The organism is Phaeodactylibacter sp. (assembly GCF_022763345.1).
GTDB lineage: Bacteria > Bacteroidota > Bacteroidia > Chitinophagales > Saprospiraceae > Phaeodactylibacter.
The window spans coordinates 1-57,671 of record NZ_JALEGS010000047.1 but is presented as its reverse complement, the minus strand read 5'-3'; the positions used below and the strand labels follow the sequence as shown (position 1 = coordinate 57,671).

General features: G+C 50.7%; 32 protein-coding genes (1 of these 32 running past the window's edge). 15 read left to right on the top strand and 17 right to left on the bottom strand.

The window, feature by feature from the left end; translation table 11 throughout:
• From MRY86_RS12230 to tnpA, 6 genes are all read left to right on the top strand, one after another.
• Nucleotides 1–761 carry the 3' portion of a M48 family metalloprotease gene (locus MRY86_RS12230; protein ID WP_293571526.1) on the top strand. Its footprint begins 58 nt before the window's first position, so only the last 761 of its 819 coding nucleotides appear in the window; the start codon falls outside the window, past its left edge; it ends in the stop codon at nucleotides 759–761.
• A 197-nt stretch (nucleotides 762–958) separates the two neighbouring features.
• Entirely contained in the window at nucleotides 959–2,209 is a 1,251-nt protein-coding gene (gene pepT, locus MRY86_RS12225) for a peptidase T (RefSeq protein WP_293563647.1), read from the top strand.
• A gap of 126 nt (nucleotides 2,210–2,335) precedes the next feature.
• Nucleotides 2,336–3,526 carry a hypothetical protein gene (locus MRY86_RS12220; protein ID WP_293563645.1) on the top strand — a complete coding sequence of 397 codons (1,191 nt, stop codon included), beginning with the start codon at nucleotides 2,336–2,338 and terminating at the stop codon, nucleotides 3,524–3,526.
• A gap of 366 nt (nucleotides 3,527–3,892) precedes the next feature.
• Nucleotides 3,893–4,420: a PH domain-containing protein gene (locus tag MRY86_RS12215; protein WP_293571524.1), complete on the top strand. Its 528-nt coding sequence runs from the start codon at nucleotides 3,893–3,895 to the stop codon at nucleotides 4,418–4,420.
• Complete coding sequence (locus MRY86_RS12210) at nucleotides 4,407–5,918, top strand: PH domain-containing protein (RefSeq protein WP_293567557.1); 1,512 nt, start codon at nucleotides 4,407–4,409, stop codon at nucleotides 5,916–5,918. The genes MRY86_RS12215 and MRY86_RS12210 overlap by 14 nt, the downstream gene beginning before the upstream one ends.
• 791 nt (nucleotides 5,919–6,709) lie before the next feature.
• The gene (gene tnpA, locus MRY86_RS12205) at nucleotides 6,710–7,174 is read left to right on the top strand and encodes an IS200/IS605 family transposase (RefSeq protein ID WP_293567555.1); all 465 of its coding nucleotides are present in this window, start codon (nucleotides 6,710–6,712) and stop codon (nucleotides 7,172–7,174) included.
• Nucleotides 7,175–7,560: 386 nt separating this feature from the next.
• Here the strand turns inward: tnpA and MRY86_RS12200 are convergent, their stop codons facing one another.
• Nucleotides 7,561–8,847: a metallophosphoesterase gene (locus tag MRY86_RS12200; protein ID WP_293567553.1), complete on the bottom strand. Its 1,287-nt coding sequence runs from the start codon at nucleotides 8,845–8,847 to the stop codon at nucleotides 7,561–7,563.
• 138 nt (nucleotides 8,848–8,985) lie between these two features.
• Here MRY86_RS12200 and MRY86_RS12195 point away from each other — a divergent pair, with 138 nt between their 5' ends.
• From MRY86_RS12195 to lptE, 4 genes are all read left to right on the top strand, one after another.
• Nucleotides 8,986–9,663, top strand: coding sequence for a response regulator transcription factor (locus MRY86_RS12195; protein WP_293567551.1), 678 nt, complete (start codon nucleotides 8,986–8,988; stop codon nucleotides 9,661–9,663).
• Nucleotides 9,660–10,931: a HAMP domain-containing sensor histidine kinase gene (locus MRY86_RS12190; protein WP_293567549.1), complete on the top strand. Its 1,272-nt coding sequence runs from the start codon at nucleotides 9,660–9,662 to the stop codon at nucleotides 10,929–10,931. The genes MRY86_RS12195 and MRY86_RS12190 overlap by 4 nt, the downstream gene beginning before the upstream one ends.
• A 77-nt stretch (nucleotides 10,932–11,008) precedes the next feature.
• On the top strand, nucleotides 11,009–13,483 hold the full coding sequence (locus MRY86_RS12185) for an outer membrane beta-barrel family protein (RefSeq protein WP_293567547.1): 2,475 nt from the start codon (nucleotides 11,009–11,011) through the stop codon (nucleotides 13,481–13,483).
• A gap of 314 nt (nucleotides 13,484–13,797) precedes the next feature.
• Entirely contained in the window at nucleotides 13,798–14,304 is a 507-nt protein-coding gene (lptE, locus tag MRY86_RS12180; RefSeq protein ID WP_293567545.1) for an LPS assembly lipoprotein LptE, read from the top strand.
• A gap of 8 nt (nucleotides 14,305–14,312) precedes the next feature.
• Here the strand turns inward: lptE and MRY86_RS12175 are convergent, their stop codons facing one another.
• From MRY86_RS12175 to MRY86_RS27165, 3 genes are all read right to left on the bottom strand, one after another.
• A complete protein-coding gene (locus tag MRY86_RS12175) occupies nucleotides 14,313–15,947 on the bottom strand; it encodes an ATP-binding cassette domain-containing protein (RefSeq protein WP_293567543.1) in 1,635 nt (544 codons plus the stop codon).
• A 64-nt stretch (nucleotides 15,948–16,011) separates the two neighbouring features.
• Nucleotides 16,012–16,113: a HepT-like ribonuclease domain-containing protein gene (locus MRY86_RS27170; RefSeq protein WP_363325435.1), complete on the bottom strand. Its 102-nt coding sequence runs from the start codon at nucleotides 16,111–16,113 to the stop codon at nucleotides 16,012–16,014.
• Nucleotides 16,110–16,382, bottom strand: coding sequence for a nucleotidyltransferase domain-containing protein (locus tag MRY86_RS27165; RefSeq protein ID WP_363325434.1), 273 nt, complete (start codon nucleotides 16,380–16,382; stop codon nucleotides 16,110–16,112). Before MRY86_RS27165 ends, MRY86_RS27170 begins: the two co-directional genes overlap by 4 nt.
• Nucleotides 16,383–16,527: 145 nt before the next feature.
• Between MRY86_RS27165 and MRY86_RS12170 the strand changes: the two genes are divergently transcribed.
• Both MRY86_RS12170 and MRY86_RS12165 read left to right on the top strand, forming a co-directional pair.
• Nucleotides 16,528–17,541, top strand: a complete 1,014-nt coding sequence (locus tag MRY86_RS12170) for a hypothetical protein (RefSeq protein WP_293567542.1) — start codon at nucleotides 16,528–16,530, stop codon at nucleotides 17,539–17,541.
• Nucleotides 17,542–17,565: 24 nt separating this feature from the next.
• Entirely contained in the window at nucleotides 17,566–19,539 is a 1,974-nt protein-coding gene (locus MRY86_RS12165; RefSeq protein WP_293567540.1) for a hypothetical protein, read from the top strand.
• Nucleotides 19,540–19,625: 86 nt separating this feature from the next.
• On the opposite strand, the gene MRY86_RS12160 is transcribed toward MRY86_RS12165, so the two are convergent.
• The 4 genes from MRY86_RS12160 to MRY86_RS12145 all read right to left on the bottom strand — a co-directional run bounded on the left by MRY86_RS12160 (nucleotide 19,626) and on the right by MRY86_RS12145 (nucleotide 22,520).
• A complete protein-coding gene (locus MRY86_RS12160; RefSeq protein WP_293567538.1) occupies nucleotides 19,626–20,078 on the bottom strand; it encodes a hypothetical protein in 453 nt (150 codons plus the stop codon).
• Nucleotides 20,079–20,234: 156 nt separating this feature from the next.
• Nucleotides 20,235–20,600, bottom strand: coding sequence for a hypothetical protein (locus MRY86_RS12155; protein WP_293567536.1), 366 nt, complete (start codon nucleotides 20,598–20,600; stop codon nucleotides 20,235–20,237).
• Between the two features lie 237 nt (nucleotides 20,601–20,837).
• Nucleotides 20,838–21,656 carry a sterol desaturase family protein gene (locus tag MRY86_RS12150; RefSeq protein WP_293567534.1) on the bottom strand — a complete coding sequence of 273 codons (819 nt, stop codon included), beginning with the start codon at nucleotides 21,654–21,656 and terminating at the stop codon, nucleotides 20,838–20,840.
• Between the two features lie 120 nt (nucleotides 21,657–21,776).
• Nucleotides 21,777–22,520 carry a hypothetical protein gene (locus MRY86_RS12145; RefSeq protein ID WP_282778473.1) on the bottom strand — a complete coding sequence of 248 codons (744 nt, stop codon included), beginning with the start codon at nucleotides 22,518–22,520 and terminating at the stop codon, nucleotides 21,777–21,779.
• A gap of 211 nt (nucleotides 22,521–22,731) precedes the next feature.
• Here MRY86_RS12145 and MRY86_RS12140 point away from each other — a divergent pair, with 211 nt between their 5' ends.
• Together MRY86_RS12140 and MRY86_RS12135 are read left to right on the top strand one after the other, a co-directional pair.
• A complete protein-coding gene (locus MRY86_RS12140; RefSeq protein WP_293567531.1) occupies nucleotides 22,732–23,784 on the top strand; it encodes a histidine kinase in 1,053 nt (350 codons plus the stop codon).
• Nucleotides 23,777–24,484 carry a LytTR family DNA-binding domain-containing protein gene (locus tag MRY86_RS12135; RefSeq protein WP_293567529.1) on the top strand — a complete coding sequence of 236 codons (708 nt, stop codon included), beginning with the start codon at nucleotides 23,777–23,779 and terminating at the stop codon, nucleotides 24,482–24,484. Before MRY86_RS12140 ends, MRY86_RS12135 begins: the two co-directional genes overlap by 8 nt.
• A gap of 37 nt (nucleotides 24,485–24,521) precedes the next feature.
• On the opposite strand, the gene MRY86_RS12130 is transcribed toward MRY86_RS12135, so the two are convergent.
• From MRY86_RS12130 to MRY86_RS12095, 8 genes are all read right to left on the bottom strand, one after another.
• The gene (locus MRY86_RS12130) at nucleotides 24,522–28,865 is read right to left on the bottom strand and encodes an FG-GAP-like repeat-containing protein (RefSeq protein WP_293567527.1); all 4,344 of its coding nucleotides are present in this window, start codon (nucleotides 28,863–28,865) and stop codon (nucleotides 24,522–24,524) included.
• Between the two features lie 254 nt (nucleotides 28,866–29,119).
• Entirely contained in the window at nucleotides 29,120–31,003 is a 1,884-nt protein-coding gene (locus MRY86_RS12125; protein ID WP_293567525.1) for an FG-GAP-like repeat-containing protein, read from the bottom strand.
• Between the two features lie 81 nt (nucleotides 31,004–31,084).
• On the bottom strand, nucleotides 31,085–31,771 hold the full coding sequence (locus MRY86_RS12120) for a T9SS type A sorting domain-containing protein (RefSeq protein WP_293567523.1): 687 nt from the start codon (nucleotides 31,769–31,771) through the stop codon (nucleotides 31,085–31,087).
• Nucleotides 31,772–31,809: 38 nt separating this feature from the next.
• The gene (locus MRY86_RS12115; RefSeq protein ID WP_293567521.1) at nucleotides 31,810–33,759 is read right to left on the bottom strand and encodes a tail fiber domain-containing protein; all 1,950 of its coding nucleotides are present in this window, start codon (nucleotides 33,757–33,759) and stop codon (nucleotides 31,810–31,812) included.
• A gap of 307 nt (nucleotides 33,760–34,066) precedes the next feature.
• Complete coding sequence (locus tag MRY86_RS12110) at nucleotides 34,067–35,554, bottom strand: thioredoxin-like domain-containing protein (RefSeq protein ID WP_282778484.1); 1,488 nt, start codon at nucleotides 35,552–35,554, stop codon at nucleotides 34,067–34,069.
• Nucleotides 35,555–35,680: 126 nt separating this feature from the next.
• Nucleotides 35,681–44,245 (bottom strand): HYR domain-containing protein, encoded by an 8,565-nt coding sequence (locus MRY86_RS12105; protein ID WP_293571522.1) that lies wholly within the window; start codon nucleotides 44,243–44,245, stop codon nucleotides 35,681–35,683.
• Nucleotides 44,246–44,639: 394 nt separating this feature from the next.
• Nucleotides 44,640–50,501: a T9SS type A sorting domain-containing protein gene (locus tag MRY86_RS12100; RefSeq protein WP_293567064.1), complete on the bottom strand. Its 5,862-nt coding sequence runs from the start codon at nucleotides 50,499–50,501 to the stop codon at nucleotides 44,640–44,642.
• A gap of 551 nt (nucleotides 50,502–51,052) precedes the next feature.
• A complete protein-coding gene (locus tag MRY86_RS12095) occupies nucleotides 51,053–54,313 on the bottom strand; it encodes a BspA family leucine-rich repeat surface protein (RefSeq protein ID WP_293571520.1) in 3,261 nt (1,086 codons plus the stop codon).
• 529 nt (nucleotides 54,314–54,842) lie between these two features.
• On the opposite strand from MRY86_RS12095, the gene MRY86_RS12090 reads away from it, so the two are divergent.
• Nucleotides 54,843–55,292 (top strand): FKBP-type peptidyl-prolyl cis-trans isomerase, encoded by a 450-nt coding sequence (locus MRY86_RS12090; protein WP_293571519.1) that lies wholly within the window; start codon nucleotides 54,843–54,845, stop codon nucleotides 55,290–55,292.
• A 124-nt stretch (nucleotides 55,293–55,416) separates the two neighbouring features.
• On the opposite strand, the gene MRY86_RS12085 is transcribed toward MRY86_RS12090, so the two are convergent.
• The coding region (locus tag MRY86_RS12085; protein ID WP_293571517.1) for an HYR domain-containing protein at nucleotides 55,417–57,671 on the bottom strand (2,255 nt) is incomplete at its 5' end.

The window sequence follows — 57,671 nt, the reverse complement described above, 5'->3', positions numbered from 1 at the left end:
GTTTCACCGGCTGTGGCGGCGATGATGACCGTGGAGGTGGTATCAATTTGTTCTCAATTGAGGACGACAAAATGCTGGGTATGCAGTTGCGGGATGAAATCCTGGCGAATCCCCAGGAATATCCTATTCTGGATCAGGGGCAGTACCCTCAGGCTTATGCTTTTTTACAAGATATTGTGGATGACATTCTGGCTAGCGGGGAGGTGAAGTATGCACAGGAATTTGCCTGGGAAGTTTATATCATTGATGACCCGGAAACGCTGAATGCTTTTGCTGCACCTGGGGGGTACATTTTTGTGTATACGGGGCTTATTAAATTTCTGGAGGAAAAAGATGATTTCGTGGGTGTAATGGGGCACGAAATGGCTCACGCTGATTTGCGCCATTCTACCCAACAGCTTACCCAGCAGTATGGTGTGGCAACCTTGCTGAGCCTTCTGCTTGGGCAGGATCAGGAACTACTGACTAATGTTTTGGGTAGTCTCCTGGGATTGAAATTTAGCCGAGATGATGAGTCGCAGGCGGACCAATTTTCCGTCATTTATCTGTGCGAAACGGAGTATGCTGCGAATGGTGCGGCGAGCTTTTTCCAGAAGCTGATCGATCAGGGCAGTGCGAATCCTCCGCAGTTCCTGAGTACCCACCCTAATCCGGACAACCGCGTAGAGGCCATCAATATGGAGGCGGAAGAGCGCATGTGCGATACGGCTTTTGACTCTGATGCGCAGGCTTGGATGGCTTTCCAGAATAGTTTGCCCTAGGGCGTTCACGCGGAAGTTTTTACGTAAAGGTTTCACGCAAAGGGCACAAAGGTTTCGCGCAGAGGTTGCGAAGGTTTTACACAAAGGGCTTTCGTCAACACTGTTTTTGCGCCCTTAGCGTGAACCACCCCCGCCACCCCTTTTTCTTTGCCCTTAGCGTGGACTTGCTCCCCAAATTCCCTAAATTGCCGGCAAAAATGATGAGCCTGACCATTAACCACACGGTGCTCGACCGCTTCCTGCGGTACGTACAGATCGATACACAGTCTGATCCGGCATCCACCACTTTCCCGTCTACTGAAAAGCAGAAAAATCTCAGCCGATTGCTGGTAGAGGAACTGAAAGCTATGGGGATAGCGGACGCCCACCTCGATGAGCACGGGTATGTCTACGCGACCCTGCCTTCCAATACGGACAAGCAGGTGCCTACGATCTGTTTTTGCTCACATGTGGATACTTCGCCCGATTGCAGCGGCGAAGGGGTGAAGCCGCTTGTGCATAAGAATTACGACGGGGGCATACTGACCCTGCCCGATGACCCTACGGTGCAGCTCAACCCGGAAGACCACCCGGAACTGAAGCATAAAATTGGGCACGATATCATCACGGCAAGCGGGACGACCCTGCTGGGGGCAGACAACAAAGCCGGGGTGGCGGAGATTATGGATGCCGTGCACTTCTTTACCCAGAACCCGGAGATAAAGCATGGCGCTGTCCGCATCCTGTTTACCCCTGATGAGGAAATTGGACGGGGGGTAGACCACGTGGATATGGAAAAGCTGAATGCCGAATTTGGCTATACCGTTGATGGGGAGCGCCTGGGTAGCTTAGAGGATGAGACCTTCTCCGCAGATGCCGTTACCATCAATATTACAGGCGTGAGCATCCACCCGGGCTTCGCCAAAGGCAAGCTAGAGAGTGCTCTGAAAATTGCAGCTGACCTGGTGGCTGCCCTGCCAAAGGACCGGTTATCTCCGGAGACGACAGAGGGCAAAGAAGGTTTTGTACACCCCGTAAGCCTCAGCGGGGGCGCGGAATCAGCCAAAGTACAGTTTATCATCCGCGATTTTGAGGATGAAAAGCTGGCTGCCCACGAAGCAGAGCTGAAAGGCTATCTGGATCAGGTGATGCAGCAGTACCCGCATTCCAAAGCGGAGTTTGTGGTGAAGGAGCAGTACCGCAATATGAAGCAAATGATCCAACAGCGCCCTGAGATTGTGGACTATGCCGAAGAAGCGATGCGTCGGGCTGGCGTGGAGCCTCAAAAGCGCAGCATCCGGGGCGGGACGGATGGTTCCCGTTTGTCCTTTATGGGATTGCCCTGCCCAAATATTTTTGCTGGTGAGTATGCTTTCCACTCTAAGGAGGAATGGTCATCAGTACAAGACATGGAGGCTGCCGTGCGCACGATTGTGGAGATTGTGCGCCTGTGGGAAGCGCGTTCTTAATAGAATTTAAGAGCCAATATTGTCTGTTTAAGGTTTTTTAACAGAATCTGAATGCGGCTTAACGCCAATTTAGGAACATCGGGTAGGCAGGGGTGATACCTTGGGGATAAGAAAAACCCACACACTATGCGTACCCGATATTCCTTTTCCCTGATGGTTATCCTTATCGTAAGCCTGAGCTCCTGTGTGTCACCGGAGAAACTGGTGGAGCGGGGCAATTACGAAGCGGCTATTGAGGTGGCAGCCCGCCGTCTGGCCGGCAAGAAGAACAAGAAGACCAAGTTTGTCCTGGCGCTGGAGGAAGCTTTTCAGAAAGCTAATCAGCGCGATCTGTCAGCTGCGGACCGCCTCAAGCGGCAGAACCGTCCGGAGAACTGGGCGCGCATCCACGAGCATTACCTGAGTATCCGTAAACGTCAGGAGGCAGTAGCCCCGCTATTGCCATTAGTATCCAAAGAAGGCATTAAGGCCAATTTCCGTTTTGTGAAAGTAGACGAGTTGGAAATGGAAAGCCGGGAAAAGGCGGCTGAATTTCACTATGCGGAGGCCAAGCGCCTGCTCCGGGATGCGCAGCAGGGAGAAGACCGGTTGGCGGCCCGCCGAGCGTACGCTGAGCTGGATAGAATTCGGCAGTACTTCAGTCGTTACCGGGATGTGGAGCAGTTGCAGGAGGACGCCCTTTACCTGGGCACCACCCATATTCTGGTTCGCATGCGGCAAGAGGCACCGATGGCGATCCCCAATGCTTTTGAGCGGGAACTTACTGCAATGGCCGTTCAGGATATGAATAGTCAGTGGAAGGTCTATCATACGCGCCCGGTAGAAGGGCTGCGTTACGACTACGAGGTGGTGATGCGCATCAACCGCATTGAAGTCAGCCCCGGGCTGGTCCGCGAGCGGCAGTACGAAGAGACGGCTGTAGTGGAAGATGGCTGGGAATATGTACTTGATGCCAATGGCAATGTGGCGAAGGATTCCCTGGGCAATGATATTACGCAGCCCCGGGAGGTGACGGTGCGGGCGCTGATTCTGGAAAACTACCAGAATAAGGCGGCGCGGGTTAGTGGCCGGCTGGAGTTTGTGGACCGGTCTACGGACAATCTGATTCATACGGAGCCCATGTTTGCGGAGGCCGTGTTTGAGCATTTCGCAGCGACGTTCCGGGGCGATAAGCGGGCGTTAAGCAAGCAGTCCCGGCAGCGGATTGGTAATCAGCCGGTACCGTTCCCTAGCGAGGAGGTGTTGCTGCTGCAGGCGGTGGAGCGGTTGAAGCCTTTTGTGAAGCGGGAGATTGCGGGGGCACGGCGGATGATTTGAGAGTTGTCTTTACGCGGCGTTCGCGGGGGGCACGCAGAGATTGCGGAGGTAGACTGGAACACGGATTGGACGGATTGCACAGATTTTGAGCGGGGGCATGGATGTGTGGCGGTACCGGGTTGCAAGATCAGTGTAATCAGTCAGATCAGCGTCCTCAGTGTACTATTGCGTTACTTGGAGTTTGGGGAACACAGATTAGACTGATTTCGCGGATTTTCACGGATTGCGAGCAGGGGCATCAGTATAGGCTTGTGGTATAGGAAGCGCAGGAGAAGCAAAGGGGCAAGGGGCAGTTTAAGCAGTAGCACAGGGGGTGATATGAATCCGAATATTTGAAAATCACCGCAGAGTGCCTATTTTGGAAGCATGAATACATTATTCCAAAACGCACAATTGTCAATCGAGGAGCTGCCCAGTGTAGCAGATGTGGAATGGCAGGGGCTCAATAAGGCTTATCTACGGGTAGACTTGATTGGGCTTTGGTTGTTTCGGCTTATGGTACTCGGGGTTTTTCTGGCTTACACTTTTTTTGTGGAAGGCTTTCCGCCGGTGGTACGGTGGAGTATTGCCGGGCTGTGGGTGTTTTTGCTATTGCTGACCACGGTGCTGCGTTATCTGGGTTTCCGGATCAAAGGGTATGCGGTAAGGCAACACGATTTGATGTACCGCCGCGGCTTGCTGTTCCGGTCGGTCACGGTAGTACCCTTCACGCGGATTCAGCACAGCGAGGTAGAGCAGGGCGTAATTGAGCGGCAGTTTGGGCTGTCGAGCCTGTCGGTTTTTACCGCCGGCGGGAGTCAGAGCGACCTGGTCATTCCTGGCCTAAAAAGAGAAGATGCTGAGCGCATCCGCAATTTCTTATCCCAAAAAGTAGCTGCGGATGAAGAGGAGTGAGCTGAATTTTCTGGAGCCCCGCCGGCAGGCGCAAGCGGCGATTGCGATCTTTATCTACAAATTTGTGGTGCGTATTCTACGGGCAGCCTGGCCGATTTTGCTGGTGTTCCTTTTTCGCAGCAATAAGGAGCAAAGCAATACGGAGTTGCTGATGAATGCCGTGGTGGTGATCGGTGGTTTGTTTTCTCTGGGCGTTTCGGTAGTGGCTTATTTCCGTTATTTTTTTCATCTGGAGGAGGACCAATTGGTGATTCAGAAAGGCGTGTTCAACCGCAGTCTTACGAAGCTCCCCTTTGAACGCATTCAAAACCTGTACATTGAGCAGAACGTGCTGCACCGTCTGCTGGGCGTTGTGAGCCTGCGGGTCGACTCGGCCGGTAGCAGTGGGCATGAAGTTACGATCGATGCGCTGGAGCGCAAGGATGCCGAAGCCATGCGGGCCTACGTGCTGGAGCAAAAGCGCGAAGAGGCGCAAGAGCAGACTGGACTGGCTCCGGAAACCTCTGGACAAAGTGCCCCTGTTGCGCAGTCGCTAGTCCTCCGCCTGACTTTTGAGGATTTGCTACGGATTGGGGTGACTCAAAACCACCTTGCTACGGCCGGGGTGATCGTAGGCACGGTATTTGGGTTTCTGTTTACAGTGGCTGGTGCCTTTGAGCAAGACCTGGTCAAGACGCTGATTGAGCGCTGGCCGATGCTGCAGCCGGGCTTTTGGGGCTTTTTGATACTGGCGGCTATATTGTTTGTGGTGGCTTTCTTTCTGACTCTGATCCGGACGGTCACACAGCACTACGATTTACAGTTTTTTGAGAGCCGGGAGGGTTTTCAGCTGAAAGCAGGCCTTTTTAATCGGCGGGAAGCCTCTATGCAGAAGCGCAAGATTCAGCTCATCCGCTGGACGGACAATCCGCTGCGGCGGTTGCTGGGGCTTTTCCGGGTGTCGATTCATCAGGCGATTTCGGGCTCGGAGCGGGCGGCGGAGCAAATTTCGATTCCAGGTTGTAAATCAGTACAGGTGGATGATGTGGTGCATTCGAGTTTTGAGGGCAGTGGGGAGGCGGTGTTCCGGGGTCATTCTATTTCCAAAGCGTATTTCATCTGGTATATCCGGTTTACGTTTCTGCCTGCGGTCGTTTTTGGGGCGTTGGGGTACTTTTTGCAGGAGCCGCGTTTTGCCTTGCCGGCGATTGGTTTTCCGGTGCTGGGGGGCTTGTACCTTTGGTTGTATCAGGAGCGTTTTCAGCTTTGGTTGTCGCCGGAGTATCTAAAAACCTCTGAAGGGGTGCTGGGGCGGACGATGACGTTGCTTCCGGTCTATAAGGTGCAGTCTGTCCGTATCCGGCAGTCGTTTTTTCAACGGCGCCGGTCGTTGGCTTCTGTTGAGTTGTATACGGCCGGGGGCTCGGTGCGGGTCCCTTTCCTTCCGCTTGATCTGGCGCGGGCGCTGCAGGACTATGTACTGTACCGGGTGGAAAGCCGGCGGGAGGATTGGATGTAAAAGGGCGCTTTCTGATGGGAGGATTAGCTGGTAGTGTTGGCTATGGGTGCGACCTCTACGAGGTCGTTTTGCTGGTGTGGCTGAGGGGGTGAGTAATATTTGACCTCTGCCGAGGTCAGTTCTGTGCTGCCACCTAGATACCCAGGTTCTGCGCAGCCTAAAATAACTTCGTGGAAGCCACCGCTTTCTAACCCATGGAAGGGCAAACGCATCAAAATGAGAACACGTCACGGAACACGTCACGGAACACGTTAGATTGGGTGGCGGCTGCCGGAATTGCATGTTCGACAGAGGAGTTTACGAATTTCTAGCGTTTTTGCTTCCTTTTTTGGTCCCGGTAAACCGGGAAAAAAGGAAGAGCCCAGCCCATACCTTTAGGCGAGAATTGAACTACCCCCCTTCCTCAGGGGCTTTTGCACTACGTTTTCGTGGAAACCGCGTTTGGTACGTTTGCCCTAAACCCATTGTAAGAGGTCGTTTTGCTGTTATGGGTAGGAGAGAGAGTAATATTTGACCTCAGCCGCGGTCAGTTCCGTGCTACCGGCCTGATACTCGTGGAGGGGTCTGCCCAGGCCGACTTCGTAGAAGTCACATCTCACAAACCCGGGGAACGAGGGAGATTCGACCTCGTAGAGGTCGCATATGTACGAGCGCTATACCTGCTTTAAGTTCGAAATCTTGCCCTCACTGAAATTGATTCCGGAACCCAAACCCCAAAAAAGCAAAAGTTTTTTTCCTGGGATTTATGGAATTTACGACCCTCCCGCGACATATAAGTAAAAGCAATAGTTATGGCAGACTCCTACACTCAAATTTATATTCAGCTTATATTCGTGGTAAAGTACCGACAAGCCAACATTAGACCTCAATGGGAACAAGAGCTATATAAATACATCACAGGGATCGTACAAAAAAGAGGGCACAAAATGATGGCGATTAACGGTATGCCAGACCATACGCACCTCTTAATCGGCTTCAAGCCTGCTGAATCTCTGTCTCATTTAGTTCAGGAGACGAAGAAAGCGAGTACTAATTTTATTAATGACAATCAGTTTTGCCCTCAAAAATTCCAATGGCAGGCCGGATATGCTGCGTTTTCTTACAGCAAATCTCACGTGGAACGGGTATACTGGTATATTCATAATCAAAAGGCGCACCACCGAAAGCGGACGTTCCGGGAGGAGTTTTCGTCTTTTCTGAAAGCTTATGAGGTGGAAACGGGTAGAAAAAGGCCTTTTGATTTTTGGGAGAACTAGCTAAAAGTGGTGAGTGTGCGACCTCTATGAGGTCGTTTTGACATGGTCTGGTGAGTTGAGTGAGGTGTGACCTCTGTCGGGGTCAGATGGGAACTAAAGCCTGCCCATTCCGGTCAGGTTTATCAAGCTTAACTTAGTAGAGCCTGTCTACTTGTCGCAGCCAGGTATTGTCAAATCTCACTCACTACCGGACCCAGGCAGACCTGACCTTGTAGTGATCGCAAAGCCCGCTCTCAAAAGGTTAGCGCTGAAACAGAAGTCCTCAGGGCTGCGACTGATGCCGTAGAAGTTAATTCTTACAAATCACAGGACTCAGCCAGGTCCAACCTCTCGCCGAGGTCGCATGTGCCCTTCTTCGGGTATTAGATACCTCAAGGCACATCAGGCTACTGCACCAGGTCAATTGCCCTCTCGCCCCCCGTCTTCACCAACGTAAATTCGTCCAGCACTTCCAGCGTTTCCGTTTGGTAAGCCCGGCCGGTCAGGCGTTTCCCGTCTACCTCCAGACCGAGGTAAGCCCAGGTATGATGAGCGGCAGCGACGAGGTTGGGGTGCGCACAGGAGTCTGGGTTAGGGTGGTAAGCCTTCGGGTCGCTGCCCACACCCCGAAGTTTGCCCCCGCTGCCAGCCGTGATGCTGATGAAGCCAGGCAGATCGTGATAAGTGGAGGTGCTGTCCTGAAGATAAGGCTGCAGCACTTCACCAGCCCCGTTCATCGGATTGAGGCGCTCGTAGGTGTGAGCATGCCCGTTCAGCACGAGGTCAACGCCATGTGCTTCAAAGATAGGGTAGAGAGAGATCACCCCTGCCTCATCGGATTTATAGGTACAGGACTTACCGTTGTGATGGAGGAAGACAATAGTCCAATCAGTGCCCGCCGGGCGGTGGCTTAAATCATCCTTAAGCCATTGTATCTGATTTTCGTAGTCGTACATATCCCCGCCCTTGCCGCTGTCGAGCCCGATGAAATGCACATTGCCATGCTGAAAACTATAGTAATGCTCGTTATGAGGCAGCTTCCATTCCCGCATGAAATGCTGCTCCGGCTCATGCCAGTCGTGATTGCCCAAGACTGGATATACCGGGGTAGTAGACAGGTAGCCCTCAAAGTGGCGGAAGAAATTAGCATCGTAATCTTTGCTTTGCCCATCAGGATAGACGATATCACCCATCAGAATGCCGAGGTCATACCGGTGAGCACTCTGCTTCAGGGCTTTGCCAAGAAGATTGGGCGTACCTTCTGTTTCCAGAGGCTCTCCGATGTCGCCTACGGCAAAGAAGTGGAAAGAAGTATCGGTAGGGGCAATGGGCGCCCGAAAGGTAAAGGTGTCTGGAAGGAGCGGGGCGTTGTTTTGCCAAAGCTGGTACTCGTAGTACTGAGCTGGAGATAAATGGTAGAGGACTGCCTCACACTCAGTTTGCCCGCCTGAGGTCGGGCGGGTGTTTGCAGCGGCGGTAACCCAGGCTTCGGTACCCTGTTTTCGGAACCGGACCTCAGCCGGGTTGGCATTGGCAGACCGCCAAAGGATGGTAAGGCTGTCGTGCAGCGCCATTTGCAAGTAGGGATAACGGGTGATGGGCGAGGGGGCTGCGGAAGCCGGTGGGGTGGGGTCGGAGCAGCCTGTAGCAGAAAGCAGCAGCGCAAACAGGGAAAGGAATAGGTGACGGTTCATAATGCAACAAGTGTTCAGTTGATGGTGCAAGCTACGGTAATGTTGCCTATTGGCTTTTAACCAGCAATTAAGCTTTTGTAAACTTAAGCGTCGGGGCACTTCAAAATTGCTACAAAATCGCTTCCTATCTTTGTAATTATGAAACTGCTTATTGTAGAAGATCAGCAAGAATTAGTGGATAATATTCAGGCGTACCTAAGCCGGGGCGACGTAGTCTGTGAGGCGGCGCGCAACTTTGCGGAAGCCCAGGACCGCCTGATTTCATTCTCCTACGATATTGTGCTGCTCGACCTGATGCTGCCCGACGGGAGCGGGCTCAATCTGCTGCGCCTGCTTAAACGGATGAACCCGGAGACGGGCGTGCTCATCATTTCTGCCAAAAATGCGCTGGACGATAAAATCAAGGGGCTTGAACTGGGTGCCGATGATTACCTGACCAAGCCTTTCCACCTTTCCGAACTTAATGCCCGCCTCAATGCTATCTTTCGCCGTCGCCGTCAGCAGGGGCATAAGGTGCTTGAGCATGGCTGCATCCGTATTGATACCGATACCCGGGAAGTGACGGTCTCCGATCAGCCCATTACCCTGACGGTTAAGGAGTATGAGCTGCTGCTGTTTTTTATCACTAATAAGAACCGGGTGCTGACCAAGCAGGTGATCGCCGAGCACCTTTGGGGCGATGATGTGGACCTGCTGGACTCTTTCGACTTCGTGTACCAGCACATCAAGAACCTCCGCAAAAAGATCGCCATCGAAGGCTGCGAAGAGCATATTAAAACCATCTACGGGCTGGGCTATAAATTTACCAACCGATGAACCTGATTGCCAAAACGACGGTTTTTTACCTCCTGGTGTCCGTGTTGGTCTTTGGCATTGGCGGCTACGTGACCTACCATGTCGTGGAAACGGAGGTGATCAAAGAGACGGACTACGCGCTCTACGACGAGGTGCAGGATATGGCCAATGACATCCGGGATGGCATTCCGTTAGAAATCCTACGCCGCCGCAAAGCCAATATTGAACACCTGGGCGACCACCTGCAAATTGATACTTTCTACCGGTTCACAGATACCATCGCCCCACATCCCTACCGCGAAGGAGAAACGGAGCCTTACCGGAAGCTGGAAGCCGTGAAGGAAGTGGATGGCAGCTTTTTCCACATCACCATCACTGATGTTTTCATTGAGTCCGATGATATCTACGATGTGGTGGTGGAAATCATCTGGCGGCTTTTTCTAATTCTCGGCGTCGGCATGCTGATTGCCAGTTTTCTGGTAACCCGATGGCTGCTGACCCCCTTTCAGCGCATCCTGAGCAGCATTCGGGGTTTCAACATTAAGCAGTCTGAGCCTTTGGATTTGCCCAAGACTACCACACGGGAGTTCCGGCAGCTCAATGCCTTTGTATCAGCTATGACAGAGCGGGCAAGGCGGGATTTCCGAACGGTCCGGGAGTTTTCTGAGAATGCTTCTCACGAGATGCAAACGCCCCTGTCCATTGCCCGGGGCAAGCTGGAACTCCTCCAGGAAACCCAGTCTCTGGATCAGGAACAGCTCCGGCTAATCGACGATGCACAGACGGCCCTGAGGCGGCTGTCTAAACTGGGAAGTGCGTTGCTATTGCTCACCAAAATTGAGAACCACGAGTTCCGTGCCCAGCATAAAATTGATTTTTCGACCATCGTAAACACATGTATCGATAATTTTGAAGAGTTGGCTATGCTGCGGGGCCTGCCTGTGAGGCGGGAAGTGAAACCTGGCGTGAAGGTTGCCCTTGATCCCACCTTGGCGGACGTACTGGTCTCCAATTTGGTGCGCAATGCCATCCGCCACAATCAGGAAGACGGTGCCATTGAGGTTTTCCTGGATCACGAGCGACTCGTCATCCGCAATACCGGTGCGCCCCCCACCATTCCTACCCGGGACCTCTTCAAGCGCTTTCGCAAAAACCAGCAATCTGAGAAGTCGATGGGGCTGGGATTGGCTATCGTGAAGAAGATTTGCGACACCAACCGGCTGGTCGTTAATTACGATTTTCAGGATGGTTGGCACGAAATAAGTGTGATTTTTCCGACAAATGTTTAAACTTCAGAATTGCTTCAACATTACTACAAGTGAGCGATAGAATCGCCCCTTACCTTTGTAGTAAATAAAATTCAAGCATGAAGTTTCACCTGACCTTACTTACATTTCTACTCAGCCTTCCTTTTTTGCTTGCCGCGAATGAACCCGCTTCGGACCCCGGCGATGACATGAAGGGACTCGTGAAGGGACAAATTATTGATGGCTCCACAGGGGCTCCTTTAGAATACACCACGGTATCTGTTTATGCCTTGCCGGATAGTAATCTGGTGACTGGTGGCATTACGGACGGGGAGGGCATCTTCTCCATAGAGCTGAAAACGGGCCGCTACTACCTGGAAGTGGCTTATATTTCTTACCAAAAACTGGAAACGCAGCCTTTCGAAATAGCCCGCGGCCGGATGAGCGCTGATTTGGGCAAAATTGCAATGCAGCCCGATGCAACGACCCTGGAGCAGGTAGAAGTACGGGCGGAGAAAAGCCGCATGCAGATGTCGCTGGACAAGCGCGTGTTCAATGTCGGCAAAGACCTGGCTAACCTGGGCGGTTCGGCTACGGATGTACTGGACAACGTTCCTTCGGTTACGGTGGATGTGGAAGGCAACGTTAGCCTGCGTGGTAGCGGCGGTGTGCGCATCCTGATCAACGGCCGGCCTTCGAGCCTGGTTGGGGTAGGGGATACCGATGGTCTGCGCAATATCCCTGCCAATCTGATCGAGCGGGTGGAAGTTATTACTAACCCGAGTGCCCGGTATGAAGCTGAAGGCATGGCGGGCATCATCAACATCATTCTCAAGAAAGAAAAGCGGAAAGGTTGGAATGGCTCGGTGGACATCACCGGAGGCTATCCGGAGCAGGCCGGCCTAGCTATCAATACCAACTACCGCGTCAAGAATTGGAATTTCTTTGCTAACTACGGCCTGACCTACCGGGAGAGCCCTGGTAGTGGCAGCCGCTATCAGGAAGTCTATGACCGCAACGAATTCGGTCCGGACACAACCTTTATTCAGGACCTGACCCGGGAGCGTACCCGTGGTGGATGGGACAATAATATCCGCGTAGGTGCGGACTACAGCTTTAGCGAAACCAGCACCCTGACCGCCAATTTTACCTACAGTGTGGAAGATGGGGATAATATCTCGGAAATCACTTACAGGGACTTCATCAATAGCCTTGACAACCCTACCGGCATCAGCACACGTACCGATAACGAACGGGAAGAAGAAGCCGACCTGGAGTATGTCATGACTTACCGCAAGGAATTCAAAGGCAAGGGGCACCAGTTTACTACTGACATCCGCTTTCAGGACAGCGAGGAATTGGAAACCTCTACTATTCGGGAGGCCTACTTTACCCCGGAATTTGAAGAGACGGGGGCGAGTGAGCTGGAGCAGCGTTCCAGCAATCTCGAGCTGCAAAAACAGCTGATCTGGCAAGCGGATTACGTGCGGCCCTTTGCGGAAGAAGGCAAATTTGAGGTGGGCCTAAGGGCTGGGCTGCGCGATATCGAGACCAACTTTCAGGTAGATGAATTTGGTGTGAGTGGGTGGGAAAACCTGCCCGAGTTCACCAACAACTTCCTGTTTGACGAAGATGTCTATGCGGCTTATACCAGCATTGGCAACAAATACGGTGACTTCTCCTTCCAGGCCGGGCTGAGAGCGGAGTACACCGAAATGATCACCGAACTGGTTGCAACCGAGCAGATCAATCCACGAGAATACTTCAACCTGTTCCCCAGTGTATTCCTGGGTTACGACCTGGGGGAAACCGGGAATTCCATGCAGGTGAGCTACAGTCGCCGCATCAACCGGCCTAACTTCTGGAGCCTCAACCCGTTCTTTAGCTTCAGCGACGCCCGGAACATCTTCACCGGCAACCCTAACCTGGACCCTGAATTTACCGACTCCTACGAGATCAACTACCTGAAATACTGGGATAATGCTTCGATGACAGCAGGCGTTTTCTACCGATTTACCACAGGCAAGACGGAGCGCATTCAGCGGGTCAATTCAGAGGGCATCACCTTCACACAGCCGGAAAACCTGGCTACTGAGGATGCCTATGGTCTGGATGTCACCTTCTCCGTATCGCCTACCAAGTGGTGGGATTTGGATGGTAACGTCAATTTCTTCCGGTCCATCATTTCCGGTACCACGGAGTCGGGCGAAGACCTCGGGGCAGACGCTATTACTTCCTTTGGGCGGCTGACCTCACAGATCACGCTTTGGGACGAGCTCAATACGCAGGTCCGCTTCAACTACCGTGCGCCCCGGAATGACCCGCAGGGCCGTGACAAAGCGATGTACCATATGGACCTGACACTTAGCAAAGATATCCTGGATAAGAAAGGCACACTGACGTTTTCCGTAAGTGACGTTTTCAATTCCCGCCGCTGGCGATACGTCAACGAAGGCACCGGCTTCTACAGCGAAGGCGACTTTCAGTGGCGTGCCCGTCAGGCCCGTCTGACTTTCTCTTACCGCATCAATCAGCAGAAAAAGCGCCGTGGCAATTACGGTGGTGGATATGATGGCGGCGGTGGAGACTTCTAAAGAATTTTTATACACTACTTTGTGAAAATTGGTTGGCAGCGGGTGAATGGCATCCGCTGCTTTTTGTGTGTGGGTTTAGTCCTATTGTTGTGCGTGGAGAGTTGGGACACGGATTAGATTGATTACACAGATTTTCACTGATTTCGGGGAGGGCCTTCCAGCGGGGTCGGGTCTCGTGAGGCAGATCAGTGAGATGAGTACCATCGTAGTAACAGAAAGCCCCCGCCACCCATTTCACCATAACCTCCACTGTTAAGAGAAAGCAAACAGGAGCAGCCTTTTAAATGGGATTCAATACCTTTACCGCAAAAAGCATGCGCCAATTATTGCTGGGCTTAGCTGCCCTGACCCTATTTTCCGCCTCCGGGTGCTACTCCTTTAAGGGAATCAGTATTGACTATTCGCAGGTGAAGACCTACTTCGTGGACCAATTTGATATTACCGCACTCAACGCAGAGCCTACGATTGCCATACGCCTGACGGAAGACCTGAAAGAAAAAATCCGGACCGAATCCCGCCTGACGCTGGAGGAAATCGACCCGGATATCTCTTTTGAAGGTACTGTGACGCGCTATACGGTGACGTCTGAAGCCCCGCAGCCCGGAGAAGTGACGAGCATCAACCGCTTAACCATAGAAGTAGCCGTGCAGTACATTAATAATGTCAATGAGGAAAAAAGCTGGGAACGCAAGCGCCCCTTCTCCTTTTTCTTCGACTTCGGTACTTCCCAGGCCCTGGCAGATGTAGAGGAAGAAGCCATCAGTACCATCAGTCAGCAGATGATGGAGGATATCTTCAACGCTGCCTTTACGGACTGGTAGTTCTGATTTTAAGCCGTCACGCTAGCATAGAGTTCGTCCCGCTGCGCATGTATCGCATCTGACCGCAGGTAGTCATCGAAGTTCATCAGGCTGTCGATAATGCCGTTGGGGGTGATCTCGATGATGCGGTTGGCTACGGTCTCCGTCAGTTTGTGGTCATGGGAGGTAAAAATCATATTGCCCTTGAAGTCTGTCATGGCGTTGTTAAGTGCCGTGATGGACTCCAGGTCAAGGTGGTTAGTCGGCTCATCCATGAGGATAAAGTTAGGGTGGGTGAGCATGATCTTGGACAGCATGCAGCGTACCTTTTCCCCGCCCGATAGGACCGAGGCTTTCTTAAGCACTTCTTCACCTGAGAACAACATGCGGCCCAGGAAGCCCCGGATAAACTGCTCGTCCGGATCTTCAGAGTATTGCCGCAGCCAGTTGATAAGGTCGAGGTCGCCCTTGCCGGTGAAGTACTCGTCGTTTTCGTTAGGCAGATAGCCTACGTTGATGGTTTTGCCAAATTCAATGGTGCCCCCATCCGCCTGCGCCTTGCCTGCCATGACATCGAAGAAAGCCGTCAGCGCTGTGGCATTGCGGCCCATGAGGGCAATCTTTTCCCCTTTGTTCATGGTGAAGCTGACGTTGGAGAAGAGGGGTGTGCCATCCGTGCCCTGCAGGCTCAGGTTCTCGACCTTCAGGATTTGGTCGCCCGGCTCGCGTTCCATTTTGAAGTTGATGTAAGGGTATTTTCGGCTTGAAGGCTGAATATCTTCCAGGTTGAGTTTTTCCAAAGCCTTTTTACGAGACGTGGCTTGCTTGGATTTGGAGGCATTGGCGCTAAAGCGCTGAATGAATTCCTGCATCTCCTTGCGCTTCTGCTCAATCTTCTTGTTCTTATTGGCCATCTGCTGAGCCATAAGCAAGCTGGACTCGTACCAGAAGGTATAGTTGCCGGTGAAGATTTTGATGCGCTTGAAGTCGATATCCACCACATGCGTACAGACCATGTCCAGGAAGTAGCGGTCGTGTGAGACCACAATCACCATGTTCTTAAAGTCAGCCAGAAAGTCGGCCAGCCAGGTAACGGTTTCCGCATCGAGGTCGTTGGTAGGCTCATCGAGCAGGAGGATGTCCGGATTGCTGAACAGGGACTGTGCCAGGAGCACCTTCACCTTTTCTCCACCGCTGAGGTCTTTCATTTGGCGGTAGTGGAGGGACTCGTGTATGCCCAGGTTGCTGAGCAGTTCGGCCGCATCGCTCTCGGCATTCCAGCCGCCCATTTCCCCAAACTTATTTTCCAGCTCAGCGGCCAGCAGTCCATCGGCTTCTGTGGCCTCGGGGTCCATGTAGATGGCATTCTTGCGTACCATGATGTCGTACATCTCCCGGTGGCCCATGATAACGGTATCGAGTACCTGCTCTTCCTCATATTCAAAGTGGTTCTGTTTCAGAACAGCCATACGGTTGCCCGGCTCAATATCCACACCACCCCGGTTGGCAGCGATTTCCCCGGAGAGGATTTTCAGGAAAGTGGATTTGCCGGCGCCATTGGCACCGATGACGCCGTAGCAGTTGCCACGGGTGAATTTGAGGTTGACCTCATCAAAAAGGACGCGCTTGCCGTATTGCAAGCCAAGGTTATGTACGGTCAGCATGAATGTTACGCTTGGGGGCACGGATATGTGCCATTAAATAAAGCCGCAAAGGTAAGGGTATTTTCTACTTTAAACCCTGTTGGGCAGCTTCTTTTAATATTGGAAGGTGTTTTTTGACGATTGCCCAGACGATCGTTATGTCTATACCATCGTAATTGTGGATCAAATAGTTATCAGTTGGCGTGTTGAAAAAACTTCAGATCTAAAATAAGGATTCTGAATAGGTTGGTCTGTTAGCAGGTCGACCTTTCTTCCGAATAGCTGTTCTAATTCATTCCAGATTGCCATTAGGTATTCCCCTTTCTGAATGGGGGGCATATGCTCAAGTTCTACCATGAGGTCCAAATCGCTTTTGTCATAATCGAAGCGTGCCGTCGTCACTGAACCAAAAGTAAATAGTTTCGATACACGGTACTTTTCGCATATCGATTGCAAGGCTGTGCGGTTGGTTTCGAAGATTGAATGTTCTATATCAGGTAGTAATATAGATAATTTCCTTTGCAGTATGATGGTTCACATACAACTATTTCAACCGCTCGAACATCTTCTCCGTTCCTGCTTTCCTTAGTAAAAGACCACTTTGACGCTTAGCACTGCCATTTTTGCCTTCCTGGGGCTCGCTGCCCTTATTGCTACTGCCGGTACTGTCCTTACCCGTGCCGGGGACCGGATTGCTGACCTCACCGGACTGGGGGAGGCCCTCATTGGTGGGGTGCTGCTGGGGGGCATTTCCTCTTTATCTGGCGTGATGACCTCTGTGACGGCGGCATGGAACGGGCACGCGCACCTTTCATTTAGCAATGCCGTGGGCGGGATAGCCGCTCAAACAGTATTTTTGGCGGTGGCTGACCTGACCTATCGGCGGGCCAATCTGGAACATGCCTCGGCCTCACTGTCCAATCTGATGCAGGGCATTTTGCTCATGTTAATGCTTACGTTCGTGCTCCTGGTGATGTCGGGCCCGGACCTCACCCTTTGGAACATACACCCTGCTTCGGTTTTGCTCCTGTTGATTTACGTCTTGGGTACCCGCCTGGTCGCCAAAGCCAGGAAATCACCCATGTGGAAACCCATCCACACCCGGGAAACGGTCGAGGATGAGCCGGATGATGACCTGGAGCAGGTCAATAAGCCCCTGCTTTTAACCCGGTTTTTGCTCTCGGCGGCAGTAGTGGGGGTAGCGGGGTATTTCGTGGCGAAGGTCGCTGTGGTCATTGCCAATCAATCAGGACTGTCGCAGTCTTTTGTGGGGGCTTTGTTTACCTCGGTAGCGACTTCCCTGCCCGAGCTGGTTATTTCCATTGCGGCCGTACGTCAGGGGGCGCTGACTTTGGCTGTAGCCAATATCATCGGCGGGAACAGCTTCGATGTGCTGTTTCTGGCTTTTGCCGATACGGCTTATCAGGAAGGCTCTATTTACCATGAGGTGGGCAATGCGGAAGCCTTTGTGTTGTCCCTTGGGATTTTGCTCGCCGGCACCCTGCTTTTGGGTATGCTGCACCGTCAGCGGGAAGGGCTTGCCAATGCGGGATGGGAAAGCATCACGGTGATCGGGCTGTTTTTGGGTGGATATATAGTGCTTTATTTTATGTAATTTAGGTGCTCAAATACGAGCACTATGCGACACCTGTTACTGCTGTTGTTTATCCTGCCCTTTGGCCTTTCCGCACAATCTACCTTTCAGCATCAGGCGCCGAGCCTTCAGATTGGGCTGGGTGGGCTGAGTTTAGGAAAGGGCACCCTGGACGCTGAGGTAATCGCCTCGGTCATTGCGGACAAGCAGGAGGAATTGCGCGTCCGGCTGATCAAAAACATGTTCTTGGGTCAGATAGAAGAGGCAGGCGGACTGAATTATATTTATCTCGACAATATCATCAATACCGTTTTAGAAGAGCGCAATGCAGAGACCCGTACCCGCAATATTTATGAGAATACGGTCAACCTGGTCTTCGTCTATGCGCTTTCCGACTACTACTTCGCTCTCTGCGATCCGGAGTTGGTGGCTTTGGCTGAAGCCTATGGAGGGCAGAAGACCGGCGCGGCGATGGCAGGTCAGACTTTTGCGCGTTTTCAGTTGGCGGCATCCGGGGAGCGGCCCGGGCAAGGGCTGATAGCCAGGTCCTCCGCTATTACATTTTCCCAGGATAGCCTGACCACAGCCTTCAAAGCGCTGTTGCTTGATATCGTCAGTGAGGCGGTCCGCAATGAGCCAACTTTGCAGGAGTTGGGGCTGCTCCGTACCATGTACCGCAATTCCGGCAGTGAAGCGCTGAATACTTATCTTACCCTGACGGATACGGTCAGGAAGCCTTTGGCAGATGCCGTGTATAATCGTGTGCAGGACCGTTTATCCAACCTGATTGACTACATCGGTTTGATCAATTACCTCTTTCGGACCACCAACTTTAAGGTGGATGGGGCTTCCATGGGGCTGGATTTGGAAGGCGCTGCCGGGCTCCGCAATAATGATGCTATTAGCGCTCAGCTCGATAGTGTGCGGCAGTACATCCGGCGGGCGATAGGGGAACAAGGCAGGGCAGAGCTTTCGGCAGAGGAACTGCAGGTCCTACTGTCCTTTCTGGGGCAGTTGCAACAGCTCGATTTGGATAATATTAGCCCCGGTGCGCTGTCTGACCTCATCTTTGAGCTTTACAACGACGTGCTGCCGGTCCTGGAGCGCCTGGCCAAAAACTCACAGTATTTCATTGACACCTACTTCGAGCTGAACACCCTGCTGCAGTCGTTGGTTAAAACCGCCTTTGAGCAGGGCTTCCCTTTTGATTACGAAGCACTGCGCGACCATTTGCTGTTCCGGCTCATGGCCAAGTTGTACGAATTTGATCAGGCGGCTACCTATGATGACTACCTGAATGCCCTGGCTGGGCTGAGCGATATCTTTCCCAATCAGGATACGAAAGCGGCGCTCAACAAAATTATCAGCCTGCTGCGCAGCTATACGGAAATTATTGAAGGATTTCAGGAGAATGAAGCTCTGGACTTTGACGTGGAAAGCTTTCTGGTTTCTTTGCAAAACATCAATTATGACCGATGGCGGCCGCTGTCCTTTATCTTCAATGTGGGGGTCAACAATGCCCACTTCCCGGACGGGCTGTCTCTTGAGAATGGAGAAAGCCTGCGCAATTACACCTTCGCTGGCGAGAAGATCGGCCTCAAGGTCAATTTGCTGGACTGGGCTTACATCAACAGCTTTGGGCGGCAGGAAACCTTCCGGTACTGGGGCAAGTCGTATGTACGGCTGGAGCCCGCCAAAGCACCAACGGTGAGCAACCTTCACCTGCTGCTTTACGGTACCGGTCTGCTGTACAATCTGGCCAATACCGGCACCACCCCGGATTTCAACCGCCCCATGATTGCAGGCGGCCTGGGGCTTACCTTTTTTAATCAGCTGGACCTGAATGCTTCAGTAGGGGTGCCTGTCAATGCCACCGCTGCGCAGTCCACGCCACTTTTCCTGAATCTCGGCTTCGACATCCGCTTCGATGAGTACCTGCAGGCTTTGAATGAAAAGCGTCGGCAGCGCCGGTATGAGCGCCGGGTGGATGCGTTGTTGCTGGCGCCTTCGGAGGACTAAAGCTCTTTTTTGAAGTTGGCCAATCATAGTTCTACTGGAAAGTAAGGCTTATCAATGAACACGAAAGTGAAAAATACAACAACAGGTTAAAAACTATCCCAGTCCGGGCTGATGTCCAACTCTGTGTCACTGATAATAAGGATGACAACAGCAATATCAATCACGGCCCCAGCGGCTAGACCAATGAGAACGCCTTTGGCTATGTTTCTTCCCTTTGCCTCAATCTTTTCAATATTTCCCCAAGGGATCAGGAATTCATCTCCTTTTGCCCTGATGGTGACTCCGGAAAGCGGATTTTCAAGCTCCACGGGGGTAGCTTTGACGTATTTGCCAGTAAGAACAATCTCTTCTTTAGTGAGCACAAGCAATTGTGTACGATGATTTAGCTCTTGCAACTGTTCGTAGGTCAGAGAAAAAGCAGCGTCATCAAGAGGTGGCGTTGCAAAGCCACCGGCAATAGCCCCAACCACGGTGCAGCCGGAGCTCAATCCTGCCAGCACTAAAGCAACAATCAAAGGCAAAGCGATGGTCTTGTTCATGATGAATAGTGTTTGATCCTTACCACAGTTTAAGACTTCCTTTGCATTTCGGAAATGACAATTGCTCCTCTTTTGAGTGCTGTTTATCAGCAAATTGGCTTGTAATAAACTGGTAGTGGATTCAACTATTGCCTCCCAGTTAAGGGAAAGCCCTACTCATCCAAAAAACCTGGTGATCAAAGATTTAACTACCGCTGATTTGAGTTTTCGGTAAGCTTTGATCTGTGATTCGGAAAGGAGGGGGAATAATTCTTTTTCCTTATTGTCCACAAGGTTCTGCATATAAAAGTAGGCGGAGAAATGATTCATGCCTGTATCAATGACTTCCCGCTGTACAATGCGCGCGTACTTTAGATTCAGTTGATGCACCTGTTCAATCTGATGCGGAAGTAAAGGCAGGGCTTCCTTCATTTGATCCGTCTGGTAGTTGGCACGTTCCTCCGGGGTGCCATAGTTTTCCTGTGCCTCTACCCATAGAGAAAAGAGGAGGGAAACAGCAAGGGATAAGTATTTTATAGTCATTGATTTAGCGGTTTATACGCAATACGAAGTGGTCACCGACGATAAATGTCGGGATCTTAGATTTGCGACATCGGAGCAAGCCACTTCCCAGCGTAAATGCTGACCTGTCTGCCGAAGTACCAATACACAGGCAGGCATTGAGTAGGTTTGCTGTGGCAAACCACTTAATCGTCAGTATAAGTCGGTATTGCCTGCATATAAAGACGGTGGATGGTCTGTGGGTGTTGCTTTGGGGCTCTACCGGAACTGTCCGCGGCTTACTGTTTTAGGTTCTTTTTGTATCTCTGGATTGGTGATGCGGTCGAAAGTAGCGTGGTAATTCTTATGGTTGGTGTTCATCACCGTATCCCAGAAATTGAAATAGAGCCCGTAGTTGCAGCCCGACCGTTCGTGGTGCATATTGTGGTGCGTGGAGGTGTTGAACCACCGAAAAACGGGGTGGTGAACAAACCCTGCCGGGAAAATTTCGTACCCCAGGTGCCCCAACACATTCCAAAGCAGGGACCAGGTGGCAAAGAGAAACAGCACTAGTGGGTGGAAAGGGATGATCAATGCTGCGATGGGAAGGATGGCTATTTCCACAATTGCTTCAAGCGGGTGGAAAGACAAGGAGGCCCAGGGCGTTGGATTGAAAGACTGATGGTGGACCCGATGTAGCCGTTTAAATAAACGGGGATGGTGCATAAGCCGGTGCACCCAGTAGAAATAAGTGTCGTGCAGGACCAGGAGCAACAGGAAGGAAATGGGGATGTACCAAGCCCCATAGGCATTCCAGTCGGTATAAATCTCAGTGTACCCCGTTGTTCGCATGAAATAGAGCCCTACGCCAATTAACCCAAAGATCAGCGCGCTGTAGCCGGAGTGCAAAATTTCTGCCAGCATGTGACGCTGTTCGGCAGTGCGGTTTTGAATTTTCAGGTGGCGGAAGAACGTATGGCCGAAGCGGTAAAAGAGTAGAAACGCCAAGCCTGCAAAGACAAGATAACGGAAGAAAATAGCAAAGGCGGCCAGCAGCCATCCGGGGAGCAGCCCGAAGTGTTCGATGAGGTAATGCATGATGTTTGTTTTTTGGAAAAACCGGGCTGCCGTTTTCAGACAGCCCGGGGCAGAAGGCAAATATGGGGTAAGGTTCAAAAAAGGGTGTTCATAGTGGTTGGCTCATGGGATTATCAGGGATTAAAAGAGGTCAATGGTATAGGAATTGCCGTTGATGATCAGGGTGACGGAACCATCGCCGTTAAAGACCAGGTCGCCGGAAAAGGTTTGCGTGTTCCCACCCGAGCCTGTGATGACGATGGTGGCTTCGGCGATACCGGACTTGATTTGCTTGGTGCCCTTGTCGATATTCAGGTCATCCACCTCAATGGTGATGACAGAGGTAAAGACATTCTGATTGCGGACTTTAGACTCCTGTGCTCCGGTGCGCTCGAAAGTGCCATTAAAGACATAATTCGCTCCGGTGAAGAGGTTATCAACGGTCCAGGTACTGCCTGATGCATCTTCCGATAGCATGCGGGCGGTTTCGTAGGTGCCGGAAGATGTGGTGGCTAAGTTGAGCCCCAGTGGGATGTCCGCAGCGTTGCAGTCCAGGCTCCATTCCCAGGTGAAGGCATATTCAGCGGTGATATTGGTTTCGTTGACGCTGCGGACGAAGGTGGAATCGAACGTTTCGCCGCAGGGGGAGCCGCCGGACTTTTCCGTGTAGGATTCGGCCAGGTCGGCGGTGGCGTCGATTTCCTGCGCCATGCCTTCGGTGGAGGCCTGAAGGGCACCGGTCATGGCATCTACGGCATCTTCTTCGGTGGGCTGTTTGAGGTTTTCCGGGGTGGTGTCGGTTGCTTCCTTGTCGCAGGAAGTGGTGAGTGTACCGAGTGCAAAGAAGGCAAAAACGAAAAGAGCAGACTGAAACTTGATCTTCATGATGTTTGATTTTGGTGTGGTTGAATGATTCGGTACAAACATGCAGGGTTTTGAGCGGCATCGAAAATCCCTTCAACCAATGGCCTGCCTTTTTCAACGAACGGTAGGGAGAAGACTGAAATACCATTGGTTGAAGAAATCCGGCTATTCATTGAAAGTGCTGCGGGAAAGGCGGGGCATTGTGTACCTTTGAAGGAAAGCTGTAAGACCTATGGATATTAGCCCCTGGCATATTACCGACCGGCTCAAGATAGCAATTCAGGTTAGCGCCTGGGTATCTATTGTGGCGTTGTACGGTATTATTTTCACTGGCTACTTTTCCCTTGGGCTTAGTTTGGTCCGCGGCTTGCTGAATACGGTGCCCATGATGGTACTGTTTTACGTGAATCTGTTTTTGGTCAATCGTTTTTTTGAAAAGGGGCATTATCTGAGGTATGTGCTGCTGAACACGGTTCTTCTGGGAGGGGTAGTTTGCCTCAGAGTGGCCTTCAATTCCCTTTTTCCGGAAATCGGGCGGGAAGCTTTTTTGCAAAATGAGCAGCAGGGCTGGGTTGTGGGCGCGATTGCGACGAGCATAGCCGTGTTGGTGGTCAGTACCTTCTATCAGGTGTTGGTGAACCGCTACGAGCGTGAGCGGGAAGCCCAGGCCATCATTCAAGAGCAGCAGGAAGCACAGCTGCAATTCCTGCGTGCACAGATCAATCCGCATTTCCTCTTCAATACCCTGAACAACATTTACTCCCTGGCTGTCGTGAAATCCGATCAGACTGCTCCTATGGTGCTGCGTTTGTCCAATTTGCTGCGGTATGTGGTGTACGATGGGCGTAACGACCGGGTACAGCTCAAGCAGGAAATCCACCAAATCGAAGAATACATCGCTCTGTTTCAAATGCGTAGTGAGACGAGTTTAGTCATTGATCTTCAAATTGAAGGTGATCCGGAGCCCTATTGGCTGGAGCCCATGATTTTGATCCCGCTGGTGGAAAACTGCTTCAAGCACTGCGATTTCGACAGCAATCCTGACGCCTTTGCCCAAATCCGGCTTGGCATCCGCGAAGAACAGCTTCAATTCGAGACCCTCAACAGCAAGGACGATGCCCAGCAAAAAGACAAAACTGGCGGGGTTGGGCTGCAAAATATCCGAAAGCGACTGCAACTCAAGTATAAGGATGCCTACAAGCTGAGCATACTTCCAGGGGTTGATCAATTCCGGGTGCAGCTGTCTCTGCCCTTGTCCACACAAAACCCATCCCACCATGGCTAAATCCATTACTACCCTTATCGTTGACGACGAGTTCCTGGCCCTCAACCTGCTTGAGCACTACATCGAACAGGTACCGGGTTTAACCTTGTCGGGTCGGTTCAAATCCCCTTTGGAAGCCGCCCAGCGGTTGCAGGAAGGGGATATTGAGCTGTTGTTTCTGGATATTCAAATGCCTACCCTAAGCGGCAATCACCTGCTCCGCACCCTGAAGCACCCGCCGGTGACCATCTTCACCACGGCTTATGCTGATTATGCGGTGGAAGCCTTCGAGCTCAATGCCGTGGATTACCTGCTCAAGCCCTTCTCCTTTGAGCGTTTTTTGCAAGCGGTGAATAAGGCGAAAGAGCTCTTGCGCCCGGCCGTACCAGCCATGGTGCCGCAGGAAAGCAAAGACTATTTTTCCGTCAAGGTAGATGGGAAAGTAGTCCGTATTCCGTTTGAGGATATTCTGTTTATCGAAGGGCTGAAGGAGTACGTGCGCATTGTGTGCCGGGACGCCCGCCACGTCACCCTGGCCAGCCTCAAAGACCTGGAGGAATTACTGCCCGCCACGCACTTTCTGCGGGTCCACAAATCCTTCATCGTGGCCAAAAACAAGGTACAGGCACTCGACGGCAACCGGCTGGAAATCGGGGCGCACAAGATCCCCGTTAGCCGGAGCAGGCGAGAGGCTGTGGTGGAGGCGGTGTTTTATGAATGAGGGGATGCATAGGGTTTTGGGATACAACTTCGGCCGCTTACCATTTACTGAACAACTGTCTGAAAAAACCCTCCTGTAGCTGTAGTTCCAATAGGTAGGTCCCGCTTGTAAAGGAGCTTAAGTTTAGCGTTAGGTCTTTATTCATACCACTTAAGGTTCTTGAGAAGATAAGTTTTCCGGTCATATCGTATATCCTCAAATGTTCGGGCAGGTCTGGGCAGTTTTTCAAGTCGATATTTAAAAGCCTATTGGCAGGGTTCGGATAAACTAAAATATAAGGAGTATTACCGGGAGCTGTAGTGCTAGTAATTATGTCAATGTGAAAAGTGATTAGACTATCACAACCCATAGTATTAGTGAAAAATTGAGTGATACTGGTATCGTTTTCTACCCATATTCCTTCCCAATAGCCTTGATCGGTCAGCTCAATATAGTTTTCTGTAATTACCGTATCGACTGCAGATATTGAGTGCCAAATGAAACTATCCTGTTCAGCAGTTGATAAGGATTCTAATAAAATGGTATCTTGGTTTATTAGGACATCCATGAAGTTATCCCCTCTGCATATCATGTGCTCAGTAATAGAATAGGCTAACTTTTTTTGCTGTATGGTGTGGAGGGTGTTGTTGGTAATTACAGGTGGGTTGAAATCGAAGTAAATGGCAGCCCGGTTTTCAATAATTGTTAATGGCGGGGTATTTGCCACAGGCTGAATGGTGTAAGAAAAAAAACCGTGGCTTTCCGGTTCATTGGTGGTGCTATCAGGTAAATTAATATCAGTAAAAACAACCACCAACTCTCCGCCTGGTAAGATAGACCATTCATTGCTGTGAGAAGCAGGGCCCGGAGTAAAGGTGCCTAAGTTCAGTTGGGCTGGAAGCGTATCTCTCAACACCACAGTGCGGGCCATATCGGAACCTGTGTTTTGAAAATGGATCGTATAGTTTATAGGGTTATCTGATTGTATAAAGTGTTGTTCACCAACCCCCTCTGGTATCCCTTGTTTGATGTTGGGGTCATATGGGCCAATAATAAAGTCACATGCATTAACTGAGAAAGGGTTACCATCGGCTGATGGGAAGGTATTTCCAATACTTGGCCAAAGCTCCGAATCAGGTGGGGAACAAGACGAAGAGGTTAGCCGAATAGGCTCAGGGAAGGGGTGCCCTTGGGGTTGATCAACCATCAAATAAGTTGCCTCATTTGTAGCATCTACCATAAACGTATCCGCTGCACCCGCGTCCAACTGAAGCAAACCGTATTGGATGAGTTCCCAACCACTGTCCAGTGAAACTATAAAATAGGGTAGGGGAGCAGTCATCGCTCCATGACCTGTATTCCTTACGATATGTAACATTGAATTATTCTGGCACTCCGTTCTGGCCACTAGCTGGGCTCCGCTCCATTCAAAAGATTCATGGTTACAGAGGGTATCAGGAGAAGCTTCTGCCTGAAAGCAAACCCATTCTCCCAACATTAGCTCCTCACAGGAAGGTTCAAATTCGACCCTAAACTGGCGTACAGTTCCAATTTCGAGAACAGGAAGCTGAAAAACAAGACTGGAGTCTGTAGATACTGACCATGGCAATGTACTGGTTACCGGAGTAAAGCGTGGATCATGAAAGAGCCTTACTTCTCCATCCTCTATGGTGGCGGTTCCTATGTTTTCGTATTTAACACTTACGGACGCCCCAAAGCACTGCCTGAGCGGAGTTGTTTCCATCTGTATTTTTAACAGTGGGCAATCCACCCTGGACTGAGCCTTAATATACAAGGTATCCAGGTTAGAAGCCTCCTCTGTCGAAAGCACGATTTGTTCTTCGCATAGCTGCCAATAGTTGCTGGGGGGACTGGGGGAAATGATATGTTCTTCTGATTCCGGAAGTACAGCTCCCCACAGGCCTAGTTGGTTTGAAATGCCCTGTTGGCTAATATTTCCACTTTGTACATTTACTGGCCAGCCAACCAGAGGAGGGGAGAGTGGATTATCTAAACAATTTTCGGAAGTGTCCAGGCTAACAAAACCCTTAATCGCCTTTTGAGGAATCCAATCCAAGTCAGCCTTAACCATAGCCTCCAGCCCTGTATACAATTCGTCCTTTCCGTCTTGATTAATATCTACCCGTTGAGCATTGTACCAGAAAGTATTATTAAGCCTGTTTCCGAAAGGGGTGGGTATATAGGGCGTTGAATGAAATCCTGCTCCGGGGAAAGAAAAACGGTACCCCAAATAAGAAATCATATCAGCTGCCAGGTCATTATTGAGATGAATTGTGGAAGAGCTGGTCGTGAGCTGATTCGTATTATAGTCAATGATAAAAGGGGAGGAAAAGCTATTAGATTCGGTTTGAAACTTTGAAAGTACCCAAGAGAATACCCCTTCATCATCAATTAGGTACTTAATATCTTTATCTCCGTCACCATCAAAATCTGCAACCAGCGCGCGGCGGAGTAAAGGCGAACTGCCTTTCATTGAACGCCACTCAGAAAAAGTACTGCCGCCGTCGAGATGTATGGCATAATAAAGGCTGTCCTGGGTTTGATAAACGAGATCGTCAAATCCATCTGTATTAAAATCAGCCACCACTATTTTAGCACTCCCCGAAGTATAGCTTTCGGGTAATTCTAAAAAGTTGACATCCTGAACCAAGCCATTACCTTCTGCCAACTGATTCCAGTAGGCTACTATTTTTCCTCCTGTACCGTTCACCAGAAGGTCAGGGTCTCCGTCACTATCCAAATCGCTGCTATAAATATCACTTATTCCGACATGATGGAAATCGTCGTTGTGGACGGTAATATTTGGGCTGGTATCACCAGGGTCTGCAATCCAGTAGAATAGCTGATAGTGATTTCCGGTATCGGTAATGCCCACAATATCTGGCCTGCCATCCAGATTCAAGTCTGTAAAATCTTGCCTAAAGCCATCGTCTCCAGGAATAACTGTTGATTTGGCATTCAGTAATCCGTCATAGCGAAGGATTAATTTTGGAGGGGCGAAATCCTCACCTTCACCAAGATTCTCTACGAAATAAAGACCTCCATCTCCACCTATAGTTGAACCAGAGCTGGGAGTAGATATTAACCAATCGGTTTGGCCATCATCGTTCCAGTCATTCATTGCTGAAACCTGCCGTGCAAGTGGAACCTGCTTGCTGAGCAACTGTGGCGGAAAGAACTCCAGCTCATTGCCTTTTGCTTCGTGAAAGTAGATCCCTGAATTATGAGTTCCATTGACTTTTCTGGGCCATGAAATAATATCTGTGTAGCCATCCAGGTTGAGGTCTACGGGAGACAACCCCCTCAAGGTGGCATTTTTATTTATTTTCACTGAATCAAATAAAAAATCACCAACATTTTCGAGGAGGTACAGCTCTTCTTCCTGACCGGCCAGAATATCAGCCTTCCCATCTTGGTTGAGATCGGTAATGGTATGGTATCCGAAATCCTCAAATGTCGCTTTTAATGAAAAGGAACCACTTCCCGTTATATTTTCCCAAACTTTAAGCTTGGCATCAAGGCCTTCGTCATATGAGGTACAAAGGTCCGGCCATCCATCTGCATTAAAATCAGTCCATGAAAAATTGGCGAAGACTGTATTATAGGGGTGAACCCCAACGGGTAGCGAATCCACAAGAGCAAAGCAACCCTCGCAGCTTTGCTCATAGATATAAAGGGCTAAGGTAGTGGTGTTTCCACTTGATTTACCTGCCAGGACTCCAAAATCCAATATATTATCTTGGTTATAATCGAAGGCATCTATCTGATGTATATAGCTCATTGCTGGCATCTCAGGTGCTGACAATGCCTCTAAGATGAATTCATTATTGTTGCCAGCTGGATTCCAATTTATTAAAAGGCGGCTTGCCTGGCTGGATATTATTTCCAAAATCAATATGTCTTTCCAGCCGTCTGCGTTAAAATCTCCCGTTGTATAGCTGAATTCATGGCTTCCAATACCTAAAGGGTCATCATAGAGGGCCTTCTCAAAGTTAACATCGCCCAGGTTTTCCCAATAAGGCAGCGTGCTCGCTACTCCCTCGGGAGTAATTATATCTTCCTTGCCATCATTATTCATATCTGCGACTTCATAATGATAGTCGAGTATGGTTGGATAATTAAACCAAATGGTGTCTCCAAATGAAAAAGCCGGACCAAAAGTACCCAATCCGTCCAGGTTTTCTAGCCAAACAAAACGACCATTATGCCCCCACCGGGAAGCGAGAATATCTAAATCTGTATCACTATCTATATCAATTAGGTGGATGTCTCTTACTCTGGAAACATCCATAAGAATTTGAAGGGAGTCTCGTTCAAGCTGTGCATTAAGCACAAAGGTAAATGCACATAAATTGAGTAGAAATAGAGTGGCGCGTAACATAATCCATTTTTTAGAGGAAAAGAGGTAGCAAGCTCTAATATACATTAAGTTGTTGACCTCATCCTTATAAAAAACCAGGTATAGGTCATAAAAGACGGCCATAGGCGCATTATACCGGGCAGGACACGTAAAATGTACAATATCTTGCCTGCAGTATGAATGTTCACGGTTAGGACTTGTTACAAATCAACCAACAGGATATCCGCAACCAATCCTATCACCGGCATTTGAAGGGGGGCGTTAAAAGTCCGAATTTATTGTTTAATCACCTTAAAAATATCCCGGGTGCCATCAGCCGCTATTAGCTCCAGCAAGTACATCCCCCTCGCCAACCCATCAGGCAGGTCTAGCTGAGTCTGTCCGGTGAACGGCAGCTCCTGATGGAATACCGTACGCCCCTCCAAACTCATCAGGCGGACCGAAAGGGTAGTGCCAGTCCAATTTCTGCCAGCAATCAACTCCAGGTGGTCTGTGAAGGGGTTGGGAGCGGCTACAATGCCCAGTTCGGCTTTCCCGGCATCGGTAGTGGTGACTTCCACGCCTTCCACGATTGTGTGGCGCTTATCGACTTCCGGGTTCTCAATCAAATCCACATGGCCGTTGGTCCATTCAATCCGGACAGAGTCCACAGTAGCGTTGTCGCCCAGCCCAAAGTGCAGTACGCTCGTGTGCTGAGAGGCATGGCTTGCACCACCGCCGTAAATTTCCTTGATGAGCACCAGGTTGTCTGCATAGACCCAGGCCCGGCTGCCGAAGGCATCGCGGTTGGTTTCCACACCAATTAGGTGGAGCTGCAGGTAGTGGTGGCCGTTTTCGGTTTCATTGACGTAGAATTTGGAGTAGCCGCCCAGCTCGTCCAGCACTACAGTTACAATGTCCAGGTCACCATCTTCATCATAATCCGAGTAGGCCATACCATGAACGTAGCGCGGATCGCTCACCCCGGCTTCATCGCTGATATCCGTGAAGGTTTTGTCGCCGTTATTCAGGTAGAGTTTATCCGGGTCATTGATGGCAGTTGCAAAAGCAGGAAGTGTTGGTATCCTGCCATTGGCGACGTAGAGGTCCTCCCAGGTATCGTTATCCACATCAAAGAAAGCGGTACCCCAGCCTGTAGTATTCAGGTTGTCTTCTTCAGGGACTGTCGCATTTTCCACGCCGGCTTCCGTAGTCCGGTCTGCAAAGATGTTGTTTTGATTTTCGAGCAGGATGTTGCGCCCGATATTGGTGATGTAGTAATCCAGGTCCTGATCGTGGTCATAATCGCCGGCAGCAATGCCCATGCCAAAAACTTCTATGCCGGTCCCGGTTGGTTCGCTGACATCGGAGAAGCTGTCTTCCGGGTAGTTGTTTTCAAATAGCCCGTTAGGGACAATGAACGGACCGAAGTCGTTGGCCAGATAAAGGTCCAGATCGTTATCCAGGTCATAGTCAGAAGCGATGGCTGCGATGGTACAGCCGAGGTCATCCACACCCAGTTCAGCCCCTATTTCGGTAAAGGTGAGATCCCCATTATTCAGGTAAAGGAAGTTGGGGTAACATTCATGGGCAAGCCCGTTTACCGCTCCAAATTCGTCATAGGTAAAAATGACCTCCTGAATATGATTCAGTACATAGACATCCAGGAAACCGTCTTTATTGTAATCCAGGAAAACGGCGCCCATCGCGAAGGCTTCGTGCGTAATGCCGGCCTGCTCTCCGATTTCGGTGAAGGTACCATCGCCATTATTTAAGAACAGGAGGCTGCGGGCATCCGGCTGCTCAGACCCCTCAAAGCGCTCCCAGGTGGCTATGAAAATATCACGGTCTCCGTCATTGTCGATGTCCCCGGTGGTTACCCCCATCGTATTGTAATTCAGGGTGATGTTTAAGCCGATATCAGCCTGGATTTTTGTGAAAGTTCCATTACCGTTATTGCGGTAAAGCTCATCTTTGTTGAGGCCGCTGGTGACGTACATATCTTCATCCCCATCGTTGTCATAATCAAAAAAGGCGGCACCGCCACCCATCAGGGCCCGGGCTTTAAAGTTATGGTCAAAGCCGATAGACTGCGCTTGTTCCGAAAAGACAACCTGTGCAACGGTTAGGAATGGGGAAGCCAGGAAAGAAAGGATAAGCAGGTAAATATACTTGAGCATTTTGCAGGTCTTTTTTGAAGGAACTAAGAATGGCAGGCCCCATCTACTGGAACCTGCCATTAGAAACAAGGCCTTGCTTTTCTAGGGCTTGAAAATCATCACTTTGGTATCTACCATCTGGCCGTCCACTACCAAAGCGTAGAGGTAGCTACCGGCGTCGAGGTTGTTGCGGTCAATATTCAGGCTGCTTTTGCCGGGCTGCACCGGGTAGGAAGCAATCAATGCGCCTTTGATATCGCGCAGTTCAATGACCGCACTGCCCAGGTTGCGGGGTACGAAGTACTCAATGCGGGTGTTGTTGATGAAAGGATTTGGGGCATTCTGTAACAGGTAGGCATCTTTGACGCCAAGGCCGGTTTCATCAGCAGCGCAACAGGATGCAAGACTGCGGCGGAAAATTTCGTTTTCGCGTTTCAGCGCTTCCTGATCTGCCTGTAGTTGCCGCAGCAGTGCTTTCATGGCTTCCAGTTGCTCTACTACTTCCTGCCGGGAGGACGTATTGAAAAGCTCGTCCTGTAGTACCAGGACATCCTGCGGGTATATCAGGGTTTCCTCCTTCTGTTTTGGGAGGTTTCTGTGGACATCCCAGTCCTGATCTGAATTCTCATGGGACCGGTCATTGGTTGGAGTACCGGACTTTTGGACTGGTGATGGAGTCATACCTGCCGATCTGCCATTATTAAGCACGGTTGTCTGCTCCTGGGCCAGGAGAGGCGTTCCGGCGATGACCAGGCATAGCATGATGATGAACGTAATTGTATTTTTCATGGTCTTGTTCGCTTTTGATTTTAGCGTTTCCGGTGATTTTATTTTTTTGTACGAGCTGCTGAAGCAGCCGGTGTAGCCCCGGCTTGCTGCTGATCCTGTAATTGACCAACCATAACAGAAAGGGCCTCCATTTGAGCTTTGAGGGCCTCCATTTCTGAAAGTTGAGCCTTCAGTTCATCGATTTCCTGCTGTTGTGCCTCGATGACTGCCTGCTGCTCCTGTATGGCATTGATGGTAATATATATAAGAGGCGTGTCGTCGAAGGCAAGATAGCCTTTGCTTTCCTCCTGATCAGATTCTAAATTCAGGGAGCGGACAGCATACGGCGCGAGTTCCTGCATTTCCTGTGCAATAATGCCAATATAATCTTTATCAGTAGGCATATTCAGTTTGCCATTGTAGCGGTATCGGACCGGGCGAATACTCATGAGCAATTCAAGGCCGTCTTCGAAATTACGGATATCCTCCTTCAGCCTGCGGTCGGAGGGCGTGCTCCAAGAACCGCCACCGGGCTTTACGGCATCATCCGCACCCAATGTAAGTAAGTGGCCAACCGAAGGCAGATCCCCCAGGCCAAGAAATCCTGTAGTCCCATCCAGGACCATCATGGGTTCGAACATCCCATTAAAAACAGAAAAACCGGAAGAGGTAAGAATGGTAATGTTTCCGGAAAAAAGTGAATTGCCCGAAATGTTGGCACCTCCCTGAACGGTAAGGCCAGTTGAAGCGTTTGGGACAGTATTTATCCCAACATTACCTGATTTGAGGTACAAGTTGCCAGACTCCAGTTGTAACTTGGAAGTTGGGTTTTGTGTGCCGATCCCAATATTGTTGTCGTTATTAATTACCAGGCTGTTGTCATCTGCGCCTGGTTTGATTTTGAAGGGTAGACTGGAGCCGCCTGTAACATCACGGATGAAGAAATTCGTTTCGTTTCCTGCAATATCCCAGGTTTGAGGAGTCCAGCCACTGGAGCCATCCTGTTCGAGGCGCAGCGTGGGGGTGTCTCCATCCTTGGAGTGCATTTCGACAACCGGTGTGGATGTACCGAAGCCTACATCTCCGCCATTGTCGACATACAGAGCATTGGAGGGAGCGGAAGCTTCAATCCGGAAAGGCGACCGCCCGGATGTTGCATCATCAATGCTGAAGTAGTTGGCACCGCCATTTGAAGAGTCATTGATAGTAATCCGCCAATCGGATGAAGGGAATGAGGCACTGTTACTAGTGTCATTAAAATGAATACGGAGGTTATTTTCCTTATAACGCTGCGTATCGAAACCAAAAGATTCCCCGTTGACACAATCAAACCCAACACAGCTACTGCCCTGAATGATGACATCCTGAACAAAAACCTGGGCATCTTCTGCCAGTGGGGTGTTGTCGGTGGCCATCGGTTCTGCCTGGGCCAAGATTCGCTTTGCGTAGTGAAGCTTTTTATGAGTGATGCTGGCAAAGGTCGCAGGTGGGTCAATAAATTGCGGGGCAGCTTGGTGGTCCCACTGATAGGCATAGTGCGCTGTCTTGGGTTCCTTGAGGTTGGGGTCTGCAAATTTACCGTCCTGAATTTGATAGTAGACCGTGTAGCGCTCTACCGATGAGGGCAATTGATGCAATGTCCGGAAGGCTTTAAGGGCTTCTTCATCCTGTTGCGCTCTAATGGCCTGTAGTTCTGCTCTCTGCGCTTCGGAGAGTTTGAAGATTGGCGTTACCTGAAGGGTGTACTGACCGTCAGGCATCAGCTCCCCATCGGGCAGGGTGTTGCCGATGGTAATATCTCTTTGGTCGGCAACTTCAGCACGCCAGTAATAATCCGAGGGGCCGCTGATTTCCATAAGGAATGCATCCGGCGCAACCATATTTACAGTAAACTCCGTTTGGGAAGCGTTTACGCCAATGCTGTTGACATACTCCTGAGCTGATAGACTAAGGTTGCACAATAGCGTCGCTACTAAAAGCGGGGTTATTGTAAAGCGTCTTAGGGCCATGGTATAAATATTTGAGTGATCAATGATTTGTTATAGGACAAAAACCCGCATGTTCATGCAAGATAATGAAATACTAAGGCTGGCTGTACGAAGTGTTTGTTGTGAAGATCCCGGATTTTCCGGGAAGCAATCGGTAGTGGTGCTTGTTCAAAGAAATACGTACTCAAGATAGGAAAAAATGAGCATCGATTGGTTCTTTGGGTGTCTATCTTTTCCTGATAGCAAAAAAAAGTACCTCCTGATTTTTTCAGGAGGTACCCCGTAGGTAGTCATGCTGTTGTTTTAGTAGACCAGAAATGCCTGTGCACTATCTCTGCTCTTTGTCTCGCCGGATGACTTCCTCAATCTGGTTGACCTTAATATTTTTAGCGATAATCTTCCGGTCAGGCCCGATTACATAGATCTCGGGTGTGACATCTACGTAGTATTTGCCGTAGATGGAACGGTTGGAAGGGTCGAAGACATTGGTCCAGCTCATGCCAGTTTTCTTAATGTAATCTGTCCATTCCTTTTGGTCGGTATCCAATGCGATACCGTAGACATCGACGCCTTTGTTTTTCCACTCCCGGTAGAAGTTGACCAGTTTGGGCGTTTGCTCCATGCAGTGCTCACAGGTAGGGTTGTACATGTAAACGATCAGGTAAGGCGCTTTAAGGTCAAGCAGTGTTTTCTCGGAACCATCAGGAGCAAAGGAAGTCACATTGGGCGCTTTATGGCCAACCAGACTGCCTGCCATTTCCTCGGCCCGCTGCTGCAAGCCGTATATATTCATGGAGTCTGACCAAAATGCCCGCTCCTTTGTAAAGTAGTTTTGCACCATAAATACATACATCGCCTCTGCATCCATGAGCGTAGTCTTAGTTGGCTCATACTTCAGGGTAATCCAGTTGGCGAAGAATTTGAGGTACTCTTTAGTGGCTTCGTTGTCAACCACTTTATCCATCAGGAATTTAGTGGCAGCTCTCAGAGAATCCGGGTTTTGAGCCGTTAGTTCGGTGATGTACCGGTTGAGCTTATTGAAAATGACGGGCGTGCGCAACAGGCGCTCATCGGTAAAGTCCACGCCATTCCAAAAGTCCTGCCGGAAGTAGTATACCTGTGCTTCGGTATCGATGCTGCCATCCGGGCGTTTGGGCTCGCGGAGGTCCGGATTTTGCCCGGCACGTTTGTAGCTGGTGAAGAAGGTGTTAGGATATTGCTCAAACAGGCTTTGCAGGTGTGCTTTGCGCTCCTGTATCAGTGCGCTCCGTTCGGCGGTAAGGCGTTCGTATTCTGCAGATCCCTTCTGCAGTCCCTGCAGTTGGCTGGAGATGGCATCAAATTTTGGGGACTGGTTTTGCTCAAACTGCAGGTTTTGGTACAGTATCTCATTTTCGAGATTCCCTTCCACCTGCATGGTGCCAACCACATCACCGGCATCCGCCTGAAGCTGCATCGTCTGGTCTTTATCAATCAGGAGTTGGACCACCGCCTGCTGAGGAATAAGAATGTAGTAGAAGCCAGGCAGATAGGGCTCTGATCTTTGAAAATGAATAACGCCACCCTGTCCCACAACTGTAGAGTCGGCCCGGAAGCGCTGTTCGTTGAGGTGACCGATGAGGGATACGGGGCTGCCGGCCTGTATGCCGGAAAGCGTAAGTGTGATGTCCGGGGCCTCAGCAGGAGAATTGTCGCGGACAGCCATAGGCGTAGCGGGAGTTGGGGCACTATCGTTCGTGTTGCTGGCTCCCTGAGAAGCCGGAGAATTGCAGCCCATGATAAAAAGGGCCAAAACGGCTATTAGTATTGGTTTCATATTGTGCGTATTAAGACTTTCAACAATTTGCTGCGCAAAAGTAATAATATCCATTCAGGAAAACCCAATAAAACAGCCCCGGTAATACTACGGTACTACCGGGGCTTGAAGAAAATGGCTCTTGTTTTACTTCGTCTTGATAAACCGGAGCAACTGCGCCTGACCGTCTGCTGCCCTAACCTCAATCAGGTACAGCCCGGTTGCCAGCTGACTGACATCCCAGGTGGTTTGAATGCTGCCTGGCTCAAGGATTCGGGTCTCGATAGCTTGCCCCAGTTCGTTATGTAAAATGAGGTTCACAGGCTGTTCCACCGGCTTTTGCCATTCCAGCGTAAGCTGTTCGGTCGCAGGGTTTGGATAAAGTTGTATGTTTTCGTCCGAAATGCCGAAGGTGGGGGCTTGTTCTGCTACTTCGCCTTCCAGCCATTCCCTATCTTCCTGAGAGAGGGTATTGTTATTCAGTACCCGGTATTTAACATCTCCAAATACGGCACGGGTTGTGCCAAACGGGTCATTGGAGAAAGCAGTCAAACCAATTTTCAGGCATTCGTTCATGTTAATTTCCACGACACTAATGAGTTGGAAATTACTACCGCTGTTACTGTACAGCGCTCTGACGAGATTCCCCCTACGTATTAATCGTAAGAAAACAGGGAAGGGTTTATAATAAAGAGCGGTCTGTTTAAAGCCATCCGTATTCTGACGATGCTCCCAGCGCACCAGGTTAGTAAGATTGGAAAGTACGCTAACTTGCTTGGCGCCAGGGTCATTATTTTCCCGGATCATAATCCCACCGTACCCGCTGTCTCCAAGAAGGCTGTCCACGCGTACCTGCATGCCAAAGTCACCACACAGCTCAATGCTGATGTAGGCCTGGTCATCTTCCGTCTGGAATGTGGTGTTTTGGGCCGTAGAAGTAATGGAAAACTGTTCTCCGCAGGGGTTATAAGCATAAGTGTTGCCGCTCGTACTTTCGCCAATATCCGCACTCTCCCAGGGTTCGGGCAGGGCATCACCGGTATTGACCAATAGCATAGCCGTGCAGCTCGCAACGTTGCCTGCGGCGTCTGACAGATTGACTTCCACAGGCACAACGCTTCCTGATTCATCACAGGTGATCACTGTTGTTTCTATTTCTGCCATACCCAACTCACAATTGTCTGTGCTGGCACTCAAGTCAATGACATCTTCAATCGGTACTTCGAAGGTGCCATCGGGTTCGATAATGATTTCTGTATCCAAACAAACTGGGACCGGCGCTTCTGTATCATTTACCGTGACGTTGAAGGTACAGCTCATAGCAGGGTTATTGCAGGCGTCAGCACCATTGACTTCAACTATTGTTGTACCAACTTCAAAGAAACTGCCTGGTGCTGTGCTATAGTTCACCATGACAGAACCGCAGTTGTCATTCGCCTCAGCGGCAAAAGTGACAATGGCTCCGCAGTCTCCTTCATCATTGCTTACCGTTATATTGTCCGGGCAGGTGAGCACGGGCGGTGTCGTGTCTTCAATGGTGATCATCTGGTCTTGCTCGTCGCTGTTGCCGCATGCATCAGTTATGGTCCAGGTCCGTGTAATGACTCCGGAATTACCACAGGCTCCGGAGAAGCTATCCTCGTAATTAATGTCAATGGTACCGCATAGGTCGTCCCCGGAAGGCATACCGGTACTGGCCGGATCGGTACTTTGTCCACATTCTACTTCTGTGTCCATTGGGAAGCTGGTAAACTCCGGCGCGGTGTTGTCGACAATAGTAATGGTTTGTACCTGTATGACGGAGTTGCCGACATTATCCGTAGCCGTCCAGGTGCGCTCAAAGGAGCCGGTGTCCCCGCACCCATCTGTCATTGGCCCGTCTTCATAGGTGGGCATAGGGGAGGAGCAGTTATCCGCTGCCACCGGCATACCTGTACTGGCAGGGTCGGTGCTTTGGCCGCATTCCACCTCAGCATCCATTGGGAAGCTGGTGAACTCGGGGTCGGTGGTATCCTGAATGGTAATCGTTTGCATGCATTCATTGCTGTTCCCCGTGTCATCCATTACGCTCCAGGTCCGTTCGATCGTGCCAAGACCATTGGTGAGCATATCCTCATCTTCGTAATCCGGCATTAAGCCTGAGGTGCAGTTGTCGGTAGCAGTTGCCATACCGGTGTTGGCGGGCAGGGTGCTCTCATCGCATTCAATCGTAATGTTGTCCGGACAAGTGATTTCCGGGTCTTCTGCATCATTAACCGTTACCGTAAAGGTACACTCATCTGCCATCAGGTTGCAGGCGTCGGTCGCATTGACGGTGACAGTGGTTTCACCTACAGCGAATACTGTGCCCGGATCCTGACTGTAGGTAATCATAACTTCACTGCTACAGGCATCATTGGCAGTAGCCATAAAGATAACCACAGTGCCGCAGGTGCCAGCGGTATTCGTTTCTACGATATCATCCGGGCAGCTCAGGCTTGGCGGCGTCGTATCCTCGATGGTGATCAACTGATCCTGCTCCCGAACGTTGCCACACTCATCAGTAGCCGTCCAGGTACGGGTGATGATACCCGTGTCGCCGCAATCTTCCGCAAAAGCATCGCTGAAATCAATCGTAACCATACCACAAACATCCGTACCACCAGGCATTCCTGTATCGGCAGGATCAGTACTTTCGCCGCACTCCAATGTAGTATTTGCCGGGAAATCAGTGAATACAGGTTGGGTATTATCCACAATAGTAATGGTCTGAACTTGCATCACCATATTACCGGCATTATCCGTAGCCGTCCAGGTACGCTCGAAGGAGCCGGTGCTCCCACACCCGTCCGTCATAGCTCCGTCTTCGTATTCTGGCGTAGGGGTGGAACAGTTGTCCGCTGCCATAGGGGTTCCGGTACTGGCCGGGTCAGTGCTTGCCCCACATTCCACTTCGGCATCCATCGGGAAGCTGGTGAATTCGGGATCAGTGGTATCCTGTATGGTGATGACCTGCACGCAATCGTCGCTGTTCCCTGCGTCATCCATGACGCTCCAGGTCCGTTCGATGGTGCCCAACCCATTGGTGAGCATATCCTCATCTTCGTAATCCGGCGTTAAGCCCGAGGTGCAGTTGTCAGTAGCGGTTGCCATACCGGTGTTGGAAGGCATTGTACTCTCGTCGCACTCGATGGTGATGTTTTCCGGGCACGTAATATCGGGAGGAGTGTTTTCAGCCTGTATTTCCAGGTCTGCCGTAGCTGGCTCTCCTACGGATAGTCCATTGCTTGATACTAAAGAGGTGGTATTCGTATAGGTATCAGAGGAGATATCACAAGCGGCATCTAATTCCACTGAAAAGGTGCAATTGCTACCGGGAGCGAGTGTACCTCCTGTAAAGGAGAGCAGGGTAGATCCTGAACCACTAAGCACCGAGCCGGTACCACAGATATTGGTCTGCGCGGAGCCATTAAAGGTGAGCCCTGAAACCATAGCGGAAAGGTCATCAGTAAAACTAATGCCGGAGACCTCGGTAGCACCATTATTGGTCAGGGTGAATTGAAGCGTGGTACTGTTTCCGGCAATGACAGAAACCCCAGGGAAGGACTTTTCCAAATTTATGGACTCTATGGTCAGCTCATCGGTTGCAGGGCTACCGGTGACGGTGTAACCATCGCCTACGGTGCTGCCGGTCAGGGCAGAGGAGGTACTGGTATAAATACCACCGTCCGCAGGGTCAGGGACCTGAAGCGTCACGGTAAACATACAGGAATTCCCCGCTGTAACAGAGGCTCCCGAAATATTGAGTACACTGGTTCCTGTGGCATTGCCTCCACAGGGCGCCACCGGGAGCATTGCAATGGAGAGCCCGGATAAAACGGCATCAAAATCATCTGTGAATTCAATGTTTTCCAGATCGTACGCATCACTGAGGTTAGTCAGGGTATAAATAGCCTCAACGGTGCCGCCGGGAACGGTGGAATTGGGCAGGAAGGTTTTTTCAATGCCTATTAATTCAGATTGCACCTCCAACGTTGTATTCAGCGGCGGTAAAGTAGTCGCATCACCATCAAAATTAGCTGAAATCTGAGAGGTGGCCAATCCGTATTGATTGTCATCTGCGCTTGCCGGCACACGGATATCCACTGTAAAGGTTTCGGATGTACCAGGTGTCAAATTACCTCCGTTGAGGGTTAACGTCGTTGTCCCGCTGATTTGGCTACCGATGCCAACGACGTCACTTTCAGGCAACCCTTCTGCTGAGAATCCGGATGGCAATGAAAGGGTGAAGAACAGATTAGTTAAATCAACCGTACTGATGTTCTCAAAGCTGAATTCTAACGTCGCCAGGTCACCTGCCACCACAGGGTTATTGAGGACAGTCAGGCTAGCTTCAAGACCCGAAATAATCAACTGATCTGTTCCTGCCGGACTGGATGCACTCAGTCCGTTGACAGTGGAACTGAGCGAGGATGTGGTATTGGTATACACTCCGGGCAGCGCGCTTGCCGGGGTTTGGATGGTCACCTGGAAGGTACACGATCCGCCGGGGCTCAGTTCTCCACCGGTTAGTTCCAAATTAGAAGTGCCCGTGAATGCCGAGCCGGTCCCGCATGGATTGGTGGGCAGTGGCCCCGAAACGACGGTCCCGCTGAGGAACGCATCCAGGTCATCTGTAAAGCTGATATTGGTCGCATTGTAGGTCGCCTCGTCCGTGTAGTCAATCGTAAATTCAAGCGTAGCCGTTTCTCCTGCAAGAACGGCACCTTCTACAAGGGATTTGGTGATTTTAGGGGCAGGAAGTATGGTAAGGTCATCGCTGGCTCCTGCGCTAAAAGTGGTCTCTCCGTTAGTGGTGGAGGACAGTAAAGAGGTCGTATTCGTATAGGCTCCGCCTGAGGTTCCCTCCGGAATGCTCAACGTAACCGTGAAATTACAGTTGCCTCCAGGGGCCACATTACCTGCTGTTAACGTTAGGGTTGAGTTACCCCCTGAGGTTGAAAAGATTACAAAGGAGCCAGTGCCACACAGATTCGCACCTGTGCCTGAAATAACTTGCGCGCCAGAAAGAAAAGCCGCAAGGTCATCCGTAAAGCTAATATCTGTTATAGTTTCAGTCGTGCTGGGGTTGGTTAGAGAGAATTCCAAATCAACCGTACTTCCTGGCACAGCTTCAGTACTTTGAAAGGTTTTTGTGAAATTAGGTACAATTTTGATCGCCAGATTATCCTGAGCAGGGTCACCAGAGATCGCCCCTCCAGATGTATTCGCAGTTATAGCGCTCGTCGTGTTAGGATAAATGCCTGTGGCGGCTCCCGCAGGAACTTGTAGTGTTACCGTAAAAGTACAGCTGCCTTCCGATGGAAGATTGCCACCGGTGAGGGTAAGGGTATTCGTCCCGCTCAACGTTGAGCCCGTGCCACAAACGTTATTTTGGGGGAGCCCTACCGCAACCAGACCAGATAAGGTGGCATCCAGGTCATCCGTGAAACTGATGTCGGTCAGGTTTTCATCACGGCTTAAGTTAGAAACGGTAAAAGTGAGGTCTACCATTTCCCCGGGGGCGACCGGGTCATTGTTAAAGGATTTCTCAAGGAAAATTTCTCCGGGTTGATTCACATTAAGCGTAGCAGTAGCAAAACCGGAGGAGCCAGTTTGTGTGCCAAGCGCACTCGTTACGTTTTCAAGCGTTTCCACCCCCAGTTCCGGAACAACATCAAAGGAAACGGAGCAGGTTGCGCCTGCATCAAGAAAAATGCTAAAGGCATTTAGGCTGGTGCCATCTTCTGATAATGTAATCGTTGCAGGCTGTGAAAAGGAACCTACGGTAAAGCCTGCACAATCAGTCTCAAAGTTGGAAGGCGATGCAGCAACCATACCGACTGGCAAAGGATCCGTAAATGAAATATTCTGAACGTTACTAGTACTGAGCGTGTTGTCAACGGTTAAGGTCAGCCGGCTGGGTTGTCCTACGGTTACACTGCCTGGGGCAAAATTCTTATAGAATCCAGGCCTTGAAACATTTATTTGGATATCGGCCATGGTGTTGCCACTATTACCCCGTTCTGAGGTGAGATCACCAGAGGTGTTGGTAATAGTAGCAGCGGATGCAGAGGTACTAACGACATTAATGGATACCGTACAACTTGCTCCTGCAGTCAACTCGCCATCGGTATAAGTTAAAGTTGTACCACCGGAAGGCCCGCTCAGTGCACCCCCAGAGCAAGTCGTTTCTAATCCCGGCGCATCAGCGATGACCAGGCCACTTGGCAGCGTATTCGTAAACGATATTCCGGTCAGTGGATTAGGAGAACCCGTATTGTCTATTGTAAAAGTCAAACGGCTGGAACTTAAAGGTCCAATATCGTTGGGTGAAAATGCGGAAGAAAAAGAAGGAAGTATATCAAAGACCTCAATATCGTCACTCACCATTGATCCGTTAACGGTGTAGGTAATTGTATGTACCCCAACGCCCGCTCCAGCAGGATTAAAAGAGTACGTCATGCCATTGCCATCATCAGAAACGCCGGGGCCGCTGTAAACACCACCGGTAGGCGTACCGCCCCCTTGCCCGGTCAGGGTGGGAGTATCAATATTAACATCTGCGGGAGCTGTAAAGGCAAGATTAGGCTCTGTACTTTGCCCGCATACCTGTATCGCTGCTTCAAAGCCATCTTGGCAACTGGTAACAGGGCCGGTAGACAATACAAAAATCAGGCATTCGTCAATCGCCGTACCAGTAATGGTTTCACCGCTAAGGTTGGTGCCGGTTGCAGGGCCAAAGAGTATGGTTGAACCACTACCGGTGGACCCCTGGTAAACCGTGAGCACATCGTCCAAACCGAGGGTTCCTGCGATAATGTTGGTTTGGCCTACCTTGCCGGCATCCGGGCAGATTTCAAAAATGGTGCCTTCTGCCTGATTGTTGCCAAAACAGGCGTAACGGGATAGCTGTCCTGAAGGGCAGCCACAGGCTTCAGTTACCTCCACATCATCCATTGCAGTCTCCTCACAGCCACCTGGCTGCGTGTAGGAAAGGATATGTATACCGACCCCAGCAACACCCGGATTGAAATCGTAGGTGCCGTTGCCGTTATCTGTTACACCGGGGCCACTGTAGGTACCACCTGCCGGGGTGCCGCCGGTAAGATCTTGTTGTAATCCGGCATCTACGCATAAATCTGCCAAAGCGGTTAAACTGACGACCCCGGACTCGAACACTTCCACCTCATCCGTTCCCATTTCACCGCCAAAGGTGTAAGTGATGGTATGTACCCCAACACCTGCTACGGCAGGGTCGAAAGCGTAGGTCATGCCGTTATTGTCATCGGTAACGCCTGGGCCACTGTAGACCCCTCCTTCCGGATTGCCACCTGACAACCCGGTTTGAATGCCGGCAGTGATGCACAAATCTGCTAAAGCCATGACGTTGACCTCCGGAGCGACGTTTTCGCCGCAAACAGCCAGTCCGGTTTCCAATGGTAAGCCATTTCCAGTGGCACAGCTGCCAATGGGGCCTGAGGAGATTACGAAAATCAGGCACTCATCAGCTGCGGGGCCGTTAATGACAGTATTGCTTAGGTCTCCGGTAAGAGGGCCGGAAACCAGTGTGCCGGAAGTACCAGAACCGGAAGTGCCGCTGTATACCTGGAGCACATCACCGTCCATAGTGAAAAAGGAACCAATCGTCCCAGCCGTGATGGTGGCCTTCGGTGACTGCCCGGCAGTGGGGCATACTTCAAAGGCGACGGTATTCGATTCATTGTTGTCGTAGCAATAGAAAAACGAAGATTGCCCGGCCGGGCAGCCACAGGCTGCTAAAACTTCGATGTCGTCCATGGCAGTTTCTTCGCAAATACCCGGAATAGTATAGGAGATGGTATGGACACCAAGCCCGGCAATACCCGGATTGAAGTCATAGGTGCCATCCCCATTATCGGTTACGCCCGGGCCACTGTAGGTTCCGCCGGAGGGCGAACCGCCACTGAGTCCCATTTGTAGGCCTGCATCGATGCAAACATCTGCGGGTGCAATAAAGGAAGCCATTGGGGAAGCGAAAACCTCCACATCATCCATGGCGGAATTGCCGCCTACGGTATAGGTGATTGTTGTAATGCCCACGCCTGCTGTTGCAGGATTGAAATCATAGGTGCCGTCTCCGTTGTCGTTCACGCCATCACCGGAGTAGACACCACCGGTAGGCATACCGCCACTGAGGCCACTTTGTACCCCATCGGTTTCACACAGGTCATTGGGGGCGAAGAAGGTAACCGGTGCAGTACCGCCAACGTCGCTGGCGCAAACCTGTAGTTCGGTATTAACCCCACCGCTTTGGCAGCTTACCCCAAAACTATTGGATGCATTGATGACGAAAATCAGGCAGTCACCGGCATTGGTCGAAGTGAGGGTTTCTCCAGCCACTCCAGTACCAGCTGGGCCGAAAACGATATTTCCAGGGGCGATGGAGCCTTCATATACGGTGAGCGTCGCAACAAACGTTGGTGGGTTATGCAGAAAACCAGCCTGTATAATTTCGGCTTCTACTGTTGCAGTAGGGTCATCGGGGCAGACTTCAAAGGCCGTAGTGTTGACTTCCGGTAGAGTGTAGCAATAGCTGTAAAATTCTTCCCCTGCATCGCACTGGGCGAGGATGAATTCTGGGGATAAAATCGCTACAGCTACTAGCAGGGCAGCGGGTATCCATTGGGTGAGGCGTTTCTTCGGGCTCAGCATGGTGTCTTATTTCGATTATGATTTACGGCCTTTCCGAATACACGGAAAGTGAGCTTAACTTTTGAATTGGGAGTATGATTGCCAGTTTTGGATAAGCCGCAGATGGTTCAACCTGCTGCTTGCCAGAGACATACAACGGGGGTCCCACTTTGTCAAAAGTGTTTTGCCTTGTTGTAAAGGCTGTTATAGTGTTAGATCATAGTGAAAAAACGCTCCCGGACGAGGAGCAGAAGAGTGCTTTGGACTCCTCAAATATAAGCATTAATAAATACAATAGCTGATAGGCAGGGGCGATTTTATTTCTGAGCGGCATGAAAATGCTCCGGAAGGTAAAACAGAGGCTTAGGGGCGATACCCTAAGCCTCTGTGACAGAAAAGCTGATTCGAATTCGAGTTACCTTGTTTTGACAATCTTCACCGGAGCAAAATTACGGTGGGGCATATTAACTTGAAGGTAATAAACTCCTGGTGCCCAGTGAATAGTGGGGCAATCGCTGAAAACCTCACCAGCAGCCATCTGCCATTTAGCTACAAATTGCCCAAATTGATTAAATACGACTACCTCCGCCATTTCGGAAAGGGGGTGGTCTAATTCCAGCGTGAATTGATCCCTCGCAGGATTAGGATAAACCACCGCTTCCCCTGGGAGGTTCGTATTTTGACTCATAAGAGTCAGCCCTGGGCTGCTTTGTGACGCTTGTCCTCTGATCTGTAGCTCGGAGAAAGTTACGTCCACCGGGGTATTGTCATTAGAGAAGACAGCCAGGCCTACTTCAGGGCATTGTCCAAGGTCTATTTCCACTGCACCTATAGCAGAAAAGTTACTACCGGTTGTACTAACGAACTGACGAACGAGGTTGCCTTGCTTCCTGAGCCTTAAGTAGAAAGAAAAGGGTGCAGAAACAAGCGAAATATCCTTGGCAGCGCCGGTACTATACCTGACTTCTTTTCGGACTAAGGCGCTGTTGTTGGAAAACAAAGCAACTTGCTTTGAGTCACTATCGAGGGTTTCCCGTATCATGACCCCACCATAGCCACTGCCGCTGTTCACGGTAATCCTGGCTTGAACCCCGACGACATTTCCGCATAGCGTCTGACTTGCAAAAGCAATATTGTCCCCATTAAAATTGGTATTGCCATTGGCACTGCCACTGATGGTTATATCACCATTGCCAGGCACATCGCTGGAACATGGAGCAAAAGAGTAAGTGCCTGTATTATTGGAACTTCCAAGGTCGGTCGATTGCCACTGATTGGGGAGCTCCGCCTCATCAGATACGAAAATGCTGGCCTGGCAATTTGCGGGGTTTCCGGCCTCGTCCTCCACTGTCACATCAAGCTGAAGTGTGGTATTGGCATCATCGCAATCCAGGGAGTATACTTCAAAATCCGTTACCTCCACTGCCCCGCAGTTGTCGCTGCTAAGATTAGCATCGTAAATGTCGGCAAGGGTCAATTCATACGTGCCTTCAGCATTGAGGTTAACAACGCCGGTTTTGCAATGTGGTTGAGGAGGTTGATTGTCCATTAACTGCAGCGTGATTTCGCAGGTTGCTTTTTTTCCGGCTCCGTCCGTTGCCGTGACAGTAACGATCTGCTCTTCTAAATGGGCGCTGCCAAATGAGGTGCCTGCTTGTATGTCCTGAGAGAGTTCAGGTGTGCCGCAGTCGTCGGTGGCTGCAACAATCCCAGTCAGATCGGGCACCAATCCGTAGCAGAGCCCGGCTTCCATATCTACTTCCTGCTGTCCCGGGCAGAGCGTGAATTCGGGATTCCCAGTATCATCAACTTCAAGGCTGGCCGTAGCTTCAACGGTACACCCATCCGCAGAGGTGTAAGTATAGGTGATGGTATGCATTCCCACGCCTGCACTTTGAGGGTCGAATTCAAAGTTGATCCCATTTCCATTATCAGAAACGCCCTCACCGGAGTAGGTGCCGCCCTGAGGGAGCCCTCCACCGAGGGTTGCAAGCCCGTCATTAGGACAGCGGCTGTCGTAGTCTTCCAGGGTTACCGTTGGCAACTCGAAGACTTCAAAGATTTGGCTGGCATCATCTGTACAGCCATCGTTGGTTGTAATGGTATAGGTGAGCGTATGTTGCCCGGCCCCGGCAGTTTGCGGGTCGAAGTCGAAGGTGCCGTCATTATTATCTGTTATCCCCGGGCCGGCATACACGCCACCGGCTTCGGTTCCCCCGCTCAAACCAGTTTGAATGCCATCATTCAGACAGAAATCCCCTGGGTTTTCAAGGGCAGCTTTTGGGGCATCAAAGACTTCAATGGTTACCATATCGGAGCCTTCACATCCATCATTGCTGGTGACTTCGTAAGTGATGGTATGCTGCCCTACGCCAGCTACTACCGGATCAAAGCTGTAGGTTGTTCCGTTTCCATCGTCTGCTACTCCTGGACCGGAATATACGCCACCCGCCGGTAGTCCGCCTCCAAGGCCGGTTTGAATGCCCTCATTGGTACAAACGTCTTCCGGGTCGGTCAGGGTGACATTTAGGGTGCTGTTGACTTCCACCGTTACTGATTGGCTGTTGGAGCACCCGTTTCCATCTGTGTAGGTGTAGGTCAGCTCGTGCTGGCCTATACCTGCCTGACTGGGATCAAAGGAGAAGGTTTGGCCGTTGCCATCGTCACTCACGCCGGTACCACTGTAGATGCCGCCGGAAGGGGTGCCACCGTTCAAGCCATTTTGTACCCCGGCATCCGCGCAAAAGTCGCCTGGGTCGTTAAATCCGACATCTGGCAATTCGAAAATGGTGATCTGATCTTCAGCACTGTTGGTGCAGCTATTGCCATCGGTGTAGGAATAGGTGATCGTATGCACGCCTACCCCAGCCACTGAAGGGTCAAAGATAAAAGTTGATCCATTACCGCCGTCGCTCACACCGGTGCCGCTGTAGAGGCCTCCGGTAGGCGTTCCACCACTTAAGCCCATTTGCACCCCGCTATCCACACAAAGGTCTGCAGGCGCAGTGAATGAAACAGAGGGCAGTGCAAATACGGTAACCTGATCAGTCGTGGTATTGGTGCACCCGTTGCCGTCGGTATAGGAATAGGTAATGTCGTGCATGCCCACTCCGGCTGCCGAGGGGTCAAAGCTGTAGGTTTCTCCGTTGCCATCATCAGATACCCCCGTGCCACTGTATGTTCCTCCGGTTGGTGTGCCGCTGCCCAGCCCGGTTTGTTGACCCGCATCAATGCACAGGTCATCTAAAGCAGTAAAAGATAAACCGGGGAGCGTGAATACTTCAACCTGATCGGTTGCCGTGTTGGTACATCCACTGTTATCTGTGTAAGTGTAGGTAATGGTATGTATACCTGCACCTGCGGTAGCCGGGTCAAAAGTGTACGTCTGCCCATTGCCATCGTCGGCTACGCCGGGCCCGCTGTAGGTGCCTCCAGCCGGACTGCCGCCGCTTAAACCGGATTGAACGTCCGCGCTAATACAAAGGTCTGCCGGAGCAGTAAAGTTAACATTGGGAAGGGCCAGAACTTCGATGGTTGCAGTAGTGCTGTTGGCACATCCGTTGCCATCGGTATAGGTGTAAGTGAGTGTATGCAGGCCTACCCCTGCTTCCTGCGGGTCAAACGTAAAGCTCGAACCATCGTTGTTGTCCGTTACCCCGGGGCCTGAGTATTCGCCGCCCGTGGGGCTGCCGCCGCTAAGGCTGCTCTGTGCCCCGTCATTCAGGCAAACTGCTGTTGGATCGTCGAAGGTGACAGCCGGAAGGTCAAATACTTCTACATCGTCTTCCAGCACCTGATTGTTGACAGTGTAAGACAGGGTATGCGTACCCACGCCCGCTGCGGTAGGGTTAAAAGAGTAAGTCTGGCCATTGCCATCATCGGAAACGCCCGGCCCACTGTAAACCCCTCCGGAAGGACTGCCGCCGGAAAGCCCGGTTTGTTCCCCCGCATCGATACACAAATCTGATAGTGCGGTAAAGGCATTACTAACTGCGGTTTCGCTGCCGCAAACTACAAGAGGGAGGTTGGTAGTGCCTTCCGGCAAACAACTGCCGCTGGCACCGGAGTTGATCACAAAAATCAGACACTGTCCAGTGGCGGTGCCTACAAATTGCTGGTTCGATACGTCCCCGCTTCCGGAGAATACCTCGGACCCGCTAGTGCCGCTACCTGATCCACCTTCATAAATGGTCAGTTCATCCCCATCGTTGGCAAAAATTCCCTGATTGATTTTGGCTACCGGGTAGAGCCCGGAAGAACCACAAACCTCAAAGGCGACCTGGTTCGTTTCGTTGGCATCATAGCAATAGAAATAATTGGTTTCTTCGTCGAGGCAGCCGCAGGCCGGGTCGATACTGATAGCTGTGCTAATGTCGACCGTGCAGCCGTCGTTGGTCGTTAGCGTGTAGGTAATATTCAGGTTGCCCGTTCCTGCTACGACCGGGTTGAGGTCGAAGGTGCCATCCCCGTTATCGGTAATACCCGTACCAGAGTAAGTCCCGCCGGTAGGGCTTGCGCCGCTTAGCCCGGATTGTACGCCAGCGTCGATACAGAAATCTCCGGGATTCGTGAATTCAAGGGTGGGGACGCTGAAGACTTCGACCTGATCGGTGGCTGAATTTGGGCAGCTGCCTGAGGTCATGTAAGTCACGGTGTATACGCCGGGTGTGGAAGCACTGACGTCAATTTCACCGGTAGATGGGTTGATATTCAAGCCACTCGAAGAAGAAAACGTACCGCCGGAAAGACCGATGACCGTTGGCGTTGGGTCATTATCATTGGCGCAGAAGTGGTCGGGGCTATAGCTGAAGCCTGGATCGTCAGCTGCATTTATGGTAACTTCCACATTAGAGGTACCGTCACAGTTTGTACCGGCCACGGTATAAGTGACCGTATAAGTAGCTGGTGTAGAATTTGAAATATCAATCTCACCGGTGTTGGCATCGAGGCTGAGGCCTGCTGTACTGCTGAAAGTCCCTCCCTGTTCGCCGGTAATGGTTGGTAAAGGGTCTGCATCATTGGCACAATAGGCTGCTGCACTGTAGCTGAAGCTTGCATCAGGCCCAGCGCTGCCCTCCACTACAATCACTGTATTACAGGTGGCTGTATTGCTATTATTGTCCTCAACCGTATAGGTGAGGGTGGTGGTGCCTGCATTGAAAGGCTGTGCCCCGTTTTGGTTGAAATAACCATTGCCTGACCCGGTTGTTGCTCCGGTAAGTTCCCAGGAGACCGCTGGGTCCGTATCACAATTATCAGAAGGTGTCCCAATGGGGTTAAGATTGGTAAGGTCGATTGTGCATTCCCCATTTGGTATGGTTATGTTGCAGGGATCAACAGTAAAGGGGTAGCTTTTTACTTCTATGGCAGGGTTACCTGTCCCCAAAGCAAGAACTGTTGTGCCGTCTACGCTTAGGTTTAATCCCTGAACCGCGCAGCCACAATCTACAAAATTTGTAATGTTAAAATTATAATCTGCATCACAAGGCAATTGAAACTCTGAGCTTGTGTTTCCGGAAGCAGAAGCACCACTACCAATAATATCTCCGCTTGAATTGGTTATCGTATAAGTTATATCACCTGCAGAACCTCCAAATTGAACTAAATTGACCGTAGCTTTCGCAGTGGCCGGGGAAGGGGGGCAGGTTATCACCGGGTCTTCTGCATCTGTGAGGTTACAGTCTACGGGGTCCGAAATAGTGATTTCCCGGAATAAGAAAACGCCACTGGCATTAGTTGAACTAAACGTAAGCCGGATCTTATCAATATTCCCGAAGGAGGTGTTGGAACTGAGATCAGCGGTTTGGTTGTTAAAACCACCTACCGGTATGGTCGTCTCAGCACCTTGTGCCTGTTCGCCATCTTTGTAACCTGTAATCGTCATATTACCATCATAGGTAGAGCTTTGTTTAAGGAATACGAAATTCTCCAGTTTAAATGCAGATCCATCTGAAGAGCCAATTTCAAAGTAACCGACAAATTGGTCGTTCGACAGTTTTATGTCTTGCCCATCACTTGATATGGTAGAAGTACCCAAAAATGAAAAAACCTTGAATTCGTAACACTCTGCAATGCCGGATTGTGTTCCTGCCCCTGTTGCTATAGTCTCTAAATCATTCTCAAAGCTCTCCGTGCCGTTAGCGGGAGTACACTGAGACAATAGTGCATAAGGCATTGAAGTAAAAAAGAATAGCATAAGACAGAAGCGCCATAAGTGCTCTATCGATGCAGTGAGGCGTGTCACGCGGATAGGCGTGAGGGTTTTAACCGTGTACATGTGCATATTTGTTTAGTTATAAATGGGTATAGACTCCCGCCGGGCACAATAAGTGATTTTTGACTTTTTCTTTTTGTACCCTGCTGTGTTAAAAATGCTCTCCATCTGCACGGATGCCTGTGCTTTTTGCCTTACAGGGCTCAAAAATATAGTCGTCAACATTTCACTTCTCGTGACCCAGGGTAGTATAGCTCCTGTTAGTACGCAGTGGCGTTGGAACAGGTTACCTATTTGTTTAGGTTTGTTCCGGGTGTTTGAATTTCGTGTAGACTATTTAATGCCATCAATGTATTGCACTGTAAATTTGAAAAGCTAGATCACTGCAGGTGACAGCAATTGGAAAGGGGGGGAGAGGGGGAATTGAGATTAAGGACTAAAAGTAGATAAAATCTGGCAATAATACGACTGCCGGGCGTCAACTAAGTTGAGTTTTTTTAAACGGACTTGCTCCAACCAAAATAAACGGGGGCAGAAGATATCAGGCACAAAGGGAACAGGTAGACAGCGCCTAATCGCCCTGCCCACCTGTTTTACTTTTCGCTTTCAAAAGCCTACTGTTTCAACAACTTCAGCGTTTCCTGATACCCATCACTTGTGGCAGCCTGGAGGAAGTAAAGACCCGGAGGGAGCCCAATCAGACTGCCATCGATCTCCAAATCACCTGAATACAGATCAAATTGCCGTACCTGCTGCCCCAGCTCATTGAGCAAGGTAGCGGTGCCTATTGCCATCAGCGGCTTGCTGAAAGTGAGGGTAAACTGCCCGGAGGCTGGGTTAGGGGAAATCATTGCATGGCGCACAGAAACTGCGGTCACCTCATTGCCCCAGTCCGGGATGAAAAAATTGCTGCTGCCGAGGCTGCGTGTGTCAACATTGCTGAATGCGGCATCGGCATCCCCATTGGGGTCCGTTGTAAATACCGCCAGCCCCATTTCGACACACTCGTCCATGGGCAGGTACACCTGATGGAACAACTGCCAGTTGCCAGTATCTGTGCTGCGGTAAAGGGCTCGGATGTAGTCGCCCTGCCGGCGCAAGCGGAGCCAGGTAGCAAATGGTGCAAAGGAGGTAGTGGAAGTGCGCGGCCCATTATCCACGGTGCGCAGCTCCCGCCGAAGAAGGCTGGACAAATTGGAATACACGGCTACCATTTTAGCGCCCGGTGCATTGCTCTCCCTGATCATCAGCCCTGCATAGCCATTGTTGACACTTTCAATTTTAGCTTGAATCCCTCCATTGCCGCAAAGGCTTTGCCAAATCAAACCTACTTCATCAGAAGTATTGGGGATCAGGTTATAGCCAACGGTGGAGATGGCAAACTCACCACGCCCGGGGTTGTCCGTGGCGCAAGGGTCATAGCTGAAGGTGCTGCTTTCGCCCGGGCTGCCGATGTCGTTGCTGACCCATGGAGTTGGTAAAGCTTCCCCGACCTTCACCGAAACCTGAGCGACACACTGATCGGTGTTTCCGCCTCCATCTCCTACGGTGACCAGCACATCGAATTGCATCTCCGCATCATCGCAGGTGTAAGTATTGCCTTCGAACTCGACGGATTCAATTGAGCCGTTATCGCTGCTCCCAATTGCATCAAAGACATCGCTTTCCTGCAGCGTGTAGATGCCGTTAGGCCCTAATTCTACAGTGGAGTGGAGGCAGGCCGCAACTGGCGGAACGGCATCTACCAAGACATTACCGGTCGCTCCGACGCCCGATAGAGCCAGGTCTGCATCAGAGTCCCAAACGCCTTTCATCGTGCCTTCGTTCAGCCCCAGGGTGGGGGTTATGGTGATGCCGTCTGTGTCTTCATCACCGGATGCGACCATGTAGGTAAAGCTCAGTGCCTTGGTGCCTGTCCCTGAAGTATAATCCGCCTGTACTGTTGAGCCATCCAGGCTAATGGATAGCTGAGGCGTGCCCGATACGATGACGATCCTGTTGAAATTCACAACAAACTCCAGAACCGTACCCAAACCGTACGTAGAATCGGCAGGAACGCTTACACTAATCACCTTTGGATTACAGGAAGTGCCCCAGTCTGGCTTGTTGGAATCGGTAAGGGCGCTGTTGATGGCAAAGCCGTTAGGTTCGCTGTTGAATTGAGTGACGCACCAGTTGGATAAGTCCTGATTGAAGAGGGGGGTATCTCCGAACATCCCGGTCATATCCGTCATACCGGACACATCCCAAAGTCCAAGGTCCTGGTTAAAGGCAGCCGCATCAAAAAACATCCCCGCTGCATTGGCAATGTTTTTAACATCCCAATCGCCAATGTCCTGATTGAAAGCCGAGGCCCCCTGGAACATGCCAAACATATCGGTTACATTCGATACCTCCCAGTTGCCAATGGGTTGATCAAAGGAGGAAGCCCCCAGGAACATGCCTGCCATAGTGGTAACGTTAGATACATCCCAACTGCTGATGTCCTGGTCAAAACTGGCCTGGTTGATAAACAGCGTCAGCATATTGGTCACCTTGGAGACGCAGACTTTGGTCAGGTCTTCATCGTTGGCAATCATGGTTTCCAGCATAGCGCGGTCTACTACGGTGTAACATTCGCCATCGAGTTCAAATTGGTCGCCCACATTGTAATTGTCGCACTCCAGGCAGCCGTTGGCATTAAATGCTGCACCTGAGTTATTGGGCGGGCAGCTACCTGTACAAGCAGCACCCCACACTGGTTTTTGAGCACTGGTAAGATTAGTGAAATCTGCGAAATTATTCGGTTCAGAGGGGATATGCTCTACGCACCAACCTGACAGGTCCTGGCTAAAGATATAGTTTTCATGGAACATGGCATTCATATTGACTACATTTGACACATTCCAGTCTCCGATATCTTGGTTGAAGTCATTAGCAAAATTGAACATATTGTTCATATCGGTTACTCCGGATACATCCCAGTTACCAATGTCCTGGTTAAAAATGAAAGCACCTTTAAACATCCCCGCCATATTCGTGACATTTGACACATCCCAATTGCTTATGTCCTGGTTGAAGGAATCCGCCCCAAAAAATAAATCTGACATATCATTCACCTTGGAAACGCAGACTTTGGTCAGGTCTTCATCATTGGCAATCATAGTTTCCAGCATAGCGCGGTCTACTACGGTGTAACATTCGCCATCGAGCTCGAACTGTTCACCTACCTCATAGTTGTCGCATTCAATGCAGCCACTGGCATTTTCGATAGCGCCTTTGGTGTTTTCCGGGCAACCATTTCCAGGGGCAGAAATTTCGATCTGATGGATTTCAAAAATGCCGGAGGCGGTACGGTCGGGAAAAGTTAGCCTTATGCCCTCAATGTTTTGAAATCCTGAATTGGAACTTAGGTCAACTGTTTGGGAAGAAGTTCCATTTATCGTGACTGTTTCTTCAGCTCCGTTAACAAGATTTCCATCTTTCAAACCATAAATGATCATGTCTCCATCGTAAGATGCATCTTGTCTTGAAAACACGAAACTTTCCAGATTGAACGCTGAAATATCAGAGGAACCAATATCGAAGTATCCGATGTCTAAGGGGTTTGACAGTTCAATAGTCTCCCCATTACTCGAAATGGTATTAGTGCCAAACCCTCCAGCTATAGTGAATCCATAACATTCTGCGATACCATATAATGCACCCGGTGCGGAGGCTATTTGCCCCAGGTTATTCTCAAAGCTTTCCACACCAGTAGCAGGGGTGCATTGAGCCAGCGTGTAAAAAGGAATTAAAGAAAAGGAAGCCAAAATGAGACCAGCGCGCCATAGTTGATCTATTAACGCATAAGGGCGTATCACGCGCATAGGCGTGAGGGTTTTAAAGGTGTACATCTGCATATTTGTTTAGTTATAAATGGGTATAGTTCCTGTTAGTACGCAGCGGCATTGTAATGGGTTGCATTACAAGGCTACTGTTTATTGTTTTTCAGCAAGTGTCTGAACTTAGTGTTGATTATGAGCGCTAAATAGGGCTCGGTACGCTAACTTTAGATGCGTGTCCGTCATAGTTTTGGTGACTATATAAAGAGGCAGGGGATAATATGCGTCAAAAATATATAAAGCCATCGAAACAAAAAAATGTCAGGTATGGAATAATCCCGGCCGTAGCTTTTAGTCTCTTCTCAAATTACCAGACAAACAGGATTTCATGAATAAAAGGGATTGTTTTTTGCGCGCTGGGGTTCCCGCCTTTAGGGGGAAAGGGGGCGTGCGGAGGCTGAAAAAAATCAATTCCTTTTGAAAAATGTCTAGGAGTATAGTCGCTTCTCTGTCAGATTTGCAGCTATTACGGTTTTTGCAAGTACCTGTCCGGCACCTTTACTATTTTTGTAGCTTTACATCCAAACTTACCATTTTGAAGATGAAGCTGAAATATGTGTTTGTGATGCTTTTAGGCATAGCGCTGATCGCCTGCAACAAGGAGACCGATGACCGGTCTGATGAAGAGAAAATCCTGGACTTTCTGGCAGAGAACAACCTGACGGCTGACCGGCACGAGTCTGGCTTGTACTATCAAATTAAGACGCCGGGTTCGAGTGAACGGCCTGAGGTTACCGATTCTGTCACCGTGCGCTACAAAGGCACCCTGCTGAGCGGGCACGTTTTTGATCAGACACCGGGCAGCAGTACTATTACTTTTCCGCTTAGAAACTTAATTCCCGCCTGGCAGATCGGTATCCCACTAGTGGGGAAGGGAGGGGAGGTCATCCTGTATTGCCCATCCAATCTGGGCTACGGCAACCGGGCTTTCAGGACTATCCCGGCCGGATCGGTACTGATTTTTGAGATTGATCTTGTGGATTTTAAGTAACCGGTATTACTCTTCTTTCGGCTACTTATCAAAACACGAAAAGTACAGTATGCCTTAGGCAAAAAAAAAGGTGGACAAAGCCTGATGCTCTGCCCACCTTTTATATTTTACGTTCGATATCAGCCTATTGTTTCAGCAACTTCAGCGTTTCCTGATACCCATCACTTGTGGCAGCTCGGAGGAAGTAAAGCCCCGGAGGGAGCCCGCTCAGATGGGCGTCGATTTCCAGATCACCAGAATACAGATCAAATTGGCGTACCCGCTGCCCCAGCTCATTGAGCAGGGTCGCTGTTCCCGGCGCCGTCAACGGCTTGCTGAACGAGAGCGTAAACTGCTCAAGGGCAGGGTTGGGGAACACAACTGCAGAGCGCTTGGTCTCTGCAGGTATTTTATAGTCCCCGGATGGTACTGATAGATTATTGCCGCCCTGGCTCTGGTAATTCACATTTCCGAAGACTGCGAAAGCCTCGCCACTTGGGTCTGTGGTAAATACAGCCAGACCCATTTCGACACACTCGTCCATAGGCACATACGCCTGATGGAATAGTGTCCAGCTGCCGCTGCTGCTGTTGCGATAAAACGCCCGGATGTAATTCCCCTGCCGGATCAGCCTCAGCCATTTCGGGAAGGCAGCAAAAAGGGTACTGTTACTTCTGGCCCCATTGGTTATGATCCGCGTCTCGCGCCTCAGCAGGTTTGTCAGGTTGGAATAGACTGCCACCATCTTCGCTCCCGGAGCACTGCTCTCCCGGATCATCAGCCCGGCATAGCCACCGCTTACGCTTTTGATGTGCGCCTGTATGCCACCGTTGCCGCACAGGGGCACTGCGGTAAAAGCCAGGTTGTCTGAAGTTTGCGGGATGAGGTTGTAGCCCCCGGTGCTGATCGTGAAATCACCCTGGTCCGGGTTGTTTGCAGTGCAGGGATCGTAGGCATAATCGCTGCCTTCGCCGGGGTCGCCGATATCATTGGCTGTCCAGCTGCCGGGGAGGGCGGTGCCGGCTTCTACGCTTACTATGGCAGTGCAGTCATCAGTATTGCCACTCGGGTCTTCGACTGTCACGGTGACGCTGAACGACTTGCCAGCCTCATCGCAGGTGTAGGTAGCGGCTGGGAAGGAGACGGATTCAACTGCACCCGGTACGGGCCCGTATGGGCAGTTGTCGCTACTATTGGTCGGGTCGTAGACATCGCTTTCCTGCAAAATATAGGTGCCATCAGACTGCAGCTCGACGGTGGTGTTGAGGCAGACAGCACTGGGGGAGATATTGTCTTCCACAGTGACTTCTACAGTACAGCCATCGCTGTCGCCATTAACGTCCGTGATAGTGTAGGTGACCGTATTGGGCCCTGCATCGGTGCACCCGAAGCTGTTATTGCTCAGCATCTCAGACTGCAGCCCGCACTCGGCGGTACTGTTACTGCCGATATCGGTAGGGGTGATGTTGGCATTGCCACTGGCATCAAGTTGCACGGTGATGTTTTCGCACACAGCCATAGGCGGTGGACAGCAGTAGCTATTGGGGTCATCGACAAAGACGGTAGAAGTACATTGGCCTGATAAGCCGCTGGATTGCGAAGTCACGGTGAGGGTGACGGTATAAGTCTCGCCCAAGTTGTCGCAGTCAAATGCCGTCATGGAGGCAGAGAAATCGAGCCCGCCGCCCGGTACGGGCCCGTCGGGGCAAACAGCCGCGGAGCCGCCGTCAAAGAAAGCAGCGGCAACTGTCGTGACGCCGTCGCTCGTCAAGTTCACTGTCGGGTTGTTGCATACAGCGGTTGGCGGGTTATTGTCTATGACGTTGACGGTAGTGGTACAGGTGTTGCTGTGGCCGGCCGCGTCTTGGGCAGTCAGCGTCACGGTGTTGAGGCCAAGGCTTCCACAACCGAATAGGTTGGGTGTAACACTTAATTGTGTAATCGCGCAATTGTCGGTTGACACGCTATCCACTTGCTCAGGGAGTAGTGTCTGGCCTAGTTCAATATCTACAGTTGATTTCTTGCAAACCATATTTGGTGCTTCGTCATCGTTGACGGTGACGTTCACCGTGCAGGAAGCCGTATTGCCGGCCCCGTCGGCAGTAGTGGCAGTGACGTTGGTAGTACCTACCTCAAAGGCCGACCCTGAAGCTGGCGTGTACTCGAAGGTAGCCCCCGGGCAATTGTCCAAGACAGTTGGGGCGGGGATATTGACCACCGCGCTGCACAGCCCGGGGTCATTATCTACGGTAATATCGGCTGGGCAGGTGATAGCCGGGTCTTCGGTGTCGTTGACAGTGACATTCAGCGTGCAGGTAGCCGTATTGCCAGCCCCATCGGTAGCGGTGGCGGTGACGGTAGTGGTGCCGGTGTCAAAGGCCGATCCTGAAGCTGGTGCGT

Coding starts and splice junctions, on each gene's coding strand:
- pepT (WP_293563647.1), top strand. CDS start 959: ATGATGAGCCTGACCATTAACCACACGGTGCTCGACCGCTTCCTGCGG.
- MRY86_RS12220 (WP_293563645.1), top strand. CDS start 2,336: ATGCGTACCCGATATTCCTTTTCCCTGATGGTTATCCTTATCGTAAGC.
- MRY86_RS12215 (WP_293571524.1), top strand. CDS start 3,893: ATGAATACATTATTCCAAAACGCACAATTGTCAATCGAGGAGCTGCCC.
- MRY86_RS12210 (WP_293567557.1), top strand. CDS start 4,407: ATGAAGAGGAGTGAGCTGAATTTTCTGGAGCCCCGCCGGCAGGCGCAA.
- tnpA (WP_293567555.1), top strand. CDS start 6,710: ATGGCAGACTCCTACACTCAAATTTATATTCAGCTTATATTCGTGGTA.
- MRY86_RS12200 (WP_293567553.1), bottom strand. CDS start 8,847: ATGAACCGTCACCTATTCCTTTCCCTGTTTGCGCTGCTGCTTTCTGCT.
- MRY86_RS12195 (WP_293567551.1), top strand. CDS start 8,986: ATGAAACTGCTTATTGTAGAAGATCAGCAAGAATTAGTGGATAATATT.
- MRY86_RS12190 (WP_293567549.1), top strand. CDS start 9,660: ATGAACCTGATTGCCAAAACGACGGTTTTTTACCTCCTGGTGTCCGTG.
- MRY86_RS12185 (WP_293567547.1), top strand. CDS start 11,009: ATGAAGTTTCACCTGACCTTACTTACATTTCTACTCAGCCTTCCTTTT.
- lptE (WP_293567545.1), top strand. CDS start 13,798: ATGCGCCAATTATTGCTGGGCTTAGCTGCCCTGACCCTATTTTCCGCC.
- MRY86_RS12175 (WP_293567543.1), bottom strand. CDS start 15,947: ATGCTGACCGTACATAACCTTGGCTTGCAATACGGCAAGCGCGTCCTT.
- MRY86_RS12165 (WP_293567540.1), top strand. CDS start 17,566: ATGCGACACCTGTTACTGCTGTTGTTTATCCTGCCCTTTGGCCTTTCC.
- MRY86_RS12160 (WP_293567538.1), bottom strand. CDS start 20,078: ATGAACAAGACCATCGCTTTGCCTTTGATTGTTGCTTTAGTGCTGGCA.
- MRY86_RS12155 (WP_293567536.1), bottom strand. CDS start 20,600: ATGACTATAAAATACTTATCCCTTGCTGTTTCCCTCCTCTTTTCTCTA.
- MRY86_RS12150 (WP_293567534.1), bottom strand. CDS start 21,656: ATGCATTACCTCATCGAACACTTCGGGCTGCTCCCCGGATGGCTGCTG.
- MRY86_RS12145 (WP_282778473.1), bottom strand. CDS start 22,520: ATGAAGATCAAGTTTCAGTCTGCTCTTTTCGTTTTTGCCTTCTTTGCA.
- MRY86_RS12140 (WP_293567531.1), top strand. CDS start 22,732: ATGGATATTAGCCCCTGGCATATTACCGACCGGCTCAAGATAGCAATT.
- MRY86_RS12135 (WP_293567529.1), top strand. CDS start 23,777: ATGGCTAAATCCATTACTACCCTTATCGTTGACGACGAGTTCCTGGCC.
- MRY86_RS12130 (WP_293567527.1), bottom strand. CDS start 28,865: ATGTTACGCGCCACTCTATTTCTACTCAATTTATGTGCATTTACCTTT.
- MRY86_RS12125 (WP_293567525.1), bottom strand. CDS start 31,003: ATGCTCAAGTATATTTACCTGCTTATCCTTTCTTTCCTGGCTTCCCCA.
- MRY86_RS12120 (WP_293567523.1), bottom strand. CDS start 31,771: ATGAAAAATACAATTACGTTCATCATCATGCTATGCCTGGTCATCGCC.
- MRY86_RS12115 (WP_293567521.1), bottom strand. CDS start 33,759: ATGGCCCTAAGACGCTTTACAATAACCCCGCTTTTAGTAGCGACGCTA.
- MRY86_RS12110 (WP_282778484.1), bottom strand. CDS start 35,554: ATGAAACCAATACTAATAGCCGTTTTGGCCCTTTTTATCATGGGCTGC.
- MRY86_RS12105 (WP_293571522.1), bottom strand. CDS start 44,245: ATGCTGAGCCCGAAGAAACGCCTCACCCAATGGATACCCGCTGCCCTG.
- MRY86_RS12100 (WP_293567064.1), bottom strand. CDS start 50,501: ATGTACACGGTTAAAACCCTCACGCCTATCCGCGTGACACGCCTCACT.
- MRY86_RS12095 (WP_293571520.1), bottom strand. CDS start 54,313: ATGTACACCTTTAAAACCCTCACGCCTATGCGCGTGATACGCCCTTAT.
- MRY86_RS12090 (WP_293571519.1), top strand. CDS start 54,843: ATGAAGCTGAAATATGTGTTTGTGATGCTTTTAGGCATAGCGCTGATC.